Annotated in this window: 51 protein-coding genes and 1 pseudogene (2 of these 52 only partly in view); 42 read left to right on the forward strand and 10 right to left on the reverse strand. The window is 59.7% G+C overall.

Annotated elements, in window-relative coordinates; translation table 11 throughout:
* The 9 genes from HBA49_RS05210 to HBA49_RS05250 all read left to right on the forward strand — a co-directional run.
* Nucleotides 1-331, forward strand: partial view of a copper resistance CopC family protein gene (locus HBA49_RS05210; protein ID WP_005525935.1) — the 3' portion only. Its footprint begins 251 nt before the window's first position; 331 of the gene's 582 nt are visible here — the last part of the coding sequence; its start codon lies beyond the left edge, outside the window; its stop codon occupies nucleotides 329-331.
* Nucleotides 332-336: 5 nt separating this feature from the next.
* Nucleotides 337-1,305 (forward strand): copper chaperone PCu(A)C, encoded by a 969-nt coding sequence (locus HBA49_RS05215; RefSeq protein ID WP_005525917.1) that lies wholly within the window; start codon nucleotides 337-339, stop codon nucleotides 1,303-1,305.
* A 172-nt stretch (nucleotides 1,306-1,477) separates the two neighbouring features.
* The gene (locus HBA49_RS05220; RefSeq protein WP_005525645.1) at nucleotides 1,478-2,812 is read left to right on the forward strand and encodes a Dyp-type peroxidase; all 1,335 of its coding nucleotides are present in this window, start codon (nucleotides 1,478-1,480) and stop codon (nucleotides 2,810-2,812) included.
* 204 nt (nucleotides 2,813-3,016) lie between these two features.
* Complete coding sequence (gene thrS, locus HBA49_RS05225) at nucleotides 3,017-5,080, forward strand: threonine--tRNA ligase (protein ID WP_005526550.1); 2,064 nt, start codon at nucleotides 3,017-3,019, stop codon at nucleotides 5,078-5,080.
* Between the two features lie 123 nt (nucleotides 5,081-5,203).
* Nucleotides 5,204-5,815, forward strand: coding sequence for an ATP adenylyltransferase (locus HBA49_RS05230; RefSeq protein ID WP_005520949.1), 612 nt, complete (start codon nucleotides 5,204-5,206; stop codon nucleotides 5,813-5,815).
* Nucleotides 5,808-6,461, forward strand: coding sequence for a phosphatidylinositol phosphate synthase (pgsA, locus tag HBA49_RS05235; RefSeq protein WP_005526069.1), 654 nt, complete (start codon nucleotides 5,808-5,810; stop codon nucleotides 6,459-6,461). Before HBA49_RS05230 ends, pgsA begins: the two co-directional genes overlap by 8 nt.
* Nucleotides 6,462-6,472: 11 nt before the next feature.
* Nucleotides 6,473-7,375 carry a phosphatidylinositol mannoside acyltransferase gene (locus HBA49_RS05240; protein ID WP_005525896.1) on the forward strand — a complete coding sequence of 301 codons (903 nt, stop codon included), beginning with the start codon at nucleotides 6,473-6,475 and terminating at the stop codon, nucleotides 7,373-7,375.
* A 58-nt stretch (nucleotides 7,376-7,433) separates the two neighbouring features.
* Nucleotides 7,434-8,525 carry a glycosyltransferase family 4 protein gene (locus tag HBA49_RS05245; protein WP_005526327.1) on the forward strand — a complete coding sequence of 364 codons (1,092 nt, stop codon included), beginning with the start codon at nucleotides 7,434-7,436 and terminating at the stop codon, nucleotides 8,523-8,525.
* 18 nt (nucleotides 8,526-8,543) lie between these two features.
* Nucleotides 8,544-9,002, forward strand: coding sequence for a hypothetical protein (locus HBA49_RS05250; protein ID WP_005520956.1), 459 nt, complete (start codon nucleotides 8,544-8,546; stop codon nucleotides 9,000-9,002).
* Here the strand turns inward: HBA49_RS05250 and HBA49_RS05255 are convergent.
* Nucleotides 8,999-10,324: a glycosyltransferase 87 family protein gene (locus HBA49_RS05255; protein ID WP_050773694.1), complete on the reverse strand. Its 1,326-nt coding sequence runs from the start codon at nucleotides 10,322-10,324 to the stop codon at nucleotides 8,999-9,001. The two genes, HBA49_RS05250 and HBA49_RS05255, sit on opposite strands and share 4 nt — an antisense overlap.
* A gap of 200 nt (nucleotides 10,325-10,524) precedes the next feature.
* Between HBA49_RS05255 and HBA49_RS05260 the strand changes: the two genes are divergently transcribed.
* From HBA49_RS05260 to HBA49_RS05310, 11 genes are all read left to right on the forward strand, one after another.
* Nucleotides 10,525-11,439, forward strand: a complete 915-nt coding sequence (locus HBA49_RS05260; RefSeq protein ID WP_005526486.1) for an acyl-CoA thioesterase — start codon at nucleotides 10,525-10,527, stop codon at nucleotides 11,437-11,439.
* A 127-nt stretch (nucleotides 11,440-11,566) separates the two neighbouring features.
* Complete coding sequence (locus tag HBA49_RS05265) at nucleotides 11,567-12,322, forward strand: YebC/PmpR family DNA-binding transcriptional regulator (protein ID WP_005526451.1); 756 nt, start codon at nucleotides 11,567-11,569, stop codon at nucleotides 12,320-12,322.
* Nucleotides 12,323-12,404: 82 nt separating this feature from the next.
* Complete coding sequence (gene ruvC / locus HBA49_RS05270) at nucleotides 12,405-13,076, forward strand: crossover junction endodeoxyribonuclease RuvC (protein ID WP_005520964.1); 672 nt, start codon at nucleotides 12,405-12,407, stop codon at nucleotides 13,074-13,076.
* Nucleotides 13,077-13,091: 15 nt separating this feature from the next.
* A complete protein-coding gene (ruvA, locus tag HBA49_RS05275; protein ID WP_005526273.1) occupies nucleotides 13,092-13,688 on the forward strand; it encodes a Holliday junction branch migration protein RuvA in 597 nt (198 codons plus the stop codon).
* Between the two features lie 33 nt (nucleotides 13,689-13,721).
* Nucleotides 13,722-14,819 carry a Holliday junction branch migration DNA helicase RuvB gene (gene ruvB / locus HBA49_RS05280; RefSeq protein WP_005526151.1) on the forward strand — a complete coding sequence of 366 codons (1,098 nt, stop codon included), beginning with the start codon at nucleotides 13,722-13,724 and terminating at the stop codon, nucleotides 14,817-14,819.
* A gap of 86 nt (nucleotides 14,820-14,905) precedes the next feature.
* Nucleotides 14,906-15,286: a preprotein translocase subunit YajC gene (yajC, locus tag HBA49_RS05285; protein ID WP_005526176.1), complete on the forward strand. Its 381-nt coding sequence runs from the start codon at nucleotides 14,906-14,908 to the stop codon at nucleotides 15,284-15,286.
* 318 nt (nucleotides 15,287-15,604) lie between these two features.
* Nucleotides 15,605-17,563 (forward strand): protein translocase subunit SecD, encoded by a 1,959-nt coding sequence (secD, locus tag HBA49_RS05290; protein WP_005526275.1) that lies wholly within the window; start codon nucleotides 15,605-15,607, stop codon nucleotides 17,561-17,563.
* A 2-nt stretch (nucleotides 17,564-17,565) separates the two neighbouring features.
* Nucleotides 17,566-18,720 (forward strand): protein translocase subunit SecF, encoded by a 1,155-nt coding sequence (gene secF / locus HBA49_RS05295; protein ID WP_005526363.1) that lies wholly within the window; start codon nucleotides 17,566-17,568, stop codon nucleotides 18,718-18,720.
* A 120-nt stretch (nucleotides 18,721-18,840) separates the two neighbouring features.
* Nucleotides 18,841-20,433: an ABC transporter substrate-binding protein gene (locus tag HBA49_RS05300; protein WP_005526204.1), complete on the forward strand. Its 1,593-nt coding sequence runs from the start codon at nucleotides 18,841-18,843 to the stop codon at nucleotides 20,431-20,433.
* A 165-nt stretch (nucleotides 20,434-20,598) separates the two neighbouring features.
* Entirely contained in the window at nucleotides 20,599-21,153 is a 555-nt protein-coding gene (locus HBA49_RS05305; RefSeq protein WP_005525617.1) for an adenine phosphoribosyltransferase, read from the forward strand.
* A 157-nt stretch (nucleotides 21,154-21,310) separates the two neighbouring features.
* Complete coding sequence (locus HBA49_RS05310) at nucleotides 21,311-23,602, forward strand: RelA/SpoT family protein (protein ID WP_005526318.1); 2,292 nt, start codon at nucleotides 21,311-21,313, stop codon at nucleotides 23,600-23,602.
* A gap of 87 nt (nucleotides 23,603-23,689) precedes the next feature.
* Here HBA49_RS05310 and HBA49_RS05315 read toward each other — a convergent pair whose 3' ends face one another.
* The 3 genes from HBA49_RS05315 to HBA49_RS05325 all read right to left on the reverse strand — a co-directional run bounded on the left by HBA49_RS05315 (nucleotide 23,690) and on the right by HBA49_RS05325 (nucleotide 25,771).
* Nucleotides 23,690-24,025, reverse strand: coding sequence for a hypothetical protein (locus HBA49_RS05315; RefSeq protein ID WP_005526191.1), 336 nt, complete (start codon nucleotides 24,023-24,025; stop codon nucleotides 23,690-23,692).
* 245 nt (nucleotides 24,026-24,270) lie between these two features.
* A complete protein-coding gene (locus HBA49_RS05320; RefSeq protein ID WP_005526453.1) occupies nucleotides 24,271-24,603 on the reverse strand; it encodes a hypothetical protein in 333 nt (110 codons plus the stop codon).
* A 313-nt stretch (nucleotides 24,604-24,916) separates the two neighbouring features.
* Entirely contained in the window at nucleotides 24,917-25,771 is an 855-nt protein-coding gene (locus HBA49_RS05325; protein WP_005526604.1) for a peptidylprolyl isomerase, read from the reverse strand.
* Nucleotides 25,772-25,865: 94 nt separating this feature from the next.
* On the opposite strand from HBA49_RS05325, the gene tpx reads away from it, so the two are divergent.
* The 3 genes from tpx to hisS all read left to right on the forward strand — a co-directional run bounded on the left by tpx (nucleotide 25,866) and on the right by hisS (nucleotide 28,386).
* Complete coding sequence (tpx, locus tag HBA49_RS05330; protein ID WP_005525536.1) at nucleotides 25,866-26,363, forward strand: thiol peroxidase; 498 nt, start codon at nucleotides 25,866-25,868, stop codon at nucleotides 26,361-26,363.
* Nucleotides 26,364-26,434: 71 nt separating this feature from the next.
* Nucleotides 26,435-27,073, forward strand: a complete 639-nt coding sequence (locus tag HBA49_RS05335; RefSeq protein WP_005520983.1) for an MBL fold metallo-hydrolase — start codon at nucleotides 26,435-26,437, stop codon at nucleotides 27,071-27,073.
* A 32-nt stretch (nucleotides 27,074-27,105) separates the two neighbouring features.
* The gene (hisS, locus tag HBA49_RS05340; RefSeq protein WP_005525996.1) at nucleotides 27,106-28,386 is read left to right on the forward strand and encodes a histidine--tRNA ligase; all 1,281 of its coding nucleotides are present in this window, start codon (nucleotides 27,106-27,108) and stop codon (nucleotides 28,384-28,386) included.
* Here hisS and HBA49_RS05345 read toward each other — a convergent pair.
* The 4 genes from HBA49_RS05345 to HBA49_RS05360 are packed head-to-tail and all read right to left on the reverse strand — an operon-like array spanning nucleotide 28,360 to nucleotide 32,185.
* Nucleotides 28,360-28,920, reverse strand: a complete 561-nt coding sequence (locus HBA49_RS05345) for a GNAT family N-acetyltransferase (protein ID WP_005526288.1) — start codon at nucleotides 28,918-28,920, stop codon at nucleotides 28,360-28,362. The two genes, hisS and HBA49_RS05345, sit on opposite strands and share 27 nt — an antisense overlap.
* Nucleotides 28,917-30,026, reverse strand: coding sequence for an ATP-binding protein (locus tag HBA49_RS05350; RefSeq protein WP_005526611.1), 1,110 nt, complete (start codon nucleotides 30,024-30,026; stop codon nucleotides 28,917-28,919). The genes HBA49_RS05345 and HBA49_RS05350 overlap by 4 nt, the downstream gene beginning before the upstream one ends.
* Nucleotides 30,027-30,069: 43 nt before the next feature.
* Entirely contained in the window at nucleotides 30,070-31,443 is a 1,374-nt protein-coding gene (locus HBA49_RS05355; protein ID WP_005526523.1) for an L-serine ammonia-lyase, read from the reverse strand.
* A 10-nt stretch (nucleotides 31,444-31,453) separates the two neighbouring features.
* On the reverse strand, nucleotides 31,454-32,185 hold the full coding sequence (locus HBA49_RS05360) for a hypothetical protein (protein WP_225866124.1): 732 nt from the start codon (nucleotides 32,183-32,185) through the stop codon (nucleotides 31,454-31,456).
* Nucleotides 32,186-32,263: 78 nt separating this feature from the next.
* Between HBA49_RS05360 and HBA49_RS05365 the strand changes: the two genes are divergently transcribed.
* Complete coding sequence (locus HBA49_RS05365; protein WP_112767215.1) at nucleotides 32,264-33,013, forward strand: P-loop NTPase family protein; 750 nt, start codon at nucleotides 32,264-32,266, stop codon at nucleotides 33,011-33,013.
* Nucleotides 33,010-35,034 carry a YhgE/Pip domain-containing protein gene (locus HBA49_RS05370; protein WP_005520991.1) on the forward strand — a complete coding sequence of 675 codons (2,025 nt, stop codon included), beginning with the start codon at nucleotides 33,010-33,012 and terminating at the stop codon, nucleotides 35,032-35,034. Before HBA49_RS05365 ends, HBA49_RS05370 begins: the two co-directional genes overlap by 4 nt.
* 46 nt (nucleotides 35,035-35,080) lie before the next feature.
* Here HBA49_RS05370 and ypfJ read toward each other — a convergent pair whose 3' ends face one another.
* On the reverse strand, nucleotides 35,081-35,941 hold the full coding sequence (gene ypfJ, locus HBA49_RS05375; RefSeq protein WP_005526315.1) for a KPN_02809 family neutral zinc metallopeptidase: 861 nt from the start codon (nucleotides 35,939-35,941) through the stop codon (nucleotides 35,081-35,083).
* 296 nt (nucleotides 35,942-36,237) lie between these two features.
* On the opposite strand from ypfJ, the gene aspS reads away from it, so the two are divergent.
* From aspS to HBA49_RS05460, 17 genes and pseudogenes are all read left to right on the forward strand, one after another.
* Entirely contained in the window at nucleotides 36,238-38,019 is a 1,782-nt protein-coding gene (gene aspS / locus HBA49_RS05380) for an aspartate--tRNA ligase (RefSeq protein ID WP_005526514.1), read from the forward strand.
* Nucleotides 38,020-38,366: 347 nt separating this feature from the next.
* Nucleotides 38,367-39,620 carry a phosphotransferase gene (locus tag HBA49_RS05385; RefSeq protein ID WP_005525914.1) on the forward strand — a complete coding sequence of 418 codons (1,254 nt, stop codon included), beginning with the start codon at nucleotides 38,367-38,369 and terminating at the stop codon, nucleotides 39,618-39,620.
* The gene (locus HBA49_RS05390; RefSeq protein WP_005526025.1) at nucleotides 39,617-40,972 is read left to right on the forward strand and encodes a replication-associated recombination protein A; all 1,356 of its coding nucleotides are present in this window, start codon (nucleotides 39,617-39,619) and stop codon (nucleotides 40,970-40,972) included. Before HBA49_RS05385 ends, HBA49_RS05390 begins: the two co-directional genes overlap by 4 nt.
* 70 nt (nucleotides 40,973-41,042) lie before the next feature.
* Complete coding sequence (gene alaS / locus HBA49_RS05395) at nucleotides 41,043-43,712, forward strand: alanine--tRNA ligase (RefSeq protein WP_005526115.1); 2,670 nt, start codon at nucleotides 41,043-41,045, stop codon at nucleotides 43,710-43,712.
* 286 nt (nucleotides 43,713-43,998) lie between these two features.
* Entirely contained in the window at nucleotides 43,999-44,523 is a 525-nt protein-coding gene (ruvX, locus tag HBA49_RS05400; protein ID WP_005526427.1) for a Holliday junction resolvase RuvX, read from the forward strand.
* Nucleotides 44,524-44,585: 62 nt separating this feature from the next.
* A complete protein-coding gene (gene mltG / locus HBA49_RS05405; protein WP_005521006.1) occupies nucleotides 44,586-45,746 on the forward strand; it encodes an endolytic transglycosylase MltG in 1,161 nt (386 codons plus the stop codon).
* Nucleotides 45,747-46,415: 669 nt separating this feature from the next.
* On the forward strand, nucleotides 46,416-47,813 hold the full coding sequence (locus tag HBA49_RS05410) for a CHAP domain-containing protein (protein ID WP_005521009.1): 1,398 nt from the start codon (nucleotides 46,416-46,418) through the stop codon (nucleotides 47,811-47,813).
* Nucleotides 47,814-47,918: 105 nt separating this feature from the next.
* Nucleotides 47,919-48,746, forward strand: a complete 828-nt coding sequence (locus HBA49_RS05415) for a shikimate dehydrogenase (RefSeq protein WP_005521010.1) — start codon at nucleotides 47,919-47,921, stop codon at nucleotides 48,744-48,746.
* Nucleotides 48,725-49,165 carry a prepilin peptidase gene (locus HBA49_RS05420; RefSeq protein WP_040431842.1) on the forward strand — a complete coding sequence of 147 codons (441 nt, stop codon included), beginning with the start codon at nucleotides 48,725-48,727 and terminating at the stop codon, nucleotides 49,163-49,165. Before HBA49_RS05415 ends, HBA49_RS05420 begins: the two co-directional genes overlap by 22 nt.
* 39 nt (nucleotides 49,166-49,204) lie before the next feature.
* Nucleotides 49,205-50,437: a chorismate synthase gene (aroC, locus tag HBA49_RS05425; protein ID WP_005525753.1), complete on the forward strand. Its 1,233-nt coding sequence runs from the start codon at nucleotides 49,205-49,207 to the stop codon at nucleotides 50,435-50,437.
* Between the two features lie 45 nt (nucleotides 50,438-50,482).
* Nucleotides 50,483-51,004: a shikimate kinase gene (locus tag HBA49_RS05430; RefSeq protein WP_005525677.1), complete on the forward strand. Its 522-nt coding sequence runs from the start codon at nucleotides 50,483-50,485 to the stop codon at nucleotides 51,002-51,004.
* A 96-nt stretch (nucleotides 51,005-51,100) separates the two neighbouring features.
* On the forward strand, nucleotides 51,101-52,213 hold the full coding sequence (aroB, locus tag HBA49_RS05435; RefSeq protein WP_005526165.1) for a 3-dehydroquinate synthase: 1,113 nt from the start codon (nucleotides 51,101-51,103) through the stop codon (nucleotides 52,211-52,213).
* Nucleotides 52,214-52,226: 13 nt separating this feature from the next.
* The gene (aroQ, locus tag HBA49_RS05440; RefSeq protein WP_005521016.1) at nucleotides 52,227-52,658 is read left to right on the forward strand and encodes a type II 3-dehydroquinate dehydratase; all 432 of its coding nucleotides are present in this window, start codon (nucleotides 52,227-52,229) and stop codon (nucleotides 52,656-52,658) included.
* A gap of 54 nt (nucleotides 52,659-52,712) precedes the next feature.
* Nucleotides 52,713-53,804 carry an aminopeptidase P family protein gene (locus tag HBA49_RS05445; RefSeq protein WP_005525889.1) on the forward strand — a complete coding sequence of 364 codons (1,092 nt, stop codon included), beginning with the start codon at nucleotides 52,713-52,715 and terminating at the stop codon, nucleotides 53,802-53,804.
* Between the two features lie 104 nt (nucleotides 53,805-53,908).
* Nucleotides 53,909-54,472 carry an elongation factor P gene (efp, locus tag HBA49_RS05450; RefSeq protein ID WP_034995277.1) on the forward strand — a complete coding sequence of 188 codons (564 nt, stop codon included), beginning with the start codon at nucleotides 53,909-53,911 and terminating at the stop codon, nucleotides 54,470-54,472.
* Between the two features lie 2 nt (nucleotides 54,473-54,474).
* Nucleotides 54,475-55,017: pseudogene (nusB, locus tag HBA49_RS12875) on the forward strand (transcription antitermination factor NusB); the annotation flags it as partial.
* Nucleotides 55,018-55,766: 749 nt separating this feature from the next.
* A complete protein-coding gene (locus tag HBA49_RS05460) occupies nucleotides 55,767-56,327 on the forward strand; it encodes a hypothetical protein (RefSeq protein WP_040431841.1) in 561 nt (186 codons plus the stop codon).
* Between the two features lie 2 nt (nucleotides 56,328-56,329).
* Here HBA49_RS05460 and HBA49_RS05465 read toward each other — a convergent pair whose 3' ends face one another.
* Nucleotides 56,330-57,671, reverse strand: the 3' portion of a protein-coding gene (locus HBA49_RS05465) for a TIGR01777 family oxidoreductase (protein ID WP_005526183.1). It continues 107 nt past the right edge of the window; 1,342 of the gene's 1,449 nt are visible here — the last part of the coding sequence; its start codon lies beyond the right edge, outside the window — the gene reads right to left on this strand; the stop codon is at nucleotides 56,330-56,332.

Genomic DNA, 57,671 nt, shown 5'->3' on the forward strand with positions numbered 1-57,671 from the left:
CACTGTCGACGGCCGAAACGTGACACTTGCTATTCCCGAAAACACTACGCTTACCCCAGACGAGTACACCATAGGTTTTCAAATTACCTCCTCTGATGGACATTCCACTCGGGGAAAAACCACCTTCACCATCGCCGGGGAGCGTGTTGCTAGCTCCGCGACGTCTGATACCACCCCCGCAACTGATGCCCCCACCGATCCCACCGCAGAGCTTATGGCTGGGCCTTGGGGCAAAGTAGCCGGTGGGGTGGGGATTCTCCTTGTCCTTGCCATGATCGTCATGATCCTTGCCCGCAATCGCATGGGTAAAAAATCTCAAGAAAGTGATTAACTGTTATGAACTTGCGTCGTCGTATTGGAACCGGAATTTGTATTCTCGCCGTTTCTGCGCTGGCCTTGAGCGGCTGCGCTAACTCTGAGCGGGCAGCCACCAAGACCACCCGGTCCGCCAAGGCTTCCGCATCGGCTTCTGCTTCCGCCGCTGCCGCAGCCGCAAGCACTAGCGAAACCAGCAGCAACAGCGACACCCCCATTGCCTTCACTAGCGCTTACGTTCGCGCAGCCGACGAAGGCTCCGATAAGACCGCCATCTTCGGCACCTTAAAGAACACCACCGACAAAGACATCACCATTACCGGGTTCTCTTCCAGTGCCGATGCTGACAGCTTCGAACTGCACGAGGTGGTTGACGGCCAAATGCGTCAGAAGGAAGGCGGCTTCGTTATTCCCGCCAACGGCACCTTGAAGCTGGAACCCGGCCACGAGCACTTCATGCTCGTGGGCCTGAAGAGCCCCGTGAAGGCGGGCGAAAAGGTAAGCGTGAAGGCTGAGCTTTCCGACGGTACCACCATTGATCTAGGCGAAATCCCCGGCCGTCAGGTTGCTGCCGGTGCCGAAGACTACTCCGGCGATAGCAACAATAGCCATGGCCAGGGCAGCGGTATCGCCGGCGATGCTAAGTCCGGTGACACCAAGAATGATGCTTCCGGCTCCACCAAGGGCGGCATCAAGGTTCCTGGCAAGGATGGTGACGCTAAGTCCGGTGACACCAAGAGCGGTGACACTAAGTCCGGTGATAGCAAGGCAGGCGCTGCTGCCGGTGCCGCCGGTGCTGGTGCTGCTGGCGCCGGCCAGGGCGATGCCAAAGCCGGTGACGCCAAGGGCGGCGACGCTGCTAAGGGTGGTGACGCCAAGGGCGACAGCAAGCACGGCGGTAAGCACGGCGAACAGGGTGCTGGCGGCGCTGGCGCCGGTGCTGGTGCAGGTGCTGCTGGTGCCGAGCAGTCCGCAGGTATCCGCGGCTAATCCCCACAATTCATCTGGTAGTCCATAATCAGCCTTCCCACGAGAAGGCCGGTTTTGAAGGCTATCGTGTTCATACCCCGCCCATGCCGCATTAGCAGCCTGGGCGGGGTATAATGCATTCATCAATAATTCGCGCAGACATTCTATAGCTTTGCGAAAGGTGCTTGGTCCCATGACCCCCGACAACGGTGTTGACCCCACAGTCCAGCAACCCGACACCCCCGCCAAGACCACCGACCAGCCGCGTACGTTACCACCACAGGTTTCCCGCCGTGGCTTTATCCTGGGGGCAGCCACGGCGGCCGCTGCCGCTGGCACCACCGGTCTTGCCGCCTGCGGAAACATCAACCGCACCACCGAAGCAGCCGACGATGATGACCCCACGCAGGCTTTCCTCGCCGACGATATCGTCCCCTTCGATGGAGTCCACCAGGCAGGTATCGACACCCCCGGCCAAGCCCACCTCAATATCATTGCGTTCACCCTCCGCGCCGGCACCACCATTGATGATGTGCGCCGACTCATGACCGTCTGGACCGAAGACGCCCGACAACTCACCCGCGGCCACAACCCCATCGGCAGCCTCGAACCAGAACTCGCCACCATCCCCGCCAACCTCACCATCACCTGCGGGTTCGGCCCCCGATTCTTCGACATCATCGGCAAAACCGACCAACGCCCCGAATGGCTCAAACCCATTCCCGTGTTCTCCAAAGACAAACTCGAAGACACCTGGGGCGAAGCCGACCTGGCTCTCCAAATCTGCTGCGACGACCCGCTTACGCTCGCATTTGCCACCCGCCACATGACCCGCGCCGGCGGCAAACTGCTCGAAACCCGGTGGATGCAACAAGGATTCCTCAACGCCCGCGGCGCCACCGACCCGGGAACCACCCCCCGAAACCTCTTCGGGCAAAAAGACGGCACCGTGAACCCACAATCAACAGCCGAATACGACGACTACGTGTGGATCGACGAGAACTCCTCCGACCCACAATGGGTGCGGGGCGGCACCTGCATGGTGGTGCGCCGCATCGCAATGAACCTCGACACGTGGGAAGAACTAGACCGCACCTCCCGGGAAGTAGCCATGGGCCGCTACCTCGAATCCGGCGCCCCACTCACCGGTAAAGAAGAATTCGACACTGCCGACTTCAAGGCGAAAGACCAATTCGGTCTGCCAGTCATCGACCCCCGCAGCCACATGGCATTGGCGGCGCCACCCACCGACAACCCCAAAGAAAAAATGCGCCGCCGTGCCTACAACTACCTAGAATCCCACATCCCGGGCTCCGATCACACCACAAACGTGGGATTAGTATTCATCTGCTTCCAACAAAACCCGGTCACCCAATTCACCGCAATCCAACAGCGGCTCAACGACAACGACCGGCTCAACACCTGGATCACCCACATCGGCTCGGCCGTGTTTGCTGTACCACCCGGAACCAGCGAAGTCGGTGCTGGTAAAGACCAATATTGGGGGGCATCCCTGCTGGAATCCTAGCGATACGATTCCTCGCAGTAGTTACAACCCCAGGCCCAACGTGAGGTAGGATAAAACCCCGAAACAGCTTGATGGTGCTTATAGGTCGTCGCAAAGCATGCTGCATTGTGGCGATCATTTGCATTTGTCGTTTCACCCGTTTTGGTTTTTGCGTTGCGTCCAGGTATGACGACAACGCCCGAGCGCAGTAAGGAGCGCACATTCATGGCACAGCTGACCGACGCCCAAGCAAACCCGCACCACCCGTTTCTCGTCCCGGCCGGGACCCCCGTTGGTGTGGCAATGCGTGAGCTGAACCTGCCCAACACCGGGCCGGAAGCCATCGTCGTCGTCAAAGACACCGAAGGCCACCTCAAAGACCTGTCACACGTTCCCGAGACGGACGCAGAATTCCTGCCCATCCCCGCCAACACCGCGGAAGGACGCGCCGTGATCCGCCACTCCTGCACCCACGTGCTCGCGCAGGCAGTGCAGCAGGAATTCCCAGGCACGAAGTTGGGCATCGGTCCGGCCATCGACAACGGGTTCTACTACGACTTCGACGTCGCGGAACCCTTCACCCCCGAAGACTTGCAGCGTATCGAAAAACGCATGAAGAAAATCATCAAACAGGGGCAAAAATTCGAACGTCGCGTCTACGCCGACCAGGCCGAAGCCGCCGAAGCATTAAAAAACGAACCCTACAAGCTGGAACTCATTGCGGACAAAGGCTCCGTCGACCCCCAATCCGACGAGGCCACCGAAGTGGGCGCCGGGGAACTCACGGGCTACTACAACCTTAACCCCCGCACCAAAGCCGTGGAATGGTACGACCTGTGCCGCGGCCCGCACGTGCCCACCACGAAATACATTCCCGCATTCGCCCTCACCCGCTCATCGGCGGCATACTGGCGGGGCGACCAAGCCAACGCGGGGCTGCAACGCATCTACGGTACCGCCTGGGAATCCCCAGACGCCCTGGCGGAATACCAGCACAAGATGGCCGAAGCGGAAAAACGCGACCACCGGCGGCTCGGCCAAGAACTCGACCTGTTCTCCTTCCCCGACGAAATCGGCTCCGGATTCCCCGTATTCCACCCGAACGGCGGCATTGTGCGCCTCGAAATGGAAGAACACTCCCGACGCCGCCACATCGCGGCAGGCTACTCCTTCGTTAACACCCCACACCTGACCAAGGGTGAACTGTTCGAAAAATCCGGGCACCTGGACTTCTACGCCGACGGCATGTTTCCACCCATGAAACTCGACGGGGAAGTCGACGCCGACGGCAACGTGACCAAACCCGCTGTGGACTACTACACCAAACCCATGAACTGCCCCATGCATAATCTCATTTTTGCATCCCGGGGCCGTTCCTACCGGGAACTCCCGCTCCGACTCTTCGAATTCGGCACCGTATACCGCTACGAAAAATCCGGGGTCATCCACGGCCTGACCCGGGCCCGCGGCTTCACCCAAGACGACGCCCACATCTACTGCACGGAAGACCAGCTAGAGGCAGAACTCACGTCCGTGCTGGACTTTGTGATCTCGCTGCTGCGCGACTACGGCTTGGATGATTTCTACCTGGAATTGTCCACGAAAGACCCGGAAAAATTTGTTGGGTCGGACGAAATTTGGGAGAAATCAACCGCCATCCTGCAGCGAGTAGCCGACAAATCCGGCCTCGACCTCGTGCCCGACCCTGGCGGGGCAGCATTCTACGGCCCGAAAATTTCCGTGCAAGCCCGGGACGCCATCGGCCGCACCTGGCAAATGTCGACCGTGCAACTAGACTTCAACCTGCCGGACCGCTTCCACCTGGAATACACGGCCCCGGACGGCACCAAGAAACAACCAATCATGATCCACCGGGCCCTCTTCGGCTCAATCGAACGATTCTTCGGGGTGCTGCTAGAACACTACGCCGGGGCGTTCCCCGCCTGGTTAGCACCCCAACAGGTCATGGGCATCCCGGTGGCGGACACGTTTATTCCCCACCTGGAATCCGTCATCAACGAACTCCAAGCACGCGGGGTGCGGGCAAGCGTGGACACCTCAGATGATCGCATGCAGAAAAAAATCCGCACCTACACGCAGGCAAAAGTACCGTTCATGCTGCTAGCCGGCGCCCGCGACGTTGAAGCGCAGGCGGTGAGCTTCCGGTTCCTCGACGGATCCCAGCTCAACGGGGTGCCGGTGGCGCAGGCAATCTCGCTCATCGACGAATGGGTTCGGTCACGCACCAACGAGCAACCCAATCACGACAATGTGGCAGAAAAACTATAAGTAACAAATCTGCGACACATCTCTATGGCTCCACACCCAAAATCACCAATTGGGGTGGAGCTTCTTAGTAGAGTTGAGAACAGCATCGAGCCGCAAAACAAATGATTCAGGGGTGAAGCAGCCATGAGCAGCACATCAAATGAGGAATATGTCGATAGAGGAGCGGGCGATCTCGACCGCTTAGAACGCCTCTGGGCGCCCTACCGCATGAACTACATCGTGGACAAAAGCGACACCAATGGTTCGGGAAACACCCACACCAACCCCTTCGTCGTGATCCCCACACTCAGCGACGAAGACGGACTCATCGTCGCCCGCGGCACCTACGTGTACTGCGTACTCAATCTCTTCCCCTACAATTCCGGCCACATGATGGTGGTGCCCTACCGGGAAGAACCCAACCTAGAAAACCTCACCCCGGCGGAATCCGCCGAACTCATGGCCTTTGCCCAGGCCGCCATCCGGGTGCTGAAAACCGCCTCCCGGCCCGACGCCTGCAACGTCGGATTCAACCTGGGTCGCTCCGCCGGCGGCTCCGTCGCCCAACATCTCCACCTGCACATCGTGCCCCGGTGGAACGGCGACAGCAACTTCATGACCGTCATCAGCGGCACAAAAGTGCTGCCACAACTCCTGCGGGACACCCGCAACCTCCTCGCCCGAACCTGGGCCGAGCTGGCCGCCGCCGACGATTCCTTCCCCGGTGCAGCCACCACGGGAGATGCTCATGCTTAGCGTCAGCGGCCGAAAACCAGCCTCCGTAGTGATCGAACCCATCGCCCGAACCCTCACCCGATTAGGGCTCAGCCCCAACACCGTGACCGTGGCCGGCACCTGCATCACCATCGCCATTGTGGTGACATTGATACCGCTCAACCACCTGGTGTGGGCGGCCATCTTCTCCGCAATATTCAGCGCCCTCGACATGGTGGACGGCACCATGGCCCGCATGCGGGGTGCCGGCACCCAATTCGGCGCCACCCTCGACGCTACCTGCGACCGACTCACCGACGGTGCCCTCTTCGGGGCAATCACCTGGTGGCTGATCTACACCTACCACGCCCACCCCAGCTTGATCATCGCCAGCTTCGTGGTCCTAGTGACCTCCCAAGTGATTTCCTACGTGAAGGCCCGCGGCGAAGCCTCCGGCTTCACCATGGTCGGCGGGCTCATCGAACGCCCCGAACGACTCATCCTCGCCCTGGGCGGCATCGGCCTCACCGGCCTGGGGGTGCCCTACGCTATCGATATAGCCCTATGGGTACTCGCCGTGGGCAGCGTGTACACCGTGATCCAACGGCTTCTCATGGCCGCCCACAGCCAAGAGGCGACACAACCAAGCAAACCGCCCGCCGGGGCGCGAGAATTCCCCCACAGCTAAGCTTAAAAACCATGCCCAATGTTTTCACCACCGAATGGTTATCCGCCCAAGCCTATCTCATGGGCTGGAAAATAGTGGGGCGACTCCCGCTCCCACTCACCGCCGCCCTCTGCACCCGCGTCGCCGACTACGCCAGCGATGACGGCAAGGGAATGAACCAGCTTCGCAAAAACCTGAGCCGGGTTGTTGGCCCCGAAAACGTCACCCGCACCCTGGTGCGGGACGCCATGCGCTCCTACGCCCGTTATTGGCTGGAGGCCTTCCGGCTGCCCCAAATCGCCGGCGACCCGGGCGTCGTCAAGCGCATCGACGACCGCCTGGTGGGCAAAACCCACCTCGATGCCGCGGTGGCCGCCCCCACCGGAACCATCTTGGTGCTCCCGCACAGCGGAAACTGGGACATGGCCGGCATGTATTTCGCCGCCACTTACGGCACCTTCACTACCGTGGCGGAACGACTCAAACCCGAAATCCTGTTCGACGCTTTCGTGGATTTCCGCACCACCTTAGGGTTTAGGGTCATCCCCCACATTCCCGCGCCGGGTTCCCCGCCCGTCATGGAGCAGCTCGCCGACGTGCTCACCGCCGGCGGCACCATTTGTTTGCTGGGGGACAGGGATCTGAAAGGCACTGGCGTGCCCGTCACGTTCTTCGGCGAGGAAACCACCATGCCTACCGGTGCGGCCCGGCTCGCCCAGGAGACCGGGGCGTCGTTGCACGTGGTGCATTCCTGGTTCGAGGGCACCACCGCTCACCCGGAATGGGGGCTGAGCGTTTCCGCCCCCCTGCCCACCGGCGACATTGTCGCAACCGTTCGCGCGCAGGCGGCAATCATGGAGCGGAACATTGCGGCGCACCCCGCCGATTGGCATCTTTTGCAACCCTTCTGGTCGGCCGATCGCAAACCTGCGTAAAAAAATCGCTACACTGTCAAGATAGCTATAATCACCCTCACGCATTCGAAAGGCGACCATGCGCATAGGTTTGGTGTGTCCCTACTCCTTCGATGAACCCGGGGGAGTCCAGGCCCACATTCTGGACCTAGCCACCCACCTCATTGGCCAAGGCCATTTTGTGCGCGTCATTGGCCCCTGCGGCGATGACACCGAGGTCCCCGACTTTGTGGTCCGTGGCGGCACGAGTGTTCCCATCTCCTATAACGGCTCTGTCGCCCGCCTTTCGTTTGGTCCCCGGACCTTTACGAAGATCCGGGAATTTATCATCGCCGGGCATTTTGATGTGCTGCACATTCACGAACCGAATTCGCCCAGTTTTTCCCTCGCCGCCCTCCAAGTGGCGGAGGGGCCGATCGTGGCCACCTATCATGCATCGGCGACCGGTTCGAAACTGCTGAAACTGGTTTTGCCGCTGCTGCGTCCCCGCCTGGAGAAAATCCGGGGCGGCATTGCCGTGAGCGAAATGGCCCGCCGGTGGCAGGTCGAACAGTTAGGCGGTGACCCGGTGCTCATCCCCAATGGCGTTGATACCCAGGCGTTTGCCCGGGGCGTGGTCCCGCCGGTGCCGGGGCGGCCCCCGGAGTTGGTGTTTCTGGGCCGGCTGGACGAGCCCCGCAAAGGGTTGGATATTTTATTGGCCGCCCTGAGCGGGTTGGATCGTGGGGTGACGGTCACCGTCATGGGTGGTGGCAGTCCCCGAAACGCGCCCGGCGTGAATTTTGTGGGCCGCGTGAGCGATGACGAAAAGATTGCCATTTTAGACCGTGCCGACATCTATATTGCCCCTAACACCGGGGGCGAAAGCTTCGGCATTGTGCTTGTGGAGGCCATGGCCGCCCGCTGTGCCGTTGTGGCCAGTGACTTGGAGGCTTTTGCCGCCGTGTGCGATGTGGAATCCGATAATCCCGCCGGCCTACTCTTCCGCACCGGTGATGTTGATGATTTGCGGGCGAAACTCCGGCAGCTCATCGACGACCCCGGTCAGCGGGCGAAACTGGTCGAAGCCGGATCTCGGCGCGCCACACTCTATGACTGGGATCATGTGGCCGCCGAGGTAGTACGAGTGTACGAAACAGTGGCCGATGGAACCACGGTCACCGTTGACTAGTCGAAAAAGGATTCGGACATGGACCCCACCACGATTATTGCCATTATCATTGCGGTCATTATCACCATTGCCCTGTATTGGGCGTCGAGTACCGCCAATCGGCTGCACCGGTTGCACGTGCGTACCGATGCGGCCCGGCAGTCGCTTCAGGCTTCTTTGGACCGGCGGGCCGCGGTGTTAGCCGCATGTGAGCCGCAGTTTACGGCGTTGGCGCACAGTACCGAGTCGATTCCGCTGCAGTATGAGACGTTTGCCCAGCGGGCCGAGAAGGAACGGCAGATTTCCGTGGCCATTGCCGGTCTCACGGATCCCACCCCGGGAAGCATTGTGGATGCGGAAGCCCGGGTACAGCTCGCACACCGGTTCTATAATGATGCGGTGTCTGACACGCGGGCGTTACGGGTGCAACCACTTGTTCGAATTCTTCGGTTGGGTGGGACCGCCCGGCTGCCGGAATATTTCGAACTCACCACCTAGGCGTTGGCTTGGGCATTGGCTGCCGGCCGGTGGCTGATGGCCCACATGAGTGACACAATCATGGACACCACCATCAACCCGTTCCGAATCGCCAACCCAATGACCCCTAGCGTCCCCGTGCCCGGGTGCACCACGTCGTCGTAATAATAGGGATACACGATCTGCCCTAGCACCGCCATGAGCAGCATCAACCAGGCCAGCGCCAGCGGGTATTTCGACCCGTTCGTCCGCAGTAACACCACCGCCATGATGGGTCCTAGCCACAGAATATATTGTGGCGAAAACACCTTATTGGCCACGAGCAGCATGAAAATCAACGTCACCCACATGATCAGCGACCCGTCCGGCGACCACGTGTCTTTCACAAACCCTCGCAGCGCCCACGCCACGGCGAACACTAGGGTGGCGAACATGAGCACATTGGTCACCATGATTGCGGCATCCACCCCAGGCCCGGTAATCTCGTAGCTTTTCGACGCCGCATATGTCACCGAATATTCGGCGGCCGCCCCGAATGCGCCTCGAACAATCATGGGGGTTGCGGCAATCGACTCGATTTGTAGCCCTCGCACTCCCTGATAGGTGAAGGGTGATAGTAGGCGTTGCACCCCGCTGATCATTGCTACGAGGGCTGACAATCCGATGATTGTGCCCACGAATACCGCAATGCACCAATAGGTTGCTTTTCGTTTGTAGCCGCGCACCAGGCCGATGGCCAGTACCCCCGGCCACAGCTTAATCATGGTTGCTGTTCCCAGTAGCGCCGAGCTGATTCGCGGATAGTAGAACAACAACAGGGCGGCCACCCCCACCAGCACTGCGGGAACCAGGTCGAGTCGTTGCACCGAAACGTGCCCGGTGCATACCGCGAACACCGCCCAAAACCCGGCAGCCAGGATTTGGGATTTCCGGGATCTGGCCGCACCACTGTTGAGTAGCAGCACGAAAAACAGGCCATCAATAACCATGCAAAATCCGCCGAACATTGCAAGATAGTGTTCGGTGCTGCGGTGGCTAAACCAAAACACCACATGCGCCGGCCAGGTGCCTATTGCTGGGTACTCCGTCAGACCGTCGGGAAACTCGCCTCTGAGCGATGAAAAATAGTAGCGGATGTCCCCCTCGGGTATTTCAGTGGTGGCGAGAACCCCCAGGAGAATGAGGTGGCAGGCGAACCACCACACCCACAGTCCCACCCGGTCGGCGGGGCGTAACTGCGACTGGGAGAATGCTAGCGATGATGGTGGTGGGGTAGCAGCAGGAGTCATGGTGAAATCTAACGAGCCCTTATCAATCGATCCTTGGTAGAACTTATGGTGCATATGATGCTGTTTATTGCAGTCTTGTTGCTCATCATGGTGATTAGCAACCCACACCACCCCCGATTGGTGATAATTATCACTTAATCATTGTTGCTAACACGTGCGTTATCAACATTATGAGGTGCTCAACCTCACCGCATTATATCCTTAAGCCCGCATAGCCCCATGCATAACCCTCATCCCCAAGTGTGAAGGAAACCATGACCCATCCCACCGATCATCCCGCCGGCCATCAGGAAACCCACCAGCCGAAAATTGCGGCCATTCTCGACATTGAACAACTCGACCGCTATATTTTCCGCGGCCCCGTCATCCCTACTACCTTTATCCGCACCTTCGGTGGCCAGGTTGCGGCCCAGGCCCTCGCCGCCGCCATCCGTACCACCACAGCCGACAGGAGTGTCCACTCCCTTCACGCATATTTTGTGCGCCCTGGTGACGCCACCACACCGGTCATATTCCAGATCGACCCCATTAAGGAAGGTGGGTCGTTCACCTCCCGGCACGTTACCGCCATCCAGGATGGTATCCCCATTTTCAGCATGCAATGCTCTTTCCACCGCCGCGCAGACACCGGAATCGAACACTCGGATGACATGCGGGCCGTCCCGAACCCCGACGATATTCCTCCCACCGACACTGCCGCGTTGCCGCCCAGTTCCCGCGCTTTGCTTGCTGAATGGACCGACTGGGAGATCCGTCGGGTTCCCGCCGACCGCTACGACCACAACCCTTATACCAACAGCCAACAGCTCGTGTGGTTCAAAACGAAAAACCGGCTTCCTGACGATGAAACCACCCACCTGTGCACCCTGACCTACATGTCCGACATGACTCTGTTGCACACCGCCCTGGTGCCTCACCCCAACCATCCGGTCCAATTAGCTTCCCTCGACCATGCCATATGGTTTCTGCGGCCGTTCCGGGCTGACGAATGGTTACTGTACGACCAAATTTCTCCCTCCGCCCACGCCGGCCGGGCGCTCACCCACGGTCGAGTTTTCAACCAGGCCGGTGACCTGGTGGCCAGCGTCACCCAGGAAGGATTAACCCGGGATTTGCGCACCGGACAGCAGTCGGTGCCGCTGAAAAACCTCGCCCCAGGGCAGCAATAAACCCGCAGGATACGCGAGGTCGGCCCCGTGCCCGGCATCTAGGTCGGCGGGACGAACTCGCATTCATGCCGTATAATTTGCACATCGTAAAAGAATCCGTAGCCGAAATTGTAAAGGGAACAGACACATGTCAGGCCATTCAAAATGGGCAACCACAAAACACAAAAAAGCCGCAAATGATGCCAAGCGTGGCAAAGAATTTGCCCGGCTGATTAAAAACATTGAGGTTGCGGCCCGAACCGGCGGTGGGGATCCAGCGGCCAACCCCACGCTGGATGACATGATCCGCAAAGCCAAAAAAGCCTCCGTCCCCAATGACAATATTGAACGCGCCCGCAAACGTGGCTCCGGTGAAGAGGCCGGCGGCGCCGACTGGCAAACCATCATGTACGAAGGCTATGGTCCCAACGGGGTGGCCATTCTCATTGAATGTCTTACCGACAACCGCAACCGGGCTGCCACCGAAGTGCGCACCGCCATGACGAAGAACGGCGGTAACATGGCCGAATCTGGTGCCGTGAGCTACATGTTCACCCGCAAGGGCGTGGTTTCTGTGCTTAAAGGGGACCTCAGCGAAGACGACGTGCTCCTCGCCGTCCTAGAGGCCGGTGCCGAAGAAGTCAACGAAATAGGCGACCGGTTCGAAATCGTGTCCGCTCCAAGCGACCTTGCCGCGATCAAGGCGGCGCTTGTCGACGCCAGCATCGAGGTCGACGACTCCGAACAAGACTTCCGCGCCTCCGTCGAAGTTCCCCTGGAACTCGCCGACGCGAAAAAAATCTTCCGACTCATCGACGCCCTCGAAGAATCCGACGATGTGCAAAACGTCTACACCAACATGGATCTTTCCGCCGAAGTGCTAGCAGCCCTCGACGCCGAATAATTGTGGTGTCGCCCCCAAACCTGTCCGACCCATATGCTACCTTCGGGTGGTACGTGAAAACCGGTCATACCAGGGGGAAACCATGCCAGTGGTCTCTATCGAAGGAATGCGCGTCATGGGGATCGACCCCGGACTGACCCGTTGCGGCCTCTCCGTCGTCCAAGCCGGCAGAGGCCGCTCTGTCATTCCCGTGGCCGTCGGCGTGGTCCGCACCCCCTCCGACTCCGATATCGCCCACCGGCTCCTAGAACTCAGCGAAGCCGCCAACGACTGGCTTGACCAATACCAACCCGACGTCGTAGCAATCGAACGCATATTTGAACGCGGTAATGTGTCCACCGTCATGAACACCGCCCACGGCGTGGGTGTCCTCATGCTCGCCGCCGCCCAACGCGGCATCGACGTCCACCTCTACACCCCCAGCGAAGTCAAAAAAGCCATCAGCGGAAACGGCCGGGCGGACAAGAAACAAATGACCGCCATGATTACCCGCATCCTTGGGCTTACCGAAGCCCCCAAACCTGCCGACGCCGCCGACGCCCTGGCGCTCGCCGTCTGCCACTGCTGGCGGGCTCCACTCCTCATCACCAACCGGGAAGCCGAGGCCCGCGCCCAGGCCCAATCCCGCCACCAACGCGGAATCCTGGGCCAAGCAAAACAAGCCCACCACAGCAAACACCCCACCACCCCGGAAGAACTCCGAGCCCAACTCCAAACACAACACCTCAACCCCCGCGGCGCCTGGCGTCGATAAGCTGCAAGGAACCCCATGATCGTCTCACTACGCGGAACCGTCATCGACATCACCGCCCACCATGCCGTCATCGAATGCGCCGGCGTCGGCTACCAAGTCCTCGCCACCCCCACCACCCTCGGGCACCTCACCCGCGGCGCCGAAACCTTCATCCTCATCACCATGATCGTCAGGGAAGAATCCCAAACCCTCTACGGATTCCTCGACGCTGCCACCCGCGACATGTTCGCCACCCTCCAAACCGTCTCCGGGTTGGGTCCCAAGCTCGCCCTCGCCGCCCAATCCGTCTACACCACCCCGGAACTCGCCCACGCCATCACCCACGGCGACACCAAAACCCTCCAAAAAATCCCCGGGGTAGGCAAACGCATGGCCGAAAGAATGGTCGTTGACCTCAAAGACAAAGTCGCCACCTACGCCGCCCCGGAAACCCCCACCACCGCCGCCGTCCCGCACACCGACACCTACGAACAAGTGCTCGAAGCCCTCGCCAGCCTCGGATTCGCCGAAAAAACCGCCGAACCCGTTCTCACCACCGTTCTTGCCGCCGACCCCACCCTCACCACCCCGGCCGCCCTACGCGCCAGCCTGAACCTCCTCGGCAAACAATAACGATCCACCCCCAAACCACAACGGAGCACACCCATGGCAAACGTAGAAAAAACCGAATTCAACCTGGCCGGCCCCTCCGGACCCACTGGCGGCACGCCCCCCACCGACCCTGCCACCGCCCGTAGGGGCACCATCAACCCCCACGCCCTCAACACCGAAACCGACATCGAAACCACCCTCCGGCCTCGCAGCCTCGCCGAATTCATTGGCCAACCCAAAGTGCGCGACCAACTCAACCTGGTTCTCACGGGGGCGAAAAACCGCAACGTCACCCCCGACCATGTGCTCCTCTCCGGGCCACCCGGACTCGGCAAAACCACCATGGCCATGATTATCGCCTACGAAATGGGCACCAGCCTCCGCATGACCTCCGGGCCCGCCCTCGAACGCACCGGTGACCTTGCCGCCATGCTCTCTAACCTCATGGAAGGCGATGTCCTGTTCATCGACGAAATCCACCGCATGGCCCGCCCCGCCGAAGAAATGCTCTACATGGCCATGGAAGACTTCCGCATCGACGTCATCGTTGGCAAGGGACCCGGCGCCACCTCTATCCCCCTCGAACTCGCCCCCTTCACCCTGGTCGGCGCCACCACCCGATCCGGTATGCTCACCGGCCCCCTCCGTGACCGGTTCGGCTTCACCGCCCAAATGGAATTCTATGACACCCCCGACCTCACCCAGGTTGTGAGCCGTGCCGCCAAAATCATTGGGGTGGGTATCGACCCTGATGCCGCCGTCGAAATCGCCTCTCGCTCCCGAGGCACACCCCGCATCGCCAACCGGCTGCTCCGCCGCGTCCGCGACTACGCCGACGTTCACGGCACCGGCCACATCGACCTCCAGGCCGTCCGCGCCGCCCTCATCGTGTTCGACGTGGACGCCATGGGCCTCGACCGGCTCGACCGCGCCGTCCTCACCGCCCTCATCAAAGGCCACGGCGGCGGCCCAGTCGGAGTATCCACCCTCGCCATCGCTGTCGGCGAAGAAGCCTCCACCGTGGAAGAGGTTTGCGAACCCTACCTGGTGCGGGCCGGTATGATAACTCGCACCGGCCGGGGCCGGGTCGCCACCGCCGCCGCCTGGCGGCATCTTGGGCTCGAACCACCCGAAGGCACCATAGGAAGTTAGCTACGGGCAGTGGTGGGGGAACGCGGGGGCTCACCCACCATGGATTGGCTTCTCACCCACCCACATTTCTGGAATAGTTGTGCAGTATGGATTTCTCAATCATTTTGTTGATACTCATTCTCCTCGTGCTGATGATCCCCAGCCTCATCATCCAACGCAAACAGCGTCGCCACCTCGATACCATCCGCCAGCTTCAAGAAAACCTCATAATCGGCGATGTGATTATCACCACTGCTGGGTTGCATGCCATCATCCGTGGTATCACGGATACCACCGTGGAGTTGGAAACCTCGCCGGGCGTGGTTTCGACGTGGGAGAAACACGTCGTGATTAAGAACCTCACCCAAGAGAAAAAGACCCAACCAGCGGCGGATGCGGAGCCAGAGCAACAACCTGTGGGGGAGTTGCCGGAAGGGGAGCAGCCGGCAGCCGAAAAGCCGGCGGATGATCCCGATAGGGCGTCGTAAAGCTTGGGGAGGAAGCCGCATGGTGGGGAAAGTCACGGGGCTTTGGCCGAAAATGTGGGTTGTTGCCTGAACGTGGGTGCGGCGTGTGGGGCGGCCAATCGCTTTTCGTATGCCACATGCCGTAGCATATTTCGGTGTGTGTGCGTGGAAAATTTTTTCAAGCACAGGTTTTACTAAGGCAATGAGGTGAAAACCCCTGGTTGTAGCTATGTTTGCCTGGTAATACTCTAAAATACGGCACAGCTGATTTCCCTCATGAAATCACGAGGAGTCGGCGGTTACCGGCCAGTAAACACGTAAATTCAAGGAGATAGTTCATTGGCTTCGAAACGACGAAGCGGCGGGTCACGATGGGAAACATGGCCGAAGAAAGCAATCGCGGTCTTTGGCCTGTTTATCATTGCTATTTATGCTGTTATTTTCTTAACCGGCGACCGCAGTGCCACCCCAAAACTTGGCATTGACCTGCGGGGTGGTACCCGTATCACCCTGGTGCCGCAGGGCGCCACCCCCACCCAGGACCAGCTGCAACAGGCGAAAAATATTCTAGAAAACCGCGTCAATGGCATGGGCGTGTCCGGCGCCAATGTGATTGTCGACGGCACCTCACTGGTGATTACCGTGCCCGGGGAAGACACTTCCCAGGCGCGTGCCGTGGGACAAACCTCACAGCTGCTGTTCCGACCGGTGGTGCAACCGGATGCCTCGGTGGATAACGACAGCATCATCAAGGCCATTGAAGAAATGGGCAACAGGTGGGTGACCGCCGGTGTGATGCCTGCCGACCAGGTGCAGAAGAAATTCGACGAGCTGCGGAAAAACGTTGAAAAGCAGAAGGCGGCCCAGGAAGAGCAGGCCAAAAAGCAGGGCAATGAAAATCAACAGCTCCCGGAGGTTAAGGTCCCGGACCTGAAGGTTACCGCCAAAGCTCCGGCGAAAGCCGCCGACTCCATCGCCGCCAACAAGCAACGCACCGAACAACTGAAGGTGCTTAAAGACGATCGGCAGTCGAAGGATGCCGCGAAACAGCTGGCCGCATCCACCCTCATGGTGTGCAGCAGCGCCCCTGACCCGTTGCAGGGCTCTGACGACCCGGCGCTACCCCTGGTGGCCTGCGACGCCAGCACCAACCAGCCGTATATTTTAGGTGAGGTGCCGCTGCTGGTTGGGCAAACCGACCCGGTGCACGGCAAACGGCTCACCGGTAACGAGATCGATTCCAACCGGCCCATCACCGGTGGCTTGAACAGCCAAACCGGCCAAATGGAAATCAGCTTCGCCTTCAAGGCCGGCGATAATGAAAAGGGCTCGGAAACTTGGGCGGACCTCACCCAGAAATATTTACAGCAGCAGGTTGCCATCACCCTGGACTCGAAGATTATTTCGGCCCCGCAGATCCAATCACCCACCCCGGTGGGGTCAGCCACGGCCATCACCGGCAAATTCACCCAGGATGAGGCCACCGAGTTGGCGAATAACCTACGCTACGGCGCCCTGCCACTTAGCTTCGCCGGCGAAAACGGCGAATCCGGCGGCACGGCAATCACGGTACCCGCGTCGCTGGGGTTGGCATCACTCAAGGCCGGCCTGTTCGCGGGCCTGGTCGGTTTCGCACTGGTGGCACTGTTCTCCCTGTTTTTCTACCGGATTTTCGGCCTGGTCTCCCTGGTGTCGCTGGTGCTGGCCGAAGTGCTGGTGTACGGTGCCCTGGTGCTGCTCGGCCGGCTCATTGGCTACTCCCTGGACCTGGCCGGTATCGCCGGTTTGATCATCGGTATCGGTGCGACCGCCGACTCGTTCGTGGTGCTGTATGAGCGCATTAAGGACGAGATTCGCCACGGGCGTACCTTCCGTTCGGCGGTGCCGCATGCATGGGATCGCGCCAAGCAAACCATTGTGACCGGCAACTTTGTGACCCTCATCGCTTCCGTTGTGGTGTATTTCCTGGCCGTGGGCGAGGTGAAAGGTTTCGCCTTCACCCTGGGCCTGACCACGGTGTTCGACCTGGTTGTGACCTACTTACTCACCGCACCACTGGTGATTTTGGCATCCCGAAAGCCATGGGCCGCCAAACCCGCATTCAACGGGTTGGGGAAGGTGTTCGAGGTCGTGAAACAGCGGGGCACGGTCAAACCGGGTGCCAATGGGCAATCCGGGTCGGCGGCGACCAACCCCACCAAGGAGTCAGCGGAGCCGGCAGAGAGCGTGGAGGAGCGAATCATTCGCACCAGCGCGCATCTTGTTGCCCAAGACGATGATCAAGAGGAGAAGAAGTAACCATGTCTTCACCAAGCACAGCCACCCAAATCTTTACCGGTGACGGCAATATTGACTTCGTCGATAAGCGCCGCACCGCATATTGGGCCACCCTTGCCATCATCGTGGTCTGCCTACTTGGCATCACTCTCCGCGGCTTCAACCTGGGTATCGACTTTGAGGGCGGCACGAAAATGAATATGCCGGCCGCAAACCTGGAAACCTCCCAGGTGGAAGAGACCTTCACAAAGGCCACCGGGGTAGACCCCGAACAGGTGCAGATCGTGGGCAGCGGGGACACCCGAATCCTGGAAATCAACTCCAAACGGCTCACCCAAGGCCAGATTGATGCGGCCCGGCAGGCGCTTTTCGACGCCTACAAGCCGGTCAATAGCGCAGGCCAGCAAACCCCCGATGCCATTGGTGACTCCACCGTGAGCGAATCCTGGGGCAGCACCATCACCAACCGCATGCTCATGTCCATGGGTGTGTTCCTCATCGCTGCATTCGCCTACATCGCCATCCGGCTGCAACGCGAAATGGCTGTCGCCGCCATCCTGGCCCTGTTTGTGGACCTCATCACCATTACCGGCCTGTACGCCATTGCTGGCTTCGAAGTCACCCCGGCCACCGTGATCGGCCTATTGACTGTGCTGGCGTTCTCCCTCTACGACACCGTGATCGTGTTCGACAAGGTGCGGGAAAACACCGCCGGCTACCTGGGCAATAAACGAATGACCTACGGCGAACACGCCAACCTTGCCATCAACCAAACGGTGATGCGGTCAATCTCCACCACGGTGATTTCCGTGCTGCCCATCCTGGCACTCATGATCGTGGCCGTGTGGCTCATGGGCGTGGGCACCCTCAAAGACCTGGCATTAATCCAGCTCATCGGCGTGATCTGGGGTACCGTCTCCTCAATCTTCCTGGCCACCCCCTTCCTGGTGAGCATCAAGAACCGCACCAAGGAATGCAAGGAACATAACGCCGAGGTCGCGGAATTCCGAGCCCGGCTGGCCAGCGGCGAAACCGCCGAGGAAGCCGAAGCTGAAGAAATCGAAAAGGAACGCTCCCGCGCCGAAGCCGCTGCCGCACAGCGGCGGGGGACCGGCACGGAGCGACCCGCCGGTCCCTCGGGATCCGGCACAAGTTGGCGCCCCGGCCATAACAACTAGGCGACCAACACCATCGCCACCCACCCAACATTCATGGGTGGGCGGCGATTTTTTGTGCCCCGATGCCGAATCCGCCACTGTAAGGGCGTCGACAAGCGGGGGACAGGGTACCATTTAGCCATGGCATCGCAGACCACAACCCGTTCACTCGCCCTCATCATGGCAACAATCTTGCTTGTTACCGGGTGCAGTAACAGTAAAACCGAAGAAACCAAAGCAGAACACTCATTCGGTTACGTGCTTGATGACTACCTTATTAACACCAACGTCACTACCGGCATCGGTTTTTCCAGCAACATCCACCAACTTGTGGGGCGAATCTACCCCGGCGCATTCGTCAACGGGCCCGAAGGACAACGCATCCCCAACACCGACCTAGTAGAAGCACGTGCACTACCAGGTGCCCCCATGCGGGTGGAATACCAAATCACCGACAAAGCCGTCTACTCCGACGGGCAACCCGTCACCTGCGATTCATTCCTGCTCGCCCAAGTCGCCGCCACCTCCCGGCCCCTTTTCGACTCCTACAACCCCCTGATGGACCAAATTGACACCATCAACTGCCAACCCGGAAACAAAACCGCCACCGTTGTCTTCAAAGGCAACTTCGGGCCCCGCTGGCGCTACCTCTTCAGCGGCGGCACCCTCCTGCCCGCCCACGCCATCGCCGCCAAAGCCAACATGAGCTTAGCCGACCTCAACACCGCCCTCCACAACCGGGACCTACCCCGCCTCCAACAAGTCGCACAAGTCTGGAACAGCGGCTTCGACCTCGGAAAATTCGACCCCGCACTGCAAGTAAGCTCCGGGCCATTCCTCGTGCAATCCGTAGCCCCCGACGGCGCCGTCACCCTGGTGCGCAACGACAAATACTATGGGGAACCCGCCGTGCTAGATAAACTCATCGTCTACCCCAAAGGCACTGACCTGCACAAACTCGCCGACGCCGGCAACCTCCATATCGCCGAAGCCGACAGCAAAACCGACACCAACTGGATCGACCGGAACGACAACAAAAACCCCTACATTGTCAAAGCCAACCCCGGAGTCCTCGCCGAACATCTCATCCTCGCCAGCGCCGGCGTACTCGCCGACCAAGCCGACCGCCAAGCATTTGCCGCCTGCGTCGACCAGGCCGCTGTCGCCCAGGCCTCATCAAAAGAATCCGGGGTAGAAGTGCAACCCGTAGCGCTGCGCACCATCCGCCCCGGCGACAGCATCGCCACCCACCTCAAAGAAATCTCCGACCAACACTTAGGGGTTAATATCGACCAAGCCAAAAAACTCACCGGCAAAACCATCCGCATCGGCTACTTCGCCCCCGACAAACGCAAAATGGCCATGGTGGCGGCCATCAAAGCCTCCTGCGAACCCGCCGGCATCACCATCCTCGATGTCTCCAACGAAGCCGCATCAGTCAGCAACCTCCCCTTCAGCTACCAAGACGAAGATGGGGTAGACCAAGCAACCGACGGCAAAGCAGACGCCGTACTCCAAGCACTCGACCCCCAATTCAGCTTCCCTTACGTGGCAAACCCAGCATCCGACATTGAAGTGGCCCGCCGCGAAGAAAACCTCAGCTGGGACTACACCCGCACCATACCGCTCGCCGTCCAACCCCGCGTGCTCGTGCTCAACAAATCCGTGGAAGGCATCGCCGAAAACACCGACCTGTTCGGAGTGGGTTGGAACATGGACCGGTGGAAAGAATAACGTGCACACCACCCGACAACAACCAATACCAAAACCAACCCACCAATCAACCCACGGAAACCTCATTGGAACCTCATTGGAAACCAAAAAATTTGTGGCACGGATAGTCAAACCCTTAGGTTAGTACTGAACCTCAAACGTGTAAGGAATCCCCTAAGGCAAAATATGACTGACCACCACACCACCCGTCGCACCCAGGTCCAAGAAGCTCTTCGACAAAAAACCCGATCCGTGCCCAACTTCCCGGCACCCGGCGTAATATTCGAAGACCTCACCCCCGTACTCGCCGACGCGGAAGCACTCCAACTCCTCGTCGACGACCTGGCCGCCGCCGCCACAACCATGAGGGCGGAACTCATCAGCGGCCTCGACGCCCGCGGTTTCCTCCTCGCATCAGCTGTCGCCTACAAACTAGGGTTAGGGCTGCTCGCCATCCGGAAAAAAGGCAAACTCCCACCGCCAGTCATCACCAAAGAATACGCCCTCGAATACGGCAGCGCCGCACTAGAACTCCCCCGCAACGGCCTCGACCTCACCGGCAAAAAAATTGTCCTCATCGACGACGTGCTCGCAACCGGCGGCACCCTCCTCGCAGCCCACGACCTCATCACCGACATGGGCGGCATAGTAGCCGGCTACGCCGTCGTCCTCGAAGTCACAGGCCTCAACGGGCGCGACCGGCTCCCAGACGCCCCACTCTACGTCGTCAGCGAACCCTAAAAACAACCTGCCCACCCGCGCCCCAAACACACAGCAACGCGAACCCGGAAGAGAGCACAACAACGCTCCCCTCATGGGTTCGCGTTCCGCACTCCTTGACACACCCAACAAAGCAGTACAATAACCAGATACACGGGCAAGAAAGGCGAACAGCACCATGACCTCATCGCGGGCTACCAAAACCACCAAACAGTCCTCCAACACGATGCGAAGCATGTCGGCACGCCTAGCCCGCAGCCTCACCGGAAACCGGGTGAAAGTCAACCCCGTCCTCGAACCACTCCTGAGCATCCACCGGGAATTCCACCCCAAAGCCGACGTGGAACTTCTCTCCCGCGCCTACGACACCGCAGAACGCCTCCACGAAGGCGTATTCCGCAAATCCGGGGACCCCTACATCACCCACCCCCTGGCCGTGGCCACCATCGCCGCCGAAATCGGCATGGACACCACCACCATCATCGCCTCACTGCTTCACGACACCGTCGAAGACACCGAATACTCCCTCGACGACCTCACCAACGACTTCGGCGAAGAAGTAGCCCGCCTCGTTGACGGGGTCACCAAACTCGACAAGGTAGCGCTAGGGGCGGCGGCGGAAGCGGAAACTATCCGAAAAATGGTCATGGCCATGGCCCAAGACCCACGGGTGCTCGTCATTAAAGTAGCCGACCGGCTGCACAACATGCGCACTATGCGGTTCCTCCCCCCAGAAAAACAGGCCAAAAAAGCCCGCCAAACCCTCGACGTCATTGCCCCCCTCGCACACCGCCTGGGAATGTCCAGCGTCAAATGGGAACTCGAAGATCTCTCCTTCGCCATCCTCTACCCCAAAAAATACGACGAAGTGGTGCGACTCGTCGCCGACCGAGCCCCCTCACGCGACCGCTACCTTCAAGAAATCATATCGATCCTCCAACAAGGACTCAAAGAAAACAACATTGATGCCGAGGTCAAAGGCCGACCAAAACACTACTGGTCGATCTACCAAAAAATGGTCATGCGCGGCAAAGACTTCGACGAAATCTTTGACCTGGTGGGCATACGAATCCTCGTCGATAATCTCAACAACTGCTACGCAGCCATCGGGGTGGTGCACTCCCTATTCGCAGCCATGCCCGGCCGATTCAAAGACTACATTTCCTCCCCAAAATTCGGGGTGTACCAATCGCTCCACACCACAGTCATGGGTGACGGCGGCAAACCACTAGAAGTACAGGTCCGCACCCACGAAATGCACGTCAACGCGGAATACGGCATTGCCGCCCACTGGCGGTACAAAGAAACCAAAGGAAGCCACTCCGGGGAACAAGCAGAAATCGACCAAATGGCGTGGATGCGCCAACTCTTGGATTGGCAGAAAGAAGCAGCAGACCCCAACGAATTCCTCGACTCCCTCCGCTACGACCTAAGCAGCAAACAAATCTTTGTGTTCACCCCCAAAGGGGATGTGGTGAACCTGCCCGTCGATGCCACACCAGTCGACTTCGCCTACACGGTCCACACAGAGGTAGGGCATCGATGCATCGGGGCGAAAATCAACGGCAAACTCGTGGCATTGGAATCAAAACTCAAATCGGGCGACCGGGTGGAAATTTTCACCTCCAAAGACCCCAAGGCGGGACCCTCGCGCGACTGGCAAGAATTCGTGATTTCCCCCCGGGCCAAGGCAAAAATCCGCCAATGGTTCGCCAAAGAACGCCGGGAAGAATTTCTTGAAGCTGGTCGGGACGCGCTGGCCGCAGAGGTGCAACGCGGCGGGCTGCCAATCCACCGACTCTTTACCGCCCAATCAATGAAGGCGGTGGCCACGGAATTGCACTATGCGGACGTGGATGCGCTCTACACCGCGATCGGGGCGGGCGGCATTTCCGCTCAGCACGTGGCCAATCGGCTGATGGCGGCATTCGGGGACGCCGACGATGCGGTCGACACCCTGGTGGCCCGCACCCCCTTCAGCGAGCTTGTGACGGCGAAATCGCAGGCGTCAGAAAACGGCTCCGGCATCCTGGTAGAGGGCAGCCCGGATGTCATGGCGAAGTTAGCCAGGTGCTGTATGCCGGTGCCGGGGGATTCCATTTTCGGGTTTGTGACCCGCGGCGGTGGGGTGTCGGTGCACCGAACGGACTGCACTAATGCGGAAAAGCTCCGCCAGGAGCCGCAACGGTTGGTGTCGGTGGCGTGGGCGTCGGAAGGCAAGTCTGTGTTTCAGGCAACATTGCAGCTTGAGGCTTTGGATCGCGCCGGGTTGTTGATGGAGCTCACCCGGGTGATTAATGAGCAGCGGGTGTCGGTGGTGGCCATGAATTCCCACGCTTCGGAGGATCGGGTTGCCATGATTCGGTTTACGTTTACGGTGTCGGACACGAAGCAGCTGGGGTCGCTCATGACTCAATTGCGTAATACCGAAGGTGTGTTCGATGTGTACCGGGTGACATCCGGCGGTTAAAAGCATAGTAGGCAGCAGAAAACCCCACCCGATCTTGCTCTTACGGGTGGGGCTTTTCGACGTGAACCTCTCGGCTGGGGCTGGGGGTTACCGGCCGAAGTTGAAGTTCGGGATCTTGCCCATGAAGGTGATGACCGAGGTGATGACGGTCAGGATGGTGCCAATAACACCAATCCATTCACCAATCTTCTTAGCGGAGATTTTGCCGGTCTTCTCATCCCGGGACATGCCGCGGAGCTCACCACTGCCGGAGTTAGCATCTTCGCTTTCGCTAGGGGATGTGGATGCGACTGCGGCCTGGGACTGGGTGGTAGCGGCGGTGCTGGACTGCTCGGCCATTGCGGTGGGGGCGGTCATGGCTCCGGTGGTGACAGCGGTAGCGGTGGCAACGGCCAGGAGAGCCTTACGAGAGAAAAGTTTCATTGGAGTTATTCCTTCAGTGTGGAGTCTGTCTTGCGAATGAATCTTCGGTAAGTTTAGCGAAGTTCACCAACGCGGGCAAGGGAATTCTCAGGTTAAACTACTGGTACATTTGTTCTGAAATTCAGGATATGCCCTGGTTGATTATGGTGTTTCACCAGCGAATTATTACCCCAATTCGGGTGCTTTTACGCTAGTGTGGTCGAGGGCGTGCGATTCCCAACTATCGCACGCCGTTTAGCCAATTTTTAGAATTTGTTGGTGATATTGAAAACGTTGGTGAGGGTCTTGAAGATGGTGCTGATCAAATCCAACCACTCCTTGACCTTCTTTGCGTTCAAAAGACCGTTGTCATCCCGGGAGAGAGCGGTCAAGCCCTCCAGCAACCCGCTGCCTTTTTCCTTGTCTTTTTCGGTAGTCGGTTCTTCCGACTTGTGTTCACTGGTGGTGGCCGTGGAGGTTGTCGTTTCCTTGGATAGAGAGGTGGCAGTGCTGCTCTCTTGAGCCATTGCTGGTGCTGCTGAAATCAGGAGACTTGTTGCGGCGGCGGCAGCAATAGACGTGCGGATAAAACGCTTCATGTGAATGCCTACTTTCCAAGTTTGAAGAGTATGAGGATGTCAACCTTTCACACGGATTGTTAGCGAATTGATGCATGAAAGATCGCTACCAACAAGATATGTCGTTCGGGTACGAGTAGCAAGAAAAACTTGGTGAATATCACCAGTTAATATATTAAGAAACCATTATATTTTTGGGATTTTCCGCTGATTTTATGGTGTTGACGTGTGCAAAGAACCACTGCAACTTGGCACACCATGGGGGTGGACGGGGGCGACGAAAAAACCGGGCGGCCACCCCGATAGTGGGAGTGGCCGCCCGGTCGTCGATACGCTAGCCGGTCACGGTAGCCGATTCGATCTTGACTTCCTTTGCCGGTTTGCCGTCACCTTGGCCGCCCTCGACGCCATTCTTGGCGATCTTGTCCAAGACTTCCAGGCCCTTGTCTGACACCTTGCCGAAATACGTATACTTCGGCGGCAGCGGCGATTCGCCCCAGTTGAGGAAGAACTGCGAACCATTCGTACCCTCGCCCGAGTTCGCCATGGCGATGGAGCCTCGCGGATAATTCACCGGCTGATTGGCCGCGGCACCTGATGCCTCATCCACCGGGTATTCGTCGGCGAATTTGAATCCGGGGCCGCCGGAGCCGGTACCGGTCGGGTCGCCGCATTGCAGCACCTTAATGCCGGCGGTGGTGAGACGGTGGCATACCGTATTGTTGTAATAGCCCGATTCTGCCAGGTGCGTGATCGCATTGACCGTGCACGGTGATGCCGCCCGATCGAGCTCCATGTCTACCTCGCCCTCGTTGGTGGTCAGCTTGACCTTGGCCGTGCCCTTTGCCGACACCTGTTCGGTTTTCGGCAGCGATACTTCCTTCGCGGCCTCGCCGTTCTTGTCATATTTGCAGGTTACGGTGTCGCCCAATGCCTTTGCCCGCTTCATGGTGAGCGGTCGCACCTCCGGCGTAGCTGCGGTTGTGCTTTGCGACGCCGCCTGGTCTTGCTTATGCTCATTCCCGGTGTATTTGGTGGCAAAAATTATGCCGCCCACGATGACCACAATTGCCACGGCGGCGGCTGTTACCACACCCAGTGGCTTCATTTTCTCCGCCCGGTCGCGGGACTTGATTTCCTTATCCAGGCTTTGCATCGCAGCTTTGCGGCGTTGATTATTATCGCTCACCCTTACACTTATCCTTACACGCGAGAAATAGTACAGCTATCAACCTTAACCCAAGCAAAAAACCAAATGCAACGGTCTCATGTAAGGTGGTCGCATGGCTACAGTTCATTTTCATGGCGAACCCGCCCATACTATTGGTGACCTGCCCGCATTGGGCACTACCCTTCCTAACATTTCGCTTGTCGACGCCACTCTGGCCGACATTACCAACGACACCATTGCCGGAACCCGGGTGATCTTCAACGTTTTTCCCTCCATCGACACGGGCGTGTGTGCCACCTCCGTGCGCCGCTTCAATGAGGAAGCCGCCGGCTTGGACAACACCACCGTGGTGTGTGTTTCCCACGATCTGCCGTTCGCCCTGGGCCGGTTCTGCGGTGCCGAAGGCATCAATAATGTTGTTGTCGGCTCTGCCTTCCGTTCCTCGTTTGGTGCCGACTTCGGTCTGACCCTCACCGACACGCCTTTGGCTGGCCTGCTGGCCCGTGCCATCATTGTGGTCGACGCCACCGGAAAGATTGTGTACACCCAACTCGTTGAAGAGATCGGTTCGGAACCCGACTACGAGGCAGCTATCGCCGCCCTGAAGTAACGCGGCGGTGTTCTTGATGGTGGCATTGCGCTACTAACAACCCTGCCGGTGGCACTGTTAGGCTAAACCGCATGGAAATCCTAGGTTTTGCCACCGGCCCCTATAAAACCAATTGTTATGTGCTGGTTGACGGCGAACATGCCACCATTATCGACCCAGGCATGCACGCCGCCACCCACCTCATTGACTATTTCACTGAACACCACATTGAGCCCGAACGCATCCTCTTGACCCACGGGCATATCGACCACACCCGGGATGCCGGCATCCTGGCCGCCCGGTACCGCATCCCCGTTTATATTCACGAGGCGGACGCCTTCATGCTCACCGACGGTTCCGGCGTGTCCCCGGAGTCCCTCATATTATTCGACACCAAAAACATGACCCCCATCGCGGATCTTCGGTTCTACCAACATGAAGACACACTTGACATTGGGGAAATGCGCCTGGTCATCAAACACGCCCCCGGCCATTCGCCTGGCAGCGTCATGCTGGTTGGTGACGCCGTGGCCTTCACCGGTGACGTCCTCTTCAAAGGCAGCATTGGTCGCACCGACCTGGCCGATTCTTCCCCCGCCGACATGGATAACACCCTCAGCAAACAGGTCATGGGGCTTTCCGACGACCTCCAGGTTCTTCCCGGGCATGGGGCCACCACCACCGTGCGGGCCGAAAAACGCAGCAATCCATTCCTCGCCGACTACGCATAGCCCGATGCCGGGCAATGTTAAAGTAGTCATTTGTGACCGATAAGAAGCTCAATAAGATTTCCGCCCCCAAGGGGGTACCCGACTATGTTCCGCCAGCCTCCGCGCAATTCATCGCCGTGCGCGACACCTTTGCGCATCACATCCGGCTAGCCGGCTACGAACACATTGAGCTGCCCATTTTCGAAGACACCACCCTGTTTGCCCGCGGGGTTGGGGAATCCACCGACGTGGTGTCCAAAGAAATGTACACCTTCGCTGACCGGGGTGGCCGCTCCGTGACCCTCCGGCCGGAAGGCACCGCCGGCGTCATGCGCGCGGTCATCGAACACAATCTTGATCGGGGCCAGCTGCCCGTCAAACTCGGATATTATGGGCCGTTTTTCCGCTACGAACGGCCCCAGGCCGGCCGATACCGGCAACTCCAACAGGTGGGAGTGGAGGCCATTGGCGTGGACGATCCCACCCTCGACGCCGAGGTGATTGCCCTGGCCGACCGGTGCTTCAGCAGCATTGGGTTGAAAGACTACCGCTTGGAGCTCACCAGCCTGGGCGATGCCACCTGCCGGCCCGCCTACCGGGAAAAACTGCAGGAATTCCTCCTGAAGCTGCCCCTCGACGACGCCACCCGCCACCGCGCCGAAATCAATCCGCTGCGGGTCCTCGACGACAAACGCCCCGAGGTTCAAGAACTCACCGCGGACGCCCCCCTCATGTTGGACTATCTGTCCCCCCAGGCCCGGGAGCACTTCGAAGCGGTGACCGGCTGCCTCGACGATTTGGGCGTCACCTATGTTATTAACCCGCGCATGGTTCGGGGCCTCGACTACTACACCAAGACCTGTTTCGAATTCGTCCACGATGGGTTGGGGGCCCAATCCGGCATCGGCGGTGGCGGCCGCTACGACGGGCTCATGGCCCAGCTCGGTGGCCAGGAACTGTCCGGCATCGGGTTCGGCCTGGGCGTCGACCGGGCTCTGCTGGCGCTGGAGGCCGAACACACCCAGGTGGCGGACCCGGCCCGGGTTGATGTGTACGGTGTTGCCCTGGGCGCCCCGGCCAAGCGGCGGCTGCTCACCCTCATCAATGAGCTTCGGGCCGCCGGCATTCGCGCCGACATGAGCTACGGGGATCGGGGCCTCAAGGGGGCCATGAAGGGCGCCGACCGGGCCGGGGCCCGGTTCGCCCTGGTGCTCGGGGATCGGGAACTCGACGCCGGTATCGTGGCCGTCAAAAACCTGGTCGACCACACCCAAACCGATGTGCCCCTGGGCCAGGTGGCGGAAACCCTAGGGCACCACGTCCGTGGCCAGTAGCCCATACTGGGCCACGTCGTAGCGGGCATCCCGGTGCAGTTCGGCCCCCCGGGCGATCCCTTCGAACACGAACCCTGACTGCTCCGCCACCCGGCGCGATGCCGTGTTGGTGGCCCGAGTGAGCACCACAATCCGATCTACCCCGGCGTTAATGGCGCAGGTGGCGGCGAGCCGGACCGCCCGGGTTGTGAGGCCCCGGCCGCGCGCCCACGGGTGGGTGTTGTAGCTCATGGATATGCTGTGGGATCCCAGGTGGTGCGGTCGGAGCGTGATGATCCCGGCCATCCGGCCGACCTCCGTTGGGTCTTCATACGCCCACCGTACCTCGGATTTTTTCACGAATTCTTCGGCGTCGGCCCGGGTGTAGGCGCTGGGGATGTGCAGGTATTTTGTGGTTTCCGGGTCGACCGCGTTGGCTACGATCTCGTCGACGTCCGCCAGTGACACGTCGCGGAGAATCACGTGCTCGTCTTTGAGCTCCGGGGTGGGGATGGGCCATTCGAAGGGGGGCCGCAGCATGGGGGTGTTCATCATAGGATTCTCCCCTCTAGAAGGTATTCGCGCAGGTAGGGGAGGGTGAATTCCACCTTGCCACGGGCGGGCACGGCGATGAGTTCCCGATTGAGTAGTTTCGCACGGGTTTGCGATGCCACGTTGGCTTTGAGCCCCATGCGGTCGGCGATTTTGCTGGTGCTGGCGGGTTCGGGCCCGAGGGCCGCCATGTGGTGCAGAAAATCAAGCTCCCGTTCGCTCAAGTGTGCGAGGGCGGGGCGGTGTACTTGGTGGCCCATGCGGTAGATGACGTCGTCGTGGATCTTGGCCACGGTGTCGGCGGTGACCTGGTTGTGGTGGTCGATTTCGGCCTGCGCCCACAGCAGCGATCCGACCGCCTGGATCAGGTACGGGTAGCCGCGGGTGAGCGCCGTCGCTGCCACCAACCCGGCCTCGTCGAATTGTTTGCCGCCCTCATCCATGGTTTCCCGCAGCGTGGTGGCCACGTCCCTGTCGGTGACCATGTCGAGTTGGATGGTTTCGGCGCGGCGCAGAAACGTCATGCCGGGATGGTTCATGAGGTCGTTGATTCCCTGCACCAGGCCGGCGCCGCTGAACGCAATATTGAGGTCGTCGCGGCGTAGATCCTGGATGGTGGTGGCGAGTTCCCGCATTTCCTCAATGGGCACCGACTGCACCTCGTCAATGGTGATGAGCACCCCGTCGACGGCGCGGAGTAGGTCTCGCAGCATGGTGTTGAGGGTCGGCTCCGGCCTGGTTGCGTGCTCGACCGTCATGTTGACGCCGCCCAGGCCGGCGATGGTGATGCCGGTGATTTTGCGGCTGCTTTTCGACGCCGGGTCCGTCACCGCTCGGGGAATGACGGTGTGCATGAGGTGGTGGATCATGTCTTGTCGCGGGTCGGCCCGCAACACAATCCACCCATATTGTGCGGCAATGTCTTCGAATTCGTTGAGGAGCACGGTTTTCCCAATGCCACGTGGTCCCCACACCAGGGAGGCGCGGATGGGGTTGCCTGGTTCGAAAAGTCCGAGGTGGAACGAGCGAATCCATTCGTCCCGGCCGGCAAGGTAGAGGGGTGACATGCCGAAGCTGGGACGGAACTGGTTACGGTACTGTTGATTCATAACTACCGGCCAGTGTAACCGATAGGTGGGCGTCGAAAAGCGCTTAACACTCCGTGACGGTTACCGGCAGCCCTAAAATGACCGCCAGCCCGCCCATGGCGGTTTCCTTATAGTTACTCATCATGTCCCGGCCGGTGGCGGCCATGGTGAGGATCGCCTCGTCAAGGCTCACCCGGTGGATGCCGGTTTCCAGGCAGGCCAGGCGGGCAGCGTTCACCGCCTGCACCGCGGCGATGGCGTTGCGTTCGATGCAGGGGATTTGCACGAGCCCGCCCACCGGGTCGCAGGTTAGCCCCAGGTTGTGTTCCAGGGCGATTTCCGCCGCGTTTTCCACCTGCTCTGGGGTGCCGCCCAGCACCTGGCACAGGCCGGCCGCCGCCATGGCTGCCGCCGACCCGACCTCGCCTTGGCAGCCCACCTCTGCGCCGGAGATGCTCGCGTTTTCTTTGATGAGCATGCCGATTGCCCCCGCGGCCAGCAGGAATTCGCGTACCCGGTCCGGGGTGAATGGGGGCCGAAAGTCCCGCACGTAGTGCATCACCGCCGGTATCACCCCGGCGGCCCCATTGGTGGGCGCGGTCACTACCCGGCCGCCAGCCGCGTTTTCCTCGTTCACCGCCAGGGCAAACAAATTCACCCATTCCATCGCGGACAATGCATCCCCCGCGTAGCTGAATTGGGCGGCCAAAAGCCGCTGGTACAGTCGGGGCGCCCGGCGGGTCACCTGCAACCCACCCGGGAGCATGCCGGGGGTGTTAATGCCGGCGGTCACGCACCCCTGCATGGTCTCCCATACCGTGTCTATGTGTCGAATGTGTGTTTCATCGGTGCCGTGGATGACGGTTTCGTTTGCTGCCATGATGTCGGGAATGCTCATGTCGTGCGCCCGGCATTGGGCCAATAATTCCCCGCAGGTTTGAAACGGGTAGGGGAGTGTGATGTTCTGCGCGGCGGCGGCTGCACCGGCGGCGTTTGCGTCCCGTGCTGCCAGTTCCTTGCTGGTGAGCACAAACCCGCCTCCTACCGAAAAATAGCGGCGCCGATAGTCGCCGCTGATAAAGGTCATGCCGTTGGGGTGCTCCGGCAGGGCGGTGGGGTCGAAAACAATTTCGTATTCGATTCCGCCGATTTCCCCCACCGGGGGAATGATCGTCCCCGGCACCGGCGGGTGTGTGGGACTCACCGTCGCCGGGTCGCACCCTTGTAGCCCCAACAGTACGGCCCGGTCCGTGCCGTGGCCCCGTCCGGTTGCCGCCAGCGACCCGTGCAAAATCACCGTTACTGTGTGCGGATCGGACCCGCCAATGCCCGCGCGCACGTCGGCCATGAACGTTGTTGCCGCCCGCATCGGGCCCACCGTGTGCGACGATGACGGCCCAATGCCCACACTAAATAAGTCCACGATACTAATGGTCATAATTCTTATTCTAACTGCGCTTTTCAATAAGCAAAGCCAATTCCGTTCCCGTAATGATCCGCAAAGGTTTTTGATGCGGCCGCCCCGACTCGGTGATAATCACGGCCCGCGGCAGATGCCCGCCGACCGGGGTAGTCATGGCGCGAATCACCACCTGCGGCGCCGCGGTTTTGGCAACAAACACGCACTGGGTTGCCGCACCCACCTCAGAGAGCAGCCTCGATATGGGGGTGCGGAGGTCAATCGTCATCTGCCGACCATTCTGGGGTCGCCGCGCGGCAAGCCACGCCACAATGTCACCGTTGGTAAGTAGCGCTACAAATTTTCCCTCCGAATACACCGGGTATTTCCCATGCGACGCCGCCACCAGCTCCCCAATGGTGGCATTCGGCCGGTAAATCGTCACCCGCCCGGCCCGCACCAGCTGCAACGCCGACACCGGCTGAAGCAGCTCGTCCCGAATCTTGGTGATGGTGAGCACCGTGTCAGGGTTCGGCTCCGCAATCGGCTGGTTTTGCCTCCCATACCGGCCATGGCTGATCGCGTTCCGCAGGTCCGCCAGCTCTAAAAGATCATCCGCCTGGTCGGCAGTGATAATCTCATCCCGTTCCGCCTGCCGCACCATGGTGCTAAACGACGTGTGGTGGTGCGCGTCTAATGCCCGGCGTAAATACTCCTCAATCTCGTTAAACGCTGCTAAAAACGGGAATGCCCGATGCTGATGTGTGCGAGAATCTATCACCCACCCCAGCATATTCTTTTGCATTCTTGAGGCGGGTAATGCAAAACGTGACAAAATTCAACGTGGAGTGAACAATAGGTGGCACATGAGCGCACAAACATCAGGCAACAGGTGATCGTATTGGAAACCGACACAGAAATCCCGGACATTATGACCGTCACCAACCTTGAAGTCATCTCCGGCACAAAATTCACCGACTTCACCATTCCAGCGGCCGGGCTCACCCTCATCCACACCGGGCGAGAACAAGCATCCACCACATTAAGCATGACCCTCGCCGGGCGCATGCGGCCTCGCCGCGGCCGCATCACGATCACCGCCCCTGATGGGCGCGCCTATCGTGATGATCGCCGCCGTTTCCAGCACATCGCCCTGGCCGGGGTGCCCGAAATCGACAGTCTAGAACGCCTCGTCACCGTCCGGGCGGTTATCCGGGAACAAGCCGCCTGGCACCAACCTTGGTGGAAACCCACCCCCCGCAGCATCGACAACATCCCCTCCTACACCCAGGCCGCCGAACTTCTCGGCTTCACCATGACCAACGACGACGCCACCACCCTGGTTGGGGAACTCGACACCTTGAGCCGCCTGGTGCTTCGCATCCTGCTCGCCATCATGGCCCGCCCCGACGCCGACCTGCTCATCGTGGACGACATCGACCAGCTGCGTAGCATGGAGCTCCGCAATAAACTCCTCGTGAAACTCCGCGACTACTCCCAGCTCAAACCGGTCATCGCCACCAGCGTCAACCCCGACTTCACCTACCTGTGCCACAACCATGTGACCCTGACAACCGACACCTACCAGATCACGGCGGTGAACCAATGAGCCTCCTCCACATCGGTACTGAACTTCGCCGCTTCGGTCGCGGTAAACTCCCACCCATCGCCCTCAGCGTCGTCATGCTTCTGCCGCTCCTCTTCGGCGGGCTCTTTGTGTGGAGCTACTGGGATCCCATCGGGCACCTCAATAAGCTTCCCGTCGCCCTCGTCAACTCCGACAAGGGCGCCATGATAAAGGGCAAACACACGGTAGCCGGCGACCAAATCGTCGACAAGCTCATAGAATCCAAAGCCGTCGACTTTTACCAAGTCACCCCCGACGACGCCCGCGAAGGCATCGCCAACGGCACCTACTATTTCGCCATCGAACTCCCCACCGACTTCTCCGAGGCCGTGGCCAGCGCCAACACCCCCACCCCGCACCAAGCCACCCTCAACGCCGTATTCAATAACACCAACGGCTTGCTCGGCACCGCCCTCGGCAACCAGGTCGTCACCCGGGTGCTTGCCACCATCAACGAAAACCTGGGCAGCCAAATGGTCAACCAGTTGCTCGTCGGTTTCGGCACCATCGACCAGGGCCTCCACAAGGCCGGGGATGGTGCCGCCAAACTTAAGGAAGGCTCAGGCAAAGCCCGCGACGCCTCCGGCAAACTCGCCGACGGCAGCAAACAACTAGGCGACAACCTCAAAACCGCCAAAGACGGCGCAGCCGAACTCGACCAGGGCGCCCAAACGCTCGCCACCAACCTCGGCACCGCCGATGATGCTGCCAGCCAACTCGCCGACGGGCTCACCAAACTCACCGACGCCACCGACAAACTCGGCGCCGGCGCCGGCCAAATCAGCAACGGCGTCAACCAGGTGGTCGGCCCCGCCCAAACGCTCGCCCAAACCCAACAACAACTCCTCACCCTCCTCATTAACCTTTCCGGCCAGGTGCGGGGCCTCAACCTGCCCCAAACCAACCAATTCGCCGACCAAATCGACGCCACCATCACCACCATCCAAACCAACGGCATCCCCGCCACCCCCAACCCCGACGGCACCGACCCGCTCAGCCAACTCACCAAACTCGCCAACGGCGCCAGCGAACTCCACCGCCAACTCACCGACCCCAACGCCGAATACCGGGGTGGCATCAACAAGGCTGCAGACGGCGCCGGCCAACTCTCCGAAGGCCTCCACAAACTCTCCGACGGCTCCCAACGCCTCGTCCTCGGCACCAAAAAACTTGCCGACGGCACCTCCAAACTCGCCGAAGGATCCGAACAACTCACCTCCGGAGCCCGCCAACTCGCCGACGGGCTCGTCACCCTCGACGACGGCATGGGGGAACTCGCCCTCAAACTCAACGAAAGCGCCCAAAAAGTCCCCGCCTTCGCCGACGGCGCCGCAAAAAACTTCTCCACCCCCGTCGCGGAAAACACCCCCAAGGACAGCCTCGGCATATTCGGCATGGGGCTCACCCCCATGTTCATCTCCATCGGCCTCTTCCTCGGCGCCACCGTCACCTTCATGCTGCTGCACCCCCGCAACCGCCGCGCCATCGACTCCGGGGCCATCCCCCTCCGCGCCGTCCTCGCCGCCTACCTGCCCGCCGCCATCGTGGGCATCACCCAAGCCACCATCATGTTCCTCGTCCAACGCTTCGCCTTAGGCCTGCACGCCATCAACGAACTCGGGCTCTGGGCCAGCATGTGCCTCATCGCCGTCACCTTCATCACCATCACCCAAGGCCTCAACAACATTTTCGGCGTCACCGTGGGCCGGGTCCTGTGCCTCGCCCTCATGACCCTGCAAATCGTCTCCTCAGGCGGCCTCTACCCGCCCGAAACCCAACCGGCACCACTACGCTGGTTTCACACCATCGACCCCATGACCTACTCCGTCAACCTGCTCCGCCGCATGATCTTCGGCACCGAAGCCCTCTACGACCACCGCGCCCCCCAAGCACTTTTGGCCCTCATCATTATTTTCACCCTGTTTCTCACCGCATCCATACTCTCCGCCTACCGGGACCGCCGCTGGCAAATGAAAGACTTCCGCCCCGAAGTCTCCCTCTAGTCCGAATAACCACCAGCGGCGCCCGTCGCAAAGCAGCGGTGGGCAGCTACAGGGGACAGCTCGACATCTGGCCCGTGTGGTACCCGGCCAAAAACGCCTCCTGCCGCTGCTCAGACGTGCCATGCGTAAACGTGTCCGGGCGCACCTCGCCGCCGGAACGCTGCTGAATGTTATCGTCACCGACCGCCCGGGCCGCATTAATCGCCCCCGCCAGCTGCTCTTCAGTAATCGACTGCAACGACACCTTATTGTCCTCGGGATCCCGCTCCGCGTGGTAAGCCCACACCCCGGCGTAGCAGTCCGCCTGCAACTCGATCTTCACCGCATTCGACTCCGGGCCAGGCTCGTTATAATTCGACATGCCCAACGTGTTTTGCAGTTTCTGGATATGATGCCCAAACTCGTGCGCCACAATATATTCCTGCGCAAACGGCGTATTTGTCGCGCCATAATTCTTTAACTGGTCAAAAAACGACACATCGAAATACGCCGTTTGATCCGTGGGGCAATAAAACGGGCCCGTCGCCGACGACGCCACCCCACACCCCGACCTAGTGGAGTTAGTGAAAACGATCACCTCTGGCCTCTTGTACTGCAGCTTTGCCTGCTCTGGCAGCTGTTGACCCCACACCCTATCCAGCGATTGTGCCGTAGCCTTTATTCGACACTCTGCATATTTGTTCGCTTCATTGGTCGTCTTACAATGTGCCAGTCCCGACGTCGACTGGCTCGTCGACGCATCACCCGTCCCCAACACATCCTGCAACTGGCTCGGATCCACCCCCAAATACCACAAAATGCCCGCCAGAATCAGCGCGCCAATGCTACTACCCCCAATCACCAACCCCCGGTTGCCCGAAGTTTTTACTCGATCTTCTTCTAGAGGCACATCAGGTTTAAAAGTCATGGACTCTATTTTTCCATGCCCACCACCCCAAACACCACCTATCAAACCTGCTTAATGTTGCCTTCCGGGTTTTACCCCCACCACACCCGCGAATCACCCCCGCTCCGGCCGTATTTTTCCCCAACCTTCACCCCAATCCAACCCAACCAAAAACCCCAACCTTACCAATCCACTAACCATAAACAACTCGATACTATCTGTGATTCAGCACCAACACAGGGTAGTATCTTTACCCAGCATTCCAACAGTGCACTCAACACAAAAGAACGATTTCACGACTGAAAGGATTTGGTGCCGTGCTGCGCACTCATCTCGCAGGGGACCTCCGCAAGGAAACCGCTGGCCAAACCGTAACCTTAACCGGGTGGGTGGCCCGCCGACGAGATCACGGCGGTGTGATCTTCATCGACCTTCGGGACTCCTCCGGCATCGCCCAAGTCGTCTTCCGCGACCCCGCCGTCGCGGAAACCGCCCACCACCTCCGCAGCGAATTCTGCATCAAAGTCACCGGGGTGGTTGAAGCCCGCCCCGCAGGCTCGGAAAACCCCAACCTGGCCTCCGGCGACATCGAAGTCAACGTGACCGAACTCGACGTCCTCAACGAAGCAGCCGCCCTCCCATTCCAAATCGACGACACCGCCAAAGGCGGCGAAGTGGGCGAAGAAACCCGCCTCAAATACCGCTACCTGGACCTGCGCCGACCCGCCCAAGGCGGTGCCCTCCGGCTGCGTTCGGAAGCTAATAAGGCGGCGCGCCGGGTGCTGGAAAAGCATGATTTTGTGGAGATCGAAACCCCCACCCTGACCCGCTCCACCCCGGAGGGAGCCCGCGACTTTGTGGTGCCGGCCCGGCTCAAGCCCGGCTCCTGGTACGCCCTGCCGCAATCCCCCCAGCTGTTTAAACAGCTGCTCATGGTGGCCGGCATGGAACGCTACTACCAGTTGGCCCGCTGCTACCGGGATGAGGACTTCCGGGCCGACCGGCAACCCGAATTCATGCAGCTCGACATGGAAATGAGCTTTGTCGACCAAGAGGACATCATCGCCATTGTGGAAGAAATCCTGGTCGCGCTGTGGCAGCTGATCGGTTACACCATCCCCACCCCGATTCCCCGCATGACCTATGCGGAGGCCATGCGGGACTATGGTTCCGATAAGCCCGACCTGCGGTTCGATATCAAACTGGTGGAGTGCACCGAGTTCTTTAGCAACACCCCGTTCCGAGTGTTCCAAAACGAATACGTGGGTGCCGTAGTCATGGCCGGTGGCGCATCTCAGCCGCGCCGGCAGTTGGATGCCTGGCAGGAATGGGCGAAACAGCGGGGTGCAAAAGGCCTGGCCTACATTCTGATTGGGGAAGACGGCGAGGCCAGCGGCCCGGTGGCGAAAAACCTGTCCGATGCGGAACGGAACGGCATTGCCGCCCACGTGGGGGCGCAGCCGGGTGACTGCATTTTCTTCGCCGCCGGCGAAACCAAGGCGTCCCGCGCCCTCCTGGGGGCCGCCCGGGGCGAGATCGCCCGCAAGCTTGGTCTCATCAAGGAGGGGGATTGGGCGTTCACCTGGGTGGTTGACGCACCCATGTTCGAACCCTCCGCCGAGGCCAAGGCTTCCGGCGATGTGGCCCTGGGCCATTCCGCCTGGACGGCGGTGCACCATGCGTTTACCGCCCCCACGGACGAATGCCTCGACACCTTCGACACCGATCCGGGCAGTGCCCTGTCGAACGCCTACGACATTGTGTGCAACGGCAACGAAATCGGCGGCGGTTCGATCCGTATTCACCGCCGTGACGTGCAGGAACGCGTGTTTAAGGTGATGGGTATCACCGAGGAAGAGGCGCAGGAAAAGTTTGGGTTCCTGCTCGATGCGTTTGCGTTCGGGGCCCCGCCGCACGGTGGTGTGGCCCTGGGCTGGGACCGCATTGTCTCTCTGCTTGGCGGGTTCGATTCCATCCGGGACGTGATCGCGTTCCCCAAGTCGGGTGGCGGCGTGGACCCATTGACGGACGCCCCGGCACCCATCTCGGCGCAGCAGCGTAAAGAGACCGGCGTGGATTTTAAGCCCAAGAAATCCTAAGAACTAGCCGCGGCGGCGCCACCGTCGCCAGCGCCAATATCACCATGATGACCTGCATTATTGGGGCGGTGGTGCTGGCATCGGCATCGGCGGTGGCGGTATTGGCCGGTACGATTTGCCGGGTTTTTGAGTTTTGGGTAAGAGATTCTTCGCTTGGTCTTAAGTAACGAGCCTACTTTGGGAGGAAACCTTCAAGTAGGCTCGTTTATTATTGGCCCGCTTACGCTGGTTACGGTTTTGGCTGCAGCCTCGTTGGGTGCCAAACATGTTTGGCTTCCGCACTGGGCTGCTCAAAATATTGATACTTTCCTAAACATCCAATTTTTACAATAAAAGGTCGCAACCTGATGAATGCTAGCCCTGGTCGGGGATTCGTCCATGACACACTAATCCACGACATTGTCGCAACCGGTGAGGCATTATTGTCGCAACGGTTTGGTGGTAACCAAGTACTCACCGAGGTGAAAGTGCTGTCCGGTTCCGGTAACGCAGTGGTTTTACGTGCCAGGGTGATGCCGTCGCCCTTCCTGCAACAACGATCCGTGGTCTTAAAATACGTGCCGGGGGTGGGGAACATTTCGGAGCAGGTCAATCTGATTCGGGAAATAGTGGCCTACCAGTTCACGACCAGCATGAACGAGGATAATCGGCCTGGCCCGGTGCTGCTCGCCCACGATGTGGAGAAGAAAATCCTGGTCATTACCGATGCTGGCGATGGTGACACGTTCGCGGAACTGCTCATGGGATCCACGCCGAAGCACCGGGTGGAATTACTGCGTTCGTTGGGGAGGGCGATCGGAAAAATGCACGCAGGTACGGCCGATAAAGAATCGGACTTTCGGGTGCTATTGACCCGCATGCTGTCAAAACATTCCCACCTGCGCAGCTTCAATAAGTACCGGGAGCACATGTTGACTGCGGCAATCACGGTGGGGGAGCGGTTGGTTGCGGCGGCGGGTGTGCCGGTGCCGGACGTGGTGCACGAGTTTGCGGCCGAGGCGATTCGCCGGCTGGTGTCGGGGCAGCATCGGGCGTTCACCCCGTTTGACTTAGCACCAGAAAACATCATCGTTTCCGATCGAACATACTTTCTTGACTATGAGTGGGCGGGATTCCGCGACGCGGCGTTCGACGTGGCCTGCGTGGTGTCGGGCTTCCCCCAAAACCTGGCGACTAGACCCATCTCCGATAACGAATCCGACGTGTTCATCGAGTCGTGGGTGCAGGAAGTGGAGGGAATCTGGCCGAATGTGAAGAATCGGCAGCGGTTGAATGCCCGCATTCTGGCGGCGATGATCGCCTGGTGTTTTTCCTCGATGGCGTTTATGCATTTTGACATGGATAACGAACAATTCGAACAGTTAATCGGAAAAGATAGCGAGGACCTGATCGCGGGGTTAGTGGAGTCCAGTGCGCCCTGGGCCACCGAGGTACTCTCCGGTGAGGCCCTGCCGCCGGATGAGGACGACATGCGGCTGATTCGCCTCGACCTGTATGACACGTTTGAATCCCTGGAACGGTTCGCGGCCTGCAGCACCGACCCCCGGTTTGCGGTGGTAAGGGAATTCGCCCGCGACGTGCTGAAACGACTGGAGTCATGACCGACGGCGCGCTTTTCGACGCCCCCACAGGTGGGACCGGGTCTTCGGGCGGGGACTATTTCGCGGTGAGCCCCACCGCGCCCCTGGCCGCCCGCATGCGGCCCCGCAGCCTGGACGAAGTGGCAGGCCAAGACCACGTGCTGGCTGCCGGGAAACCGCTGCGCCGCCTCATCGAGGGCTCCGGTGACGCCAGCGTGATCCTCTACGGGCCGCCCGGCACGGGCAAAACCACCATAGCCTCCCTCATTTCGCAGGCCACCGCCCGAAAATTCGTGGGCCTTTCCGCACTGAACTCCGGGGTGAAAGAAGTACGGGCCGTCATCGACCAGGCCCGGCGCGACCTGATCCAGGGCATGTCGACGGTGCTGTTTATCGACGAGGTGCACAGGTTTTCCAAAACCCAACAGGATGCACTGTTGGCGGCGGTGGAAAACCGGGTGGTGTTGCTGGTCGCGGCGACCACGGAAAACCCGAGCTTTTCCGTGGTGGCGCCGCTATTATCGCGGTCGCTGATTGTGAAGCTGGAGTCGCTCGATGATGCGTCGGTACGGGCGGTGCTGCGGCGGGCGCTGGTGGATGAGCGGGGCCTCGGGGGTCGGATTACCGCATCGGATGCGGCGATTGACCAGCTGGTGGCATTGTCTGGGGGCGATGCGCGGCGCAGCCTCACGTACCTGGAGGCGGCCGCGGAGTCGGTGCCGGACGGGGGCGAGCTGTCGGTGGACGTGGTGGCTGCGAATATTGACCGGGCGGTGGTCCGCTACGACCAGGATGGGGACCAGCACTACGATGTGGCGAGCGCATTCATTAAGTCGATCCGGGGCTCGGATGTGGATGCGGCGGTGCACTATCTAGCCCGAATGCTGGTGGCGGGGGAGGACCCCCGGTTTGTGGCCCGCAGGCTGGTGATCGCGGCCGCGGAGGATGTGGGGTTGGCAGACCCGCAAGCATTATCGGTGGCGGTGGCCGCGGCGGAGGCGGTGCAGCTTATCGGCATGCCGGAGGCGCGGATTCCCCTGGCGGAGGCCACAATCTATTTAGCCACCGCACCGAAGTCGAATGCGGCGTATGTGGCGATTGACCAAGCGATGGGGGATGTGCGGGCGGCAAAGTCCGGGGTGGTGCCGCCGCACTTGCGGGATGGGCATTACGCCGGTGCCCAGGATTTAGGGAATGCGGTGGGGTATGTGTATCCGCACGACGATCCCCACGGGGTGGTGGCGCAACAGTATTTACCCGACAGTTTAGCTGGGGTGACATATTACCAGCCGACGATGCGGGGAAACGAGGGCCGCCTGGCTGGGGTCGTCGAAAAGCTACGAGCATTAATTCGAGGCGAAGTGCTAAAGTAACCAAATTATGTGCCTCCAGACCATGGGTGTGGGGGCGAAACTGGACAATAGTGTAAGGACTTTAACCACTGTGCAGACCCACGAGATTCGGGAACGTTTTACTCATCATTTTGTTAAGGCTGGGCATGAGGCGGTGCCCAGCGCGTCGTTGATTCTTGACGACCCCAACCTGTTGTTTGTCAATGCGGGCATGGTGCCGTTTAAGCCGTATTTCTTGGGTCAGCAGACGCCGCCGTTTCCTAACGGCACCGCCACAAGCATCCAAAAGTGTGTTCGAACTTTGGATATTGAGGAAGTTGGCATTACCACCCGCCACAACACATTCTTCCAAATGGCCGGCAACTTCTCCTTCGGCCAATACTTCAAAGAAGGCGCCATCACCCACGCCTGGTCGCTCCTGACTAGCCCCATCGACGAAGGCGGATACGGTTTCGACCCCGAAAAAATTTGGGTCACCGTGTACCTTGACGACGACGAAGCCGCCAACATTTGGGAAAACGTAGTCGGCATCCCCGCCGAACGCATCCAACGCCTCGGAATGGCCGACAACTTCTGGTCCATGGGCATCCCCGGCCCCTGCGGGCCCTCCTCCGAAATCTACTACGACCGCGGCCCCGAATACGGCAACGAAGGCGGCCCCGCCGCCGACGACTCCCGCTACCTGGAAATCTGGAACCTCGTGTTCATGGAGAAAGAACGCGGCGCCGGCACCGGCAAAGACAACTTCGAAATCCTCGGCCCCCTGCCGAAGAAAAACATCGACACCGGCATGGGCGTGGAACGAATCGCCTGCCTCCTCCAAGGCGTCGACAACGTCTACGAAACCGACCTCCTGCGGCCCGTCATCGACGAAGCCCAACGCCTCACCGGCGCCACCTACGGCGCCAACCACGAAGACGACATCAGGTTCCGGGTCATCGCCGACCACTCCCGCACCGCCATGATGATCATCCTCGACGGCGTCACCCCCGGCAACGAAGGCCGCGGCTACATCCTGCGCCGACTCCTCCGCCGCATCATCCGATCCGCCCGGCTCCTCGGCGCCACCGGCAAAACCATGGAAAGCTTCATGAACACCATCATGGACACCATGACCCCCTCCTACCCGGAGATTGCTGACAACCGGGAACGCATCCAACGTGTCGCCATCACCGAAGAAACCGCTTTCCTAAAAACCCTCGAATCCGGCACCGAACTCTTCGAAACCACGGCAGCAAAAATCAAACAAGAAGGCAAAACCACCGTTGCCGGCGCGGACGCCTTCGCCCTGCACGACACTTACGGGTTCCCCATCGACCTCACCCTGGAAATGGCTGCCGAAGCCGGGCTCCAAGTCGATACCGAAGGCTTCGACAAACTCATGGCCGAACAACGGGCCCGGGCCAAAGCCGACTCCCAGGCGAAAAAACACGGGCACACAGACCTGTCTATCTACCGCGACTGGGTAGACAACCACCCCACCGAATTCATCGGCTACGACGAACTCACCGCCCAATCCCACGTGATCGGCCTGCTCAGCGACGGCAAAAAAGTATCCGAAGTATCGGCCGGTCACGATGTTGAAGTCATCCTCGACGCCTCCACCTTCTACGCCGAAGCCGGCGGCCAAATCGGCGACCGCGGCACCATGACCCTGGGTGATAGTCTGCTCCGAGTCAACGACGTGCAAAAAATCGGCAAAAAACTCTGGGTTCACCGGGCCACCGTGGAAACCGGCGGCTTTGCCCTCGGTGACACCGTCACCGCAGCCGTCGACCCCGCCTGGCGGCACGCCGCCCGCCAGGCACACTCCGCCACCCACCTGATTCACGCCGCCCTCCGCGAAGTCCTAGGCCCCACCGCAGTCCAGGCCGGCTCCATGAACAAACCCGGCTACCTACGGTTTGACTTCAACTACACGGAACAACTCACCCCGGAACAGTTGGAACACATCGAACTCATCACCAACCAGGCAGTAGACGCCGACTGGCAAGTCAACACCATCGAAACCACCCTGGACGAAGCCAAAACCATGGGCGCAATGGCCCTCTTCGGCGAAAACTACGGCAACATTGTGCGCGTCGTCGAAATCGGCGGCCCCTTCAGCATGGAACTCTGCGGCGGCACCCACGTCGCCCATTCCTCCCAAATCGGGCCCGTATCCATCCTGGGTGAATCCTCCATCGGCTCCGGGGCCCGCCGCATCGAAGCCTACTCCGGCCTGGACTCCTTCAAATACCTCAGCAAGGAACGCACCCTCGTGGCCGGCCTGGCCTCCGCACTCAAAGCACCATCCGCGGAAGTACCAGACCGTATCGCCCAACTCACAACAAAACTCAAAGAAGCGGAAAAAACCATCGAAAACCTCCGCAAAGCCGAACTCCTCGCCCAAGGCAGTCGCCTGGTGGCCCGCGCCCACCTGCCCAACGGCATCACCGTGGCATCCGCGGTACTCCCCGACGGCACCACCGCCGGTGACCTACGCACCCTAGCGGCAGATGTGAAAAACCACCTTGCCGGGGAAGCCGGAGTGGTGCTCCTCGCGTCGTCGACAAGCGACGGCAAAGTACCATTCGTCGTGGCCGCAACTAAAGAAGCCATCGCCCGCGGCGCAAACGCCGGCACCATCGTGAAAACCCTCAATCCCTATATCGATGGCCGTGGCGGCGGAAAACCCGACATGGCCCAAGGCTCCGGCAGTAACCCCGACGGCCTACCTGAAGGCCTGAAAGCCGCCTCGGACCACATCGCCACCCTCTAACCCCACGGCACAAAACGGGTGCTTCTCCCACACGGGAGGACACCCGTTTTCCTTATGAAAACCCGCTACACAGGGGGTACGGGAGGCACAAACACCACCGTCGATTTTCCGCAACAGTGCCCCGCCGTTAGACTAAGAGCCTAAGGTTATAGGCGGCGTGCATTACTACCGCCGCACCACGGGTTTTCCCCAATTCGCCCATAATGTACTCCACAGTCACAATATTCGAGTACGGTTAACTATCGGCTCATAACCTTTTACCCCCACCCACCACGAAAGGCTACGCATGGCACCGATAACACCAGACCAACCCGGCGTTCATGACCCCGGGCCCGGACGCCGCCTCGGCGTTGACGTAGGAACCGTGCGCATCGGTGTCGCACTCTCTGGAACCGACGCCACCCTCGCCATGCCCCTAGAAACCATCAAACGCGAAACCGGATTCAAAGACCGCGACAAGTCCGACATTGACCGACTCATCACCCTCATCACAGACAACAACGTTGTCGAAGTCATCGTCGGCTTACCCCGCGACCTCAAAGGCAACGGCTCCAAAAGCGTCAAACACGCCAAAGAAATCGCCTTCCGCATCAACCGTCGCCTCCAAGGACTAGAGTTATCAATCCCCGTCCGAATGGCCGATGAACGGCTATCAACCGTAGTAGCACATCAGGCACTACGCGCGAGTGGGGTTAGTGAAAAATCCGGCCGAAAAATCATAGATCAGGCCGCTGCCGTGGAGATTCTCCAATCTTGGCTCGACGGACGAACGAATTATCTGCACAGGACACCACCCCTGTCGGCACCATAACACCAAGAACAGTAAAATCGTAACGGAAAAGTTATCAAACACAAGGAGAGCCTCGAATACTTATGCGCAAGGTGAAATACGTCAAGCGACGTCAACGTGGCGCAGCAGTCCTGCTCGCCTCCTTGATTCTTCTTCTCGGAGCTGCAATATACATAGGCACACAGTTAGCTACCACCTCGACGCGTGACTATAAGGGGAGCGGTAACGGCCAATACGAACTCATCACAGTGAAAGACGGCCAAACCCTCTCCGAGCTAGGGCCAGAACTGAAACAACGGGGCATTATCGCAAACGAATCTGTGTTCCAAACTGCGACATATAACAACCCTAATGCGAGCAATTTCAAACCCGGGGTGTACCGGCTGCAACACGAAATGAGCGTGAAAGCCGCCCTCGCGGCACTCCTTGATCCCAAGAACAAAATTGAAGCACTCGCGGTCAACGGCGGCGACGGACTCATGGACGTCAAAGGCGTCGGCGGCGGCGAAAACGATGTACGCTACGGCATCTTCTCCAAGATCTCCAAAGTAACGTGCTTCGAAAACTCCGACCATTGCATCACTATCGAAGCACTACAACAAGAAGCCTCGACAGCTAATCTGCAAGAATTAGGGGTCCCAGCCTGGGCAATTGAACCAGTGACCCGCCGCGGGGCTGACCCGAAACGCTTGGAAGGTTTGATCGCGCCGGGGGAGTACACGATTGATCCCAAGAGTGACGCTAAGGCGATCCTCAAAGACCTCATTACTAAGTCCGCCCAGGAATATCAGAAGACCAATATTGAGAGTCGAGCCCAGGTAATTGGGTTGAGTCCCTACGAGTTATTGACGGCAGCATCGCTTGTGGAGCGGGAAGCGCCGGCAAATGACTTCGGTAAGGTCGCCCGCGTAATCCTCAATCGGTTGCACAAACCAATGAAACTAGAGTTCGACTCCACAGTGAACTATGATCTGCCCGAGGTTGAGGTTGCCACCACCGATGCGGACCGGAATCGGCAGACCCCATGGAACACGTACGCGAAGGAAGGCTTGCCGGAAACTCCCATTGCGTCAGCATCAATCAAGGCGATTGAGGCAATGGAAAACCCAGAGGAAGGTAAGTGGCTCTTCTTCGTGACGGTTGACAAGAATGGTCGGACGGTGTTCTCTGACACGTATGAGCAGCACCTGGCCGCGGTGGAGGAAGCGCAAAAAGGCGATGTGCTGAACTCCAGGCGCCAATAGCCCGTAGGTGGTCTGACCAGTTATTATGGTGATGAGGACCGTGCCGGTTTGCTCCGGTACGGTCCTTGTTTCGCGGTTTCTGCCCTAGGGGGCCCGGGGATGGCGGGGGAATGGGGGTATGTGCCCTATAAGGGCCAATAATGGATTTTATTATCGTACATTTAGCTGGTGGTTAGAAATCGGCAAGGTCGTGACCAGCACTGGGGCGGAATCACCTGGGATTAATGTGGCAAAAGTGCTAATTATTCTTATAGCGTATGTATCTGTTATGTCTAACTTTTTAGAAAAATATTTTTCCAGCTACCTATAAATAAGTGAAATTTTTTTCATCTTGTTATCGGACTAGTTCCCATTTACCGTGAGGAAAACTTAACGAATAGCGGATTTGTCACAAATAAAGATTTAATTATATGAATCAGTATAAGAACTACATTATATAAATAGCACTTTTTGCTTTTCGACGTTTCAGGCTCTCCTTCTTCCATACTTACCAACTGCACAAGTATTGATAAAGTTTATGTTTACCTGGTGTTTTTGGGCACCCCCGTATGTGAAAGCACCCGTTGAAAAACACTTTTCTCCTATGCGACTATCGGGTCGTTGGCCAACAAAACTTCATCCACTGTCATTCGGATGTGTCATTCATCTTCAGAAAGAAGGGCTTTTTCAATGGGGAAAAACTCTCAATATCGCACCGCTCGCCGGGTCTTGGCTGCGGCTGCTGGCATTATGCTGGTGGCCCAGCAAGCACAGGTTGCCACCGCTGAGCCACGTACTTTGTGTCAGGTCAAGGGTAGCTATAGCTGCTTGACCTTCAGCGGCTATGGTGAGCGCACTGGTACCTGGGCGGATACTCGCTACCCAGGAAACAACGGCAATCACAGCTGCTCCCGCTACGTTGCTTATCGTCTGGCGAAAGGCGGCATGCGCGAACAAGCAAGCTGGGGCGACGCTTCGCAATGGATTCAACGGGCACCCGGCCACAAGGATAAGACTCCCACCGTGGGGGCCGTGGCCTACTGGAACCAACAATGGACCGCTACCTACTGGGGCCATAACGAAGGCCATGTTGGTGTTGTTGAGAAGGTCAACACCGACGGTTCTATCGAAGTGACCTGGGACAGCCAGCGGGAGGGCATGGTAGTTCGCAAGATCATTACTCGCGGCCCCGATATGCCTACCGACTTCATCCACATCGACGATGGTTCCATCCGTCGTTCCGGTGGTGACGAAACCAAGACTCCACCATCGAAGACCGACACCCCGTCAACGTCGACTAACACTCCACCTACTAAGACGGATACCCCACCAACGTCCACGGATACGCCTCCGACGAAGACCGACACTCCGCCGACCAAGACGGATACGCCTCCGACCAAGACAGATACCCCACCGACGTCGACCAGCACCCCGCCGACCAAGACGGACACCCCACCAACGTCCACGGATACACCTCCGACGTCGACCAGCACCCCGCCGTCGAAGACGGACACCCCACCAACTTCTACGGACACCCCGAAGACGTCCACGAGTGTTCCGCCGACCAAGACGGACACGCCACCAACGTCCACGGATACACCTCCGACGTCGACTAGCACCCCGCCTACCAAGACGGATACCCCGAAGACGTCCACGGATACGCCTCCGACCAAGACTGATACTCCGTCCACGTCGACTAGCACCCCACCAACTGTTACCGACACCCCGAAGACGTCTGACTCTGAGCAGCCCCCGAAGTGTGACAAGGGCAAGAGCGACGGCAAGTGCGGCAGCAACAATGGCAATAATGGCTCCATTGGCGGCGGCAACAGCGGCTCCATTGGTGGTGGCAATGGCAACAGCAACGGCAAGTCCCAAGCCCAAGGCTCCCTGGCCGGCTCTGGTGGCCTGCTCGGCGTCGTTGCCGCAGTCATCGGCCTGGGTGGCATCGTCAAGGTAGTGTCCAACCTGTTCCAGCGCATTACCGGTGGCTCCACCGGCAACAGCTCCGGCGCTGGCGGCGGGAACGGCAACTCCCACTCCCAGGGCGGCTCCACCGGTGGCGGCCTGTTCTCCCGCAGCAGCTAACACCTTGATATAGCGGCGCGCGGCAAAAAAGTAACCGTGGCGCTGACGGTGCGCTAAAGTTCTGAAGAAAACCTCCTCCTATAAGATTTTCCACAAGGACTTTTCATGGCACGCCATCAAGCCGCGGTTCTAGGTAAACCCATCGCCCATTCCCTCTCCCCACTCCTGCACAATGCGGGCTACCGGGCGTTGGGGTTAACACAATGGGAATACACCCGAATTGAATGTGACGAGCACGAACTACCCCAAGTGGTAGCCGGTGCCGACGCATCATTTCGGGGTTTTTCTGTGACCATGCCCGGAAAGTTTGCGGCGCTTGCCGTCGCAACTGACCGCACCGACCGCGCCCGACTCATAGGCTCGGCCAATACCCTGGTGCGCAGTGGTGATGGTTGGCGTGCCGACAACACCGATTGCGATGGCGTCACCGGCGCCATCCGCACGCTTTTCGACGCCCCCAGCCCGCAACTCGGAACCGCCGTCATCATTGGTGCCGGCGGCACCGCCCGCCCCGCCCTGTGGGCGCTTGCGGAACTTGGGGTATCCCACGTCACCATCATTAACCGCAGCGACCGCAGCCGGGAGCTGGCCGATCTCATTGCCGCCATTGGCCTCCAGGTTGATTTCGTCCCCTATGACGACACTATATCCACCGCCTGCGCAACCGCGGACGTGATCATTTCCACAGTGCCTGCTGCGGGGATCGCGGAGCACGTCGATAAGCTAGCGCAGGCGCCGCTTCTTGACGTCATTTACGACCCTTGGCCCACCCCCCTCGTGGCTGCGGCACGCAACAGGCACCTGCCCGCGGTTGGTGGGCACGTCATGCTTGCGCACCAAGCCTACGGCCAATTCGAACAATTCACCGGATACCCCGCCCCCCGCGAAGCCATGTGGGCGGCACTCACATCATGTGGCCCGCTGTCACAATAGTCATCGGCGCAGCTTGGGCCCTGGCATTGTGCTGGTACGACATGAAATACCAGCGCCTTCCCGACAACCTCACCATGCCGGTTTTATGCTGCCTCATTATTATTGCCGCCCGCATGAACTATGTTGCGCTTTTTGGTGGGCTGGTCTGGTTCTTCCTCTATTTCATGATCGCCCTGCTTGTCGGCGGTATCGGTGGCGGCGATATCAAACTCGCCCCCAGCCTGGGGATCATCATTGGGGCCGACGGCATTTGGCCCGTGTTTACCGCCATTTTCCTTGCACAAATGTTCACTCTGGTGGGGGCGATGGTTTTCAGACGAACCAAAATACCCCACGGGCCCGCCATGATTCTAGGATGCATCATCGTTCTTGCTTGCCACCCGGCGTCAAGCACTTTTATCCACTTCGATAGGGGGTAAAAGCACGAAAATCCACCAGCACATGTCATAATTGCCTTCATGCTGCGCTGGTCAACATCAGGAGAATCCCACGGACAAGCACTCATCGCCATGGTGGAACACATGCCAAGCGGAGTGCCACTCACCACGACGGACATAGCCACCCAATTGGCTCGCCGCCGACTCGGCTATGGTCGGGGCGCCCGCATGAAATTCGAAGCCGACGCGGTGACAATACTCGGCGGTGTGCGCCACGGCGAAACCCTCGGTAGTCCCATCGCCATCATGATCGGCAATAGCGAATGGCCCAAATGGACCACCCTCATGTCCGCCGACCCCATCGACCCGACCGACCCCGAGGCCGCCTCGGCACTCGACTCCGGTCGGGGCGCGAAACTTACCCGACCCCGCCCCGGACACGCCGATTTCGCCGGCATGCTCAAATACGACTTCGATGAGGCTCGGCCCATCCTAGAGCGCGCCTCCGCCCGCGAAACCGCCGCCCGGGTCGCTGCCGCCACCGCCGCCCGAAACCTATTGCGTGCAACCCTGGGGGTGGAAGTGTTCTCACACGTTGTCTCGATTGGGCGTTCGAACCCTTACGATGGTCCCGAACCCACGTTCGATGATCTTGGTGCTATTGATGCCTCCCCGGTTCGCGCGAACACGGCCACGCCGGAAGGCCAAGCCGCCGAAGCATCCATGATCGCCGAAATCGAAGCAGCCAAGAAAGCCGGCGACACCCTGGGCGGCATCGTGGAAGTCATCGTTTCCGGGCTCCCCATCGGATTGGGGTCGCACGTCAGCGGCGACGACCGGCTCGACGCCCAGCTCGCGGCCGCCCTCATGAGTATCCAGGCCATCAAGGGCGTAGAAATCGGTGACGGGTTCGCCGAAGCCCGCCGCCGTGGCTCCGAAGCCCACGATGAAATCATCCGCTCTGGTCACACTCTGACCCGCACCACCAACCGGGCCGGCGGGCTGGAAGGGGGCATGACCAACGGGGAAACCCTCCGGGTGCGCGCCGCTATGAAACCAATTTCCACCGTGCCGCGCGCCTTGAAATCCGTGGACATGGCCACCGGAAAACCCGCAACCGGAATCCACCAGCGTTCGGACGTGTGTGCGGTACCGGCAGCCGGGGTGGTAGCAGAAGCCATGGTGGCCCTGGTGGTGGCCCGGGCAGTCTTGCAAAAATTCGGCGGCGACTCGTTGGGGGAAACAAAGCGTAATATTGCGGCTTATCAAGAACATGTGGCCCGCCGGGTGCAGTTTCCAGACGACGTGAACTGAAACCCAGCGAGCATAAAAACCTACACAAGAGGAGTTGATGAGTAAGTGCAACACTTAAAACCGCACGTGGTGTTGGTCGGCCCACCGGGTGCCGGTAAAACAACCATTGGCCGCCGGCTGGCGCACACCCTCAACACGGTACTCATCGATACGGACCACATGATCGAGGAAGCGACCGGCAAAACCTGCGGCGCGGTATTCAGCGAGCTAGGCGAGCCGGAATTCCGTAGATTAGAGGCCGAACAGGTGGCGGTAGCCCTGCAACAACGGGGTGTCATCAGCCTGGGCGGCGGTGCGGTGCTTACTGAATCGAATCGGAACCTGCTTGTGGATCACCCGGTGGTGTGGATCGACATGAGTGCGGAAGAAGGCGTGCGCCGCACCCAAGGCGACGACAGCCGCCCGATATTAGCGGCCGAAGACCCCCTGGCGCATTTCACGAAGCTGCTGGCAACCCGGCGCCCCTTCTACTCCCAGGTGGCGGATCTGCACGTATCCACCGACAAACGCACCCCGCAGCAACTCGTGGCCGATATAATGGCATATCTTGAGACCACCGCCTGTTAGAGAACTATCGGCGACATGCCGGCGAATCCAGCCAGGCGAGGCGCCACTGCACATTGTTCATTTATCTCAAGCCCCATGGCATGGAAGGAACCAGGCATGAGCACCCCCGATAATCCCGCTACCGCAGCCGTCACCACCGTTGAGGTGACCGGACCCAACCCGTACACCGTCACCATTGGGCATGATCTTGCTGGCGTCATCACCGATTTTGCTGCCGAACTTCACCCCACCCAGATCGCCATTATCACCCAACCGGCCCTGGCCGACTACGCCACCGCCCTGGCCGAGGCCGCCAAAACCCGCGGCATCACCCCAACCATCATGGAGATTCCCGACGCCGAATCCGGCAAAACTCTCGCGGTGGCGGAAAACTGCTGGAACGAGCTGGGGGAGAAAGCATTCGGCCGCCGGGACGTGGTGATCGGCATCGGTGGGGGAGCCGCCACCGACCTGGCTGGTTTCGTTGCCGCATCCTGGATGCGGGGCGTGCGGGTGATCCAGGTGCCCACAACCCTGCTGGCCATGGTCGATGCCGCGGTGGGCGGGAAAACCGGGGTGAACACTGCTGCGGGCAAAAACCTGGTGGGCGCCTTCCACGAGCCGGCGGCGGTCTTTATCGACCTGGACATGCTGGCTACCCTCCCCGAGGGGGAAATCGTGGCGGGCTCCGCGGAGATCATCAAGACCGGGTTCATTGCCGACCCGGTGATCCTGCAACGCTACGAAACTGACCCGGCTGCTTGCCTGCGGGTTGCCGATGGCGGCTATCTGCCGGAACTCATCCGCCGGTCGGTGGCGGTGAAAGCATCCGTGGTGGGGGAGGACCTGAAAGAATCCGGGCTGCGGGAAATCCTCAACTATGGGCACACCTTCGGGCACGCGGTTGAACTCAACGAGCAGTTCGTCTGGCGGCACGGTAACGCGGTGGCGGTGGGCATGATGTTCATCGCTAACCTCAGCCACGCTCGGGGGCTGATCGATGCGGAGCTGGTGGCGCGCCACGCCAATATTTTGTCGAGCGTTGGCCTGCCCACCAGCTATAAGCCCGGCGAATTTGATCGGCTGTATCGAGGCATGACGCGGGATAAGAAAAACCGGGACGGTAAGATCCGGTTTGTGGCCCTCACCAAGGTGGGGGAGTGTACCCGCATCACCGACGCCACCAAAGCCGAACTTGAGGCCGCCTACCAGCGGATTTCCGGGAAATAAGGGGAAGAGCGCGATGCATATCATGGTGTTAAACGGCCCGAACCTCAACCGGTTAGGCAAACGGCAACCCGACGTGTACGGGCACACCACCTTGGCGGACGTGACCGACATGGTGACCACCCACGCGGCCCAGCACGGCATCGAGGTGACGTGCCGGCAATCCAACCACGAAGGCGAACTCATCGACTGGGTGCATGAGGCGGCCGACAACGGGTGGCCGGTGATTATCAACCCGGGCGGGTTCACCCACACGTCGGTAGCATTACGGGATGCCCTCGCCGAAGTGGCGGACACGTCCGGGTTTGTGGAGGTGCACATCTCCAACGTGCACGCCCGGGAACCCTTCCGGCAGAAAAGCCTACTTTCCCCCATTGCGGTGGGTGTTATCGCAGGTTTAGGGGTTGAAGGCTACCGGTTGGCAATAGATTATTTCGCGCGTCGATAAGCGGTGTAATGTGCTTCTTAGCTGAAAAATAAGTTTTTCATTAGGAGTGACATTATGCCTTTATCCGACACCCGATTCCTGTCCCGCCGCCGCGCCCTATCCGCAAAACTCGCAGCGCAACGCGTTGACGCCATGCTCGTCACTCACCTGACGCATGTGCGCTACCTGTCGGGGTTCTCGGGATCCAATGGCGCATTATTGCTGCACAAGGACCTAGAGGCGCAGATCGCCACGGACGGCCGGTATCTCACCCAAATTGCCGCCGAGGTGCCCGACATTGAGGCCCTCGACGCCCGCGCGGTGGGCCCCGACCTGCTCGCCACCGTCACCGGGCCGAAACGCGTCGGGTTTGAAGCAGACTTCGTGTCCGTGTCGCAGCTGCAACGCCTGGAAAAAGCCGCCGGCGAAGACGTCACCCTCGTGCCCATCAGTGGCGTCATCGAAGACATCCGACTCGTCAAAGAACCCTATGAGCTGGAGCGACTCCGCGAGGTTGCGGTGATCGCCAATACCGCATTCCAGGAGCTTATCGACGAAAACCTCATTCGGGCCGGCCGCACTGAAACGGAGGTGGCTGCCGACCTGGAATACAAAATGCGCCTTCACGGTGCGGAACGCACCAGCTTTGAAACCATCGTTGCCTCTGGGCCGAACTCCGCCATGCCCCACCACGAACCCGGCGCCCGAGTGCTTGAAGAAGGCGATATCGTCACCGTTGACTTCGGGGCCCACGCCGCCGGCTACAATTCTGATACCACCCGCACCGTCATCATCAGTGACGCCGACGAATTCGCCACGGAAATCTACAACATTGTGCTAAAAGCCCAGCTCGCAGGTGTGGCCGCCGCTATTCCCGGCGCGAAACTTTCCGACGTGGACAAGGCCTGCCGTGACATCATTACCGACGCCGGCTACGGCGAATACTTCGTGCACTCCACCGGCCATGGCGTGGGCCTGGACCTGCACGAAGCTCCCTACGCCGCCACCTCGGGGCAAGGCGAACTTGTCGAGGGCATGACGCTTACCGTGGAACCCGGCATTTACGTGCCCGGCAAAGGCGGGGTGCGCATCGAAGACACCCTCATTATTACCGCAGGTCAACCCGAGAATCTGACGCATTTGGTGAAAGACCTTACGGTCGTGTAGTTGGCACCAACTGTCGGCGGTGGTGTACCCTTGCTACGTTGGAAAACCGTGTATCGGTTTTTATGCGTTCTATCAATAACTCAACCATGAAGGAAGTACCCAGCGTGGCAACAACCGCTGATTTTAAGAATGGTCTTGTGCTCAAGATCGACAATAAACTCCAGCAAATTGTGGAATTCCAGCATGTGAAGCCGGGTAAGGGGCCCGCTTTCGTGCGCACCAAGTTGAAGGATGTTGTGACCGGCAAGGTGACCGACAAAACCTTCAACGCCGGGGTTAAGGTTGAGACTGCCACCGTGGATCGTCGGGACATGACCTACCTGTACCACGATGGTTCTTCCTATGTGGTCATGGACGAAAAAACCTACGAACAATTAGAGCTAGCCGAACACATTTTCGGCAACTCTGCTAAGTTCCTGCTGGAAAACACCACCGTGCAGGTGTCGTTCCACGAGGGCGAGCCACTGTTCGCCGAACTGCCGATCTCCCTGGATCTTACGGTGTCGCACACCGAACCCGGGCTCCAAGGCGACCGCTCCAGCGGCGGCACGAAACCCGCCACCTTGGAGACCGGCGCCGAGATTCAGGTCCCCTTGTTCATTGAGACCGGTAACGTGGTGAAGGTTGATACCCGTGACGGCTCGTACCTGTCTCGCGTGAATAACTAATCGTGTCGGACTCAGGAAACCCCGCAGAACACCCGGCGGCAAAAGCATCGGGGAAAAACTATCGGCGGCATGGCGCCCGGTATCGGGCCCGTCGTCGGGCAGTCGATGTGCTCTATGAGGCAGAGGCCCGGGACGTGGACCCGGTCGCCATTGTTGAGGACCGCATTAATCTGGCCCGGGTGGACATCACCCTGGTGGCGCCCATCGCGGCATACACCAGCGAAATCATTGCCGGTGTGGCGGAAGAACTGAACCGGATTGATGACGTCATTGCCGAATACTTGGCCGAAAACTGGGAACTAAGCCGGATCTCCGCGGTGGACCGCGCTATTTTACGGGTCGCGGTATGGGAGATGATTTTCAACCCAGACGTGCCGGTGAAAACCGCGCTTTCCGAGGCCGTGGAGTTAGCTTCCCAGTATTCGGGGGCGAGTGCACCTGCCTACATTAACGCCGTCCTGGATTCGGTGGTGAAAAACATTGATGACCTGCGCCGGCTTCCCGTGGGCGTGTCCGAGGTGGATGATACGGACGAGGTGAGCTTTGCCGACGCCCTGGCGCAGGCGGGGGAGGAGCCCGATGATGCAGGTGCCGATCTGGGCGAGCATTTCGACTCGGACGAATGGGACGAATCCCCGAAATCGCCTACCGCTGAGTCCGCCGAATCTGATGAGCCGAAGCCGGATAATCAGCCCGCCAAGGTTGCTGGCCCTGAAGAACCAGCCAAGGCCGAGGCACCTGATGTTTCGGCTGAACCTACCGAGGCTGGCCAACCCGATACGCTGGGGGAGAGCGCCGCTGAGTCCGCCGACCCCGACGTGTCAGATGAGCCGGGTGGTGAGTCCGCTCAGGCCGTTGGGGGTGAAGGACCAGGTGAGGTGGCCGATGCCTCGACAGAGCCCACCGAGCCTACCGGGGAGTCGACTGAAACTACCGAGTAACCCGTCCACTCCACCGATACCGATAAGGATTAACCTCACCGCGCCAAGTTCCTCCAGTTCACCGACCCCGGTGAGTCCTGGTGGTCGTGGCGACGGTGGTGGCGACGGGGGTTATCATTACACCACCCAACCGGGCGGATTAGACAAACCAGCAGAATCAGCGAATAATTAGTGTTGGTGGTGATGAAGACCGGCATGCCGTGGGGGCATGCCGGTCTTCTACTATTTCTGCTATTTCCTTCTGCAACAATTGATACATATGTTGCGAATGGGGCTAATGTGACTAAAATAGAGATAAGTTATTCATGATTCCTATCTGAAAATTGATCCTGCTAACACGAAAGCACCAGACGATGCCAACCCCCAACCCACCCCAACCCATCCGCACTCTTGCGGCCACCATCGCCTTGGGCCTGGTACTCGCCATTGCCACCACAACCCCCGCCCACGCCGCGACGTCGACAAGCTCAGCAACAACCGACCTCATCACCAGCATCCAGACCCTCATCGACACCATCACCAACACTGCCGCCGACGAAACCCCCGACCCCAACCCGCCAGCACCCCAAGCCACCACCCCAACCACCCCATACTTCCTCGCCGCCAACTTCCCCAAAATCACCGGCGACCCCGAATCAATCCACCAAGTCGCCTTCAGCTACCTACGCAACACCGACGGCAGCCTCACCCCCATCACCGACGGCCGCTGGTTCGGCACCATAGGCGGCAAAAAACTCGCCGACTTCACCCCAACCAGCACCACCCCCGTCCTCGCCATCAACGTCAGAGAAGCCGACCTGAAAAACATCACCATCACCCACACCACCCCGGAAGGCATAAAAACTACACTCGCCGTCGTCGACCCACAACTCAGCCGCGAAGCCCAAACCACCCTCTTCGTCCCAACCGAATAAACCTAGTCCCGGCCAAATCCCGGAAACCGCCACCACCGACTCGGTGCTGACTCCGACTCCACCTCCGGCAGTGGCATCGCGGCAATATCCACCTCCGGCGCATCAAATAATTGCTCATACCCCAACTCGTGCGCCACTGCTGCCGCAAACTGCCGATACCGAAACACATGCCCCCGCTTCAATAACGTGGCCGGCAACACGCGCTGATCCGCCAACACAAACTCCTCCGCCCCCTGACTGCCCAAAAGGATCCGCGGCCCCAAATTCGGAATCGGAAACCGCGCCGGGCGATGCAGTTGCTTCCCCAAAGTGCGGACCATTTCGCTATTATGAATCGGATTCGGGGACACCGCATTAATCGGCCCAGACAGGGAAGAATCCACCGCGGCGGTAATGATAATATCCGTTAAATCATCCAGGGCAATCCACGAAAACCACGCCGTACCATCATGAAACTGCCCGCCCAAACCGGTGGAAAACAAGGTGCGCAACAGTGGCAGCATGCCGCCCCGGCCGCTCATCACCACGCCGGTACGCAGATTCACCACGCGCTTACCGGCCGAAACCGCGGCCTCGCAATCCGCCTCCCACGCCTGGGATAATTCCGCTAAAAACCCCTCGCCCGCCTCGGACGACTCCGTTAAAATCTCATCCCCCCGGTTAAAGCTGTACACGCCAATGGCCGACGCCGAAATCATCGTGTCACACTGCGGTGACTTGGCCACCAACTCCGCCAGCTTCGCCGTCGGCCCCACCCGGGAATCCCACAATGCCTGCTTGTGGGCATCAGTAAACCGACCCATGATCGGTTCGCCCGCCAAATGCACCAACACATCCACCCCGGCCAGTAAATCCGCAGCCGGCGATTGGGGGTCCCACCGGCGCTGTCGTTTCTTCGGCGTGGTGCGCACCAATTGGATCACCTTATGCCCCAACGTGGTCAGCTGGGCGGCGAGCGCCCGACCCACCAGCCCCCGCGAACCAGTGATCGCCACGGTGAAGGGATGGTCCGAAAACTGCTGAAACCGCTGCATGGCCGACATATCATGAATGAGCTGCTGCTGCCGGTAGGCGAACATGGGTGCGAGCGACGACTGGGGGAGCCGCGTATGCACCTCATCCGTGACTTTCGTCGCCGGCACTCCATTGACCTCAATCGACATGAAACTGTGGCTATGCCGCCAGGTGGCTAACGCCCGAATCGGGGCGGAAACACACACATCGGTAAAGCGAAACCCCTTGACATAGCCGGATAAATCATGGCGGGCCTCCCACTTTAATCCCGCGGGCAGTGCAAAAACCGTGGTGCCCTTGGCGAGATCCGTGGTTTGCGTTATCGGGGTG

The organism is Corynebacterium matruchotii (genome assembly GCF_011612265.2).
In the GTDB taxonomy this organism is placed as follows: domain Bacteria; phylum Actinomycetota; class Actinomycetes; order Mycobacteriales; family Mycobacteriaceae; genus Corynebacterium; species Corynebacterium matruchotii.

Coding starts and splice junctions, on each gene's coding strand:
- HBA49_RS05310 (WP_005526318.1), top strand. CDS start 21,311: ATGACCTCATCGCGGGCTACCAAAACCACCAAACAGTCCTCCAACACG.
- HBA49_RS05420 (WP_040431842.1), top strand. CDS start 48,725: ATGTGGCCCGCTGTCACAATAGTCATCGGCGCAGCTTGGGCCCTGGCA.
- yajC (WP_005526176.1), top strand. CDS start 14,906: ATGGATTTCTCAATCATTTTGTTGATACTCATTCTCCTCGTGCTGATG.
- HBA49_RS05320 (WP_005526453.1), bottom strand. CDS start 24,603: ATGAAGCGTTTTATCCGCACGTCTATTGCTGCCGCCGCCGCAACAAGT.
- HBA49_RS05255 (WP_050773694.1), bottom strand. CDS start 10,324: ATGCACCATAAGTTCTACCAAGGATCGATTGATAAGGGCTCGTTAGAT.
- ruvB (WP_005526151.1), top strand. CDS start 13,722: ATGGCAAACGTAGAAAAAACCGAATTCAACCTGGCCGGCCCCTCCGGA.
- HBA49_RS05460 (WP_040431841.1), top strand. CDS start 55,767: ATGCCAACCCCCAACCCACCCCAACCCATCCGCACTCTTGCGGCCACC.
- tpx (WP_005525536.1), top strand. CDS start 25,866: ATGGCTACAGTTCATTTTCATGGCGAACCCGCCCATACTATTGGTGAC.
- aroQ (WP_005521016.1), top strand. CDS start 52,227: ATGCATATCATGGTGTTAAACGGCCCGAACCTCAACCGGTTAGGCAAA.
- HBA49_RS05305 (WP_005525617.1), top strand. CDS start 20,599: ATGACTGACCACCACACCACCCGTCGCACCCAGGTCCAAGAAGCTCTT.
- HBA49_RS05265 (WP_005526451.1), top strand. CDS start 11,567: ATGTCAGGCCATTCAAAATGGGCAACCACAAAACACAAAAAAGCCGCA.
- pgsA (WP_005526069.1), top strand. CDS start 5,808: ATGCTTAGCGTCAGCGGCCGAAAACCAGCCTCCGTAGTGATCGAACCC.
- aroB (WP_005526165.1), top strand. CDS start 51,101: ATGAGCACCCCCGATAATCCCGCTACCGCAGCCGTCACCACCGTTGAG.
- ruvC (WP_005520964.1), top strand. CDS start 12,405: ATGCCAGTGGTCTCTATCGAAGGAATGCGCGTCATGGGGATCGACCCC.
- mltG (WP_005521006.1), top strand. CDS start 44,586: ATGCGCAAGGTGAAATACGTCAAGCGACGTCAACGTGGCGCAGCAGTC.
- HBA49_RS05345 (WP_005526288.1), bottom strand. CDS start 28,920: ATGATGAACACCCCCATGCTGCGGCCCCCCTTCGAATGGCCCATCCCC.
- HBA49_RS05240 (WP_005525896.1), top strand. CDS start 6,473: ATGCCCAATGTTTTCACCACCGAATGGTTATCCGCCCAAGCCTATCTC.
- HBA49_RS05350 (WP_005526611.1), bottom strand. CDS start 30,026: ATGAATCAACAGTACCGTAACCAGTTCCGTCCCAGCTTCGGCATGTCA.
- HBA49_RS05390 (WP_005526025.1), top strand. CDS start 39,617: ATGACCGACGGCGCGCTTTTCGACGCCCCCACAGGTGGGACCGGGTCT.
- ruvA (WP_005526273.1), top strand. CDS start 13,092: ATGATCGTCTCACTACGCGGAACCGTCATCGACATCACCGCCCACCAT.
- HBA49_RS05230 (WP_005520949.1), top strand. CDS start 5,204: ATGAGCAGCACATCAAATGAGGAATATGTCGATAGAGGAGCGGGCGAT.
- HBA49_RS05415 (WP_005521010.1), top strand. CDS start 47,919: ATGGCACGCCATCAAGCCGCGGTTCTAGGTAAACCCATCGCCCATTCC.
- HBA49_RS05355 (WP_005526523.1), bottom strand. CDS start 31,443: ATGACCATTAGTATCGTGGACTTATTTAGTGTGGGCATTGGGCCGTCA.
- HBA49_RS05445 (WP_005525889.1), top strand. CDS start 52,713: ATGCCTTTATCCGACACCCGATTCCTGTCCCGCCGCCGCGCCCTATCC.
- HBA49_RS05385 (WP_005525914.1), top strand. CDS start 38,367: ATGAATGCTAGCCCTGGTCGGGGATTCGTCCATGACACACTAATCCAC.
- HBA49_RS05220 (WP_005525645.1), top strand. CDS start 1,478: ATGACCCCCGACAACGGTGTTGACCCCACAGTCCAGCAACCCGACACC.
- secF (WP_005526363.1), top strand. CDS start 17,566: ATGTCTTCACCAAGCACAGCCACCCAAATCTTTACCGGTGACGGCAAT.
- ypfJ (WP_005526315.1), bottom strand. CDS start 35,941: ATGACTTTTAAACCTGATGTGCCTCTAGAAGAAGATCGAGTAAAAACT.
- aroC (WP_005525753.1), top strand. CDS start 49,205: ATGCTGCGCTGGTCAACATCAGGAGAATCCCACGGACAAGCACTCATC.
- ruvX (WP_005526427.1), top strand. CDS start 43,999: ATGGCACCGATAACACCAGACCAACCCGGCGTTCATGACCCCGGGCCC.
- HBA49_RS05245 (WP_005526327.1), top strand. CDS start 7,434: ATGCGCATAGGTTTGGTGTGTCCCTACTCCTTCGATGAACCCGGGGGA.
- HBA49_RS05335 (WP_005520983.1), top strand. CDS start 26,435: ATGGAAATCCTAGGTTTTGCCACCGGCCCCTATAAAACCAATTGTTAT.
- HBA49_RS05215 (WP_005525917.1), top strand. CDS start 337: ATGAACTTGCGTCGTCGTATTGGAACCGGAATTTGTATTCTCGCCGTT.
- HBA49_RS05260 (WP_005526486.1), top strand. CDS start 10,525: ATGACCCATCCCACCGATCATCCCGCCGGCCATCAGGAAACCCACCAG.
- HBA49_RS05410 (WP_005521009.1), top strand. CDS start 46,416: ATGGGGAAAAACTCTCAATATCGCACCGCTCGCCGGGTCTTGGCTGCG.
- HBA49_RS05370 (WP_005520991.1), top strand. CDS start 33,010: ATGAGCCTCCTCCACATCGGTACTGAACTTCGCCGCTTCGGTCGCGGT.
- HBA49_RS05300 (WP_005526204.1), top strand. CDS start 18,841: ATGGCATCGCAGACCACAACCCGTTCACTCGCCCTCATCATGGCAACA.
- HBA49_RS05250 (WP_005520956.1), top strand. CDS start 8,544: ATGGACCCCACCACGATTATTGCCATTATCATTGCGGTCATTATCACC.
- thrS (WP_005526550.1), top strand. CDS start 3,017: ATGGCACAGCTGACCGACGCCCAAGCAAACCCGCACCACCCGTTTCTC.
- HBA49_RS05315 (WP_005526191.1), bottom strand. CDS start 24,025: ATGAAACTTTTCTCTCGTAAGGCTCTCCTGGCCGTTGCCACCGCTACC.